General features: G+C 53.3%; 60 protein-coding genes (2 of these 60 only partly in view). 50 read left to right on the top strand and 10 right to left on the bottom strand.

What is annotated here, in order from left to right; genetic code table 11:
• Positions 1–251: the 3' end of an SMI1/KNR4 family protein gene (locus tag J2Z70_RS02690; RefSeq protein WP_209868989.1), read on the top strand. It extends 256 nt beyond the left edge of the window; the window shows 251 of its 507 coding nt (coding positions 257–507); its start codon lies beyond the left edge, outside the window; it ends in the stop codon at positions 249–251.
• A 136-nt stretch (positions 252–387) separates the two neighbouring features.
• A complete protein-coding gene (locus J2Z70_RS02685) occupies positions 388–777 on the top strand; it encodes a hypothetical protein (protein WP_209868987.1) in 390 nt (129 codons plus the stop codon).
• A 94-nt stretch (positions 778–871) separates the two neighbouring features.
• Here J2Z70_RS02685 and J2Z70_RS02680 read toward each other — a convergent pair whose 3' ends face one another.
• On the bottom strand, positions 872–1,726 hold the full coding sequence (locus tag J2Z70_RS02680; RefSeq protein ID WP_209868986.1) for a LysR family transcriptional regulator: 855 nt from the start codon (positions 1,724–1,726) through the stop codon (positions 872–874).
• Positions 1,727–1,865: 139 nt separating this feature from the next.
• Between J2Z70_RS02680 and J2Z70_RS02675 the strand changes: the two genes are divergently transcribed.
• Positions 1,866–2,708, top strand: a complete 843-nt coding sequence (locus J2Z70_RS02675; protein ID WP_036722951.1) for a hypothetical protein — start codon at positions 1,866–1,868, stop codon at positions 2,706–2,708.
• A 25-nt stretch (positions 2,709–2,733) separates the two neighbouring features.
• A complete protein-coding gene (locus tag J2Z70_RS02670) occupies positions 2,734–3,900 on the top strand; it encodes a DUF7832 domain-containing protein (RefSeq protein ID WP_209868984.1) in 1,167 nt (388 codons plus the stop codon).
• Positions 3,901–3,924: 24 nt separating this feature from the next.
• On the opposite strand, the gene J2Z70_RS02665 is transcribed toward J2Z70_RS02670, so the two are convergent.
• Both J2Z70_RS02665 and J2Z70_RS02660 read right to left on the bottom strand, forming a co-directional pair.
• On the bottom strand, positions 3,925–4,200 hold the full coding sequence (locus tag J2Z70_RS02665) for a hypothetical protein (protein WP_209868982.1): 276 nt from the start codon (positions 4,198–4,200) through the stop codon (positions 3,925–3,927).
• Between the two features lie 33 nt (positions 4,201–4,233).
• Positions 4,234–5,235 (bottom strand): PocR ligand-binding domain-containing protein, encoded by a 1,002-nt coding sequence (locus J2Z70_RS02660; RefSeq protein WP_209868980.1) that lies wholly within the window; start codon positions 5,233–5,235, stop codon positions 4,234–4,236.
• A 171-nt stretch (positions 5,236–5,406) separates the two neighbouring features.
• Here J2Z70_RS02660 and J2Z70_RS02655 point away from each other — a divergent pair, with 171 nt between their 5' ends.
• The 10 genes from J2Z70_RS02655 (at position 5,407) to J2Z70_RS02610 (ending at position 16,798) form a co-directional block, all read left to right on the top strand.
• Complete coding sequence (locus J2Z70_RS02655; RefSeq protein ID WP_209868978.1) at positions 5,407–6,549, top strand: glycerol dehydrogenase; 1,143 nt, start codon at positions 5,407–5,409, stop codon at positions 6,547–6,549.
• A complete protein-coding gene (dhaK, locus tag J2Z70_RS02650; RefSeq protein WP_209868976.1) occupies positions 6,546–8,306 on the top strand; it encodes a dihydroxyacetone kinase subunit DhaK in 1,761 nt (586 codons plus the stop codon). The genes J2Z70_RS02655 and dhaK overlap by 4 nt, the downstream gene beginning before the upstream one ends.
• 160 nt (positions 8,307–8,466) lie before the next feature.
• Positions 8,467–9,789, top strand: a complete 1,323-nt coding sequence (locus J2Z70_RS02645; protein WP_209868974.1) for an SMI1/KNR4 family protein — start codon at positions 8,467–8,469, stop codon at positions 9,787–9,789.
• 54 nt (positions 9,790–9,843) lie between these two features.
• Positions 9,844–11,388 (top strand): class I adenylate-forming enzyme family protein, encoded by a 1,545-nt coding sequence (locus tag J2Z70_RS02640; protein WP_209868972.1) that lies wholly within the window; start codon positions 9,844–9,846, stop codon positions 11,386–11,388.
• Positions 11,389–11,400: 12 nt separating this feature from the next.
• The gene (locus J2Z70_RS02635) at positions 11,401–12,297 is read left to right on the top strand and encodes an NAD-dependent epimerase/dehydratase family protein (protein ID WP_209868970.1); all 897 of its coding nucleotides are present in this window, start codon (positions 11,401–11,403) and stop codon (positions 12,295–12,297) included.
• A gap of 109 nt (positions 12,298–12,406) precedes the next feature.
• Positions 12,407–13,267 (top strand): phosphotransferase, encoded by an 861-nt coding sequence (locus J2Z70_RS02630; protein ID WP_245367909.1) that lies wholly within the window; start codon positions 12,407–12,409, stop codon positions 13,265–13,267.
• 213 nt (positions 13,268–13,480) lie between these two features.
• Positions 13,481–13,891 (top strand): hypothetical protein, encoded by a 411-nt coding sequence (locus tag J2Z70_RS02625; RefSeq protein ID WP_036722939.1) that lies wholly within the window; start codon positions 13,481–13,483, stop codon positions 13,889–13,891.
• A 435-nt stretch (positions 13,892–14,326) separates the two neighbouring features.
• Positions 14,327–14,596: a hypothetical protein gene (locus J2Z70_RS02620; RefSeq protein WP_036722938.1), complete on the top strand. Its 270-nt coding sequence runs from the start codon at positions 14,327–14,329 to the stop codon at positions 14,594–14,596.
• 138 nt (positions 14,597–14,734) lie between these two features.
• Complete coding sequence (locus J2Z70_RS02615) at positions 14,735–15,325, top strand: TetR/AcrR family transcriptional regulator (RefSeq protein WP_209868966.1); 591 nt, start codon at positions 14,735–14,737, stop codon at positions 15,323–15,325.
• 75 nt (positions 15,326–15,400) lie between these two features.
• Positions 15,401–16,798 (top strand): MFS transporter, encoded by a 1,398-nt coding sequence (locus J2Z70_RS02610; RefSeq protein ID WP_209868965.1) that lies wholly within the window; start codon positions 15,401–15,403, stop codon positions 16,796–16,798.
• On the opposite strand, the gene pdxR is transcribed toward J2Z70_RS02610, so the two are convergent.
• Positions 16,793–18,220, bottom strand: a complete 1,428-nt coding sequence (gene pdxR, locus J2Z70_RS02605) for a MocR-like pyridoxine biosynthesis transcription factor PdxR (RefSeq protein ID WP_209868963.1) — start codon at positions 18,218–18,220, stop codon at positions 16,793–16,795. The two genes, J2Z70_RS02610 and pdxR, sit on opposite strands and share 6 nt — an antisense overlap.
• A 153-nt stretch (positions 18,221–18,373) precedes the next feature.
• On the opposite strand from pdxR, the gene J2Z70_RS02600 reads away from it, so the two are divergent.
• The 3 genes from J2Z70_RS02600 to J2Z70_RS02590 all read left to right on the top strand — a co-directional run bounded on the left by J2Z70_RS02600 (position 18,374) and on the right by J2Z70_RS02590 (position 22,470).
• The gene (locus tag J2Z70_RS02600; RefSeq protein ID WP_209868961.1) at positions 18,374–18,922 is read left to right on the top strand and encodes a pyridoxamine 5'-phosphate oxidase family protein; all 549 of its coding nucleotides are present in this window, start codon (positions 18,374–18,376) and stop codon (positions 18,920–18,922) included.
• A gap of 629 nt (positions 18,923–19,551) precedes the next feature.
• Positions 19,552–20,772: a hypothetical protein gene (locus J2Z70_RS02595; RefSeq protein ID WP_209868959.1), complete on the top strand. Its 1,221-nt coding sequence runs from the start codon at positions 19,552–19,554 to the stop codon at positions 20,770–20,772.
• 174 nt (positions 20,773–20,946) lie between these two features.
• The gene (locus J2Z70_RS02590; RefSeq protein WP_209868958.1) at positions 20,947–22,470 is read left to right on the top strand and encodes a malate:quinone oxidoreductase; all 1,524 of its coding nucleotides are present in this window, start codon (positions 20,947–20,949) and stop codon (positions 22,468–22,470) included.
• A gap of 118 nt (positions 22,471–22,588) precedes the next feature.
• Here the strand turns inward: J2Z70_RS02590 and J2Z70_RS02585 are convergent, their stop codons facing one another.
• The gene (locus tag J2Z70_RS02585; RefSeq protein ID WP_209868956.1) at positions 22,589–23,737 is read right to left on the bottom strand and encodes an MFS transporter; all 1,149 of its coding nucleotides are present in this window, start codon (positions 23,735–23,737) and stop codon (positions 22,589–22,591) included.
• A gap of 152 nt (positions 23,738–23,889) precedes the next feature.
• Here J2Z70_RS02585 and J2Z70_RS02580 point away from each other — a divergent pair, with 152 nt between their 5' ends.
• The 8 genes from J2Z70_RS02580 to J2Z70_RS02545 all read left to right on the top strand — a co-directional run bounded on the left by J2Z70_RS02580 (position 23,890) and on the right by J2Z70_RS02545 (position 30,857).
• Positions 23,890–24,780: a LysR family transcriptional regulator gene (locus J2Z70_RS02580; protein ID WP_209868954.1), complete on the top strand. Its 891-nt coding sequence runs from the start codon at positions 23,890–23,892 to the stop codon at positions 24,778–24,780.
• A gap of 63 nt (positions 24,781–24,843) precedes the next feature.
• Positions 24,844–25,629, top strand: coding sequence for a MerR family transcriptional regulator (locus tag J2Z70_RS02575; RefSeq protein WP_209868952.1), 786 nt, complete (start codon positions 24,844–24,846; stop codon positions 25,627–25,629).
• Complete coding sequence (locus J2Z70_RS02570) at positions 25,626–26,288, top strand: GNAT family N-acetyltransferase (RefSeq protein WP_209868950.1); 663 nt, start codon at positions 25,626–25,628, stop codon at positions 26,286–26,288. Before J2Z70_RS02575 ends, J2Z70_RS02570 begins: the two co-directional genes overlap by 4 nt.
• A gap of 4 nt (positions 26,289–26,292) precedes the next feature.
• Entirely contained in the window at positions 26,293–27,312 is a 1,020-nt protein-coding gene (locus J2Z70_RS02565) for an alpha/beta hydrolase family protein (protein ID WP_209868948.1), read from the top strand.
• Positions 27,313–27,451: 139 nt separating this feature from the next.
• Positions 27,452–28,144 carry a response regulator transcription factor gene (locus tag J2Z70_RS02560; protein WP_209868946.1) on the top strand — a complete coding sequence of 231 codons (693 nt, stop codon included), beginning with the start codon at positions 27,452–27,454 and terminating at the stop codon, positions 28,142–28,144.
• A gap of 83 nt (positions 28,145–28,227) precedes the next feature.
• Positions 28,228–29,151, top strand: a complete 924-nt coding sequence (locus tag J2Z70_RS02555) for an ATP-binding cassette domain-containing protein (protein ID WP_209868945.1) — start codon at positions 28,228–28,230, stop codon at positions 29,149–29,151.
• A complete protein-coding gene (locus J2Z70_RS02550) occupies positions 29,144–29,905 on the top strand; it encodes an ABC transporter permease (RefSeq protein ID WP_209868943.1) in 762 nt (253 codons plus the stop codon). The genes J2Z70_RS02555 and J2Z70_RS02550 overlap by 8 nt, the downstream gene beginning before the upstream one ends.
• 22 nt (positions 29,906–29,927) lie before the next feature.
• Positions 29,928–30,857 carry a sensor histidine kinase gene (locus J2Z70_RS02545; protein ID WP_209868941.1) on the top strand — a complete coding sequence of 310 codons (930 nt, stop codon included), beginning with the start codon at positions 29,928–29,930 and terminating at the stop codon, positions 30,855–30,857.
• Positions 30,858–30,911: 54 nt separating this feature from the next.
• On the opposite strand, the gene J2Z70_RS02540 is transcribed toward J2Z70_RS02545, so the two are convergent.
• Positions 30,912–31,823, bottom strand: a complete 912-nt coding sequence (locus J2Z70_RS02540; RefSeq protein ID WP_209868939.1) for a helix-turn-helix transcriptional regulator — start codon at positions 31,821–31,823, stop codon at positions 30,912–30,914.
• A 99-nt stretch (positions 31,824–31,922) separates the two neighbouring features.
• Between J2Z70_RS02540 and J2Z70_RS02535 the strand changes: the two genes are divergently transcribed.
• The 5 genes from J2Z70_RS02535 (at position 31,923) to J2Z70_RS02515 (ending at position 35,768) form a co-directional block, all read left to right on the top strand.
• On the top strand, positions 31,923–32,393 hold the full coding sequence (locus J2Z70_RS02535; RefSeq protein ID WP_036722922.1) for a VOC family protein: 471 nt from the start codon (positions 31,923–31,925) through the stop codon (positions 32,391–32,393).
• Between the two features lie 180 nt (positions 32,394–32,573).
• On the top strand, positions 32,574–33,830 hold the full coding sequence (locus J2Z70_RS02530) for an acyltransferase family protein (RefSeq protein ID WP_209868937.1): 1,257 nt from the start codon (positions 32,574–32,576) through the stop codon (positions 33,828–33,830).
• A gap of 72 nt (positions 33,831–33,902) precedes the next feature.
• Positions 33,903–34,757 (top strand): ABC transporter ATP-binding protein, encoded by an 855-nt coding sequence (locus tag J2Z70_RS02525; RefSeq protein WP_209868936.1) that lies wholly within the window; start codon positions 33,903–33,905, stop codon positions 34,755–34,757.
• Complete coding sequence (locus tag J2Z70_RS02520) at positions 34,750–35,406, top strand: ABC-2 transporter permease (RefSeq protein WP_209868934.1); 657 nt, start codon at positions 34,750–34,752, stop codon at positions 35,404–35,406. Before J2Z70_RS02525 ends, J2Z70_RS02520 begins: the two co-directional genes overlap by 8 nt.
• Complete coding sequence (locus J2Z70_RS02515) at positions 35,403–35,768, top strand: GntR family transcriptional regulator (protein WP_209868932.1); 366 nt, start codon at positions 35,403–35,405, stop codon at positions 35,766–35,768. Before J2Z70_RS02520 ends, J2Z70_RS02515 begins: the two co-directional genes overlap by 4 nt.
• Positions 35,769–36,159: 391 nt before the next feature.
• On the opposite strand, the gene J2Z70_RS02510 is transcribed toward J2Z70_RS02515, so the two are convergent.
• Positions 36,160–36,822: a glycosyltransferase gene (locus J2Z70_RS02510; RefSeq protein WP_209868930.1), complete on the bottom strand. Its 663-nt coding sequence runs from the start codon at positions 36,820–36,822 to the stop codon at positions 36,160–36,162.
• Between the two features lie 87 nt (positions 36,823–36,909).
• Positions 36,910–37,536 carry a pentapeptide repeat-containing protein gene (locus J2Z70_RS02505; RefSeq protein WP_209868928.1) on the bottom strand — a complete coding sequence of 209 codons (627 nt, stop codon included), beginning with the start codon at positions 37,534–37,536 and terminating at the stop codon, positions 36,910–36,912.
• Between the two features lie 157 nt (positions 37,537–37,693).
• Between J2Z70_RS02505 and tnpA the strand changes: the two genes are divergently transcribed.
• The 13 genes from tnpA to J2Z70_RS02440 all read left to right on the top strand — a co-directional run bounded on the left by tnpA (position 37,694) and on the right by J2Z70_RS02440 (position 46,395).
• Positions 37,694–38,092, top strand: a complete 399-nt coding sequence (gene tnpA / locus J2Z70_RS02500) for an IS200/IS605 family transposase (protein WP_209868926.1) — start codon at positions 37,694–37,696, stop codon at positions 38,090–38,092.
• Positions 38,064–39,152, top strand: a complete 1,089-nt coding sequence (locus tag J2Z70_RS02495; RefSeq protein WP_209868924.1) for an RNA-guided endonuclease InsQ/TnpB family protein — start codon at positions 38,064–38,066, stop codon at positions 39,150–39,152. Before tnpA ends, J2Z70_RS02495 begins: the two co-directional genes overlap by 29 nt.
• A gap of 215 nt (positions 39,153–39,367) precedes the next feature.
• A complete protein-coding gene (locus J2Z70_RS02490) occupies positions 39,368–39,940 on the top strand; it encodes a hypothetical protein (RefSeq protein WP_209868923.1) in 573 nt (190 codons plus the stop codon).
• Between the two features lie 6 nt (positions 39,941–39,946).
• Entirely contained in the window at positions 39,947–40,570 is a 624-nt protein-coding gene (locus tag J2Z70_RS02485; RefSeq protein WP_209868921.1) for a hypothetical protein, read from the top strand.
• 34 nt (positions 40,571–40,604) lie between these two features.
• The gene (locus tag J2Z70_RS02480) at positions 40,605–40,877 is read left to right on the top strand and encodes a hypothetical protein (RefSeq protein ID WP_209868919.1); all 273 of its coding nucleotides are present in this window, start codon (positions 40,605–40,607) and stop codon (positions 40,875–40,877) included.
• A 35-nt stretch (positions 40,878–40,912) separates the two neighbouring features.
• Complete coding sequence (locus J2Z70_RS02475) at positions 40,913–41,449, top strand: hypothetical protein (protein WP_209868918.1); 537 nt, start codon at positions 40,913–40,915, stop codon at positions 41,447–41,449.
• Between the two features lie 33 nt (positions 41,450–41,482).
• A complete protein-coding gene (locus J2Z70_RS02470; protein WP_209868916.1) occupies positions 41,483–41,941 on the top strand; it encodes an SMI1/KNR4 family protein in 459 nt (152 codons plus the stop codon).
• Positions 41,942–41,943: 2 nt separating this feature from the next.
• Complete coding sequence (locus J2Z70_RS02465; protein WP_036722905.1) at positions 41,944–42,507, top strand: DUF4303 domain-containing protein; 564 nt, start codon at positions 41,944–41,946, stop codon at positions 42,505–42,507.
• Positions 42,508–42,551: 44 nt separating this feature from the next.
• Entirely contained in the window at positions 42,552–43,289 is a 738-nt protein-coding gene (locus J2Z70_RS02460; protein WP_209868914.1) for a hypothetical protein, read from the top strand.
• 25 nt (positions 43,290–43,314) lie between these two features.
• Complete coding sequence (locus J2Z70_RS02455; RefSeq protein ID WP_209868912.1) at positions 43,315–44,403, top strand: ankyrin repeat domain-containing protein; 1,089 nt, start codon at positions 43,315–43,317, stop codon at positions 44,401–44,403.
• A complete protein-coding gene (locus J2Z70_RS02450; RefSeq protein ID WP_209868910.1) occupies positions 44,400–45,389 on the top strand; it encodes a sigma-70 family RNA polymerase sigma factor in 990 nt (329 codons plus the stop codon). The genes J2Z70_RS02455 and J2Z70_RS02450 overlap by 4 nt, the downstream gene beginning before the upstream one ends.
• A 75-nt stretch (positions 45,390–45,464) precedes the next feature.
• Positions 45,465–45,884: a VOC family protein gene (locus tag J2Z70_RS02445; RefSeq protein ID WP_209868908.1), complete on the top strand. Its 420-nt coding sequence runs from the start codon at positions 45,465–45,467 to the stop codon at positions 45,882–45,884.
• Between the two features lie 31 nt (positions 45,885–45,915).
• A complete protein-coding gene (locus J2Z70_RS02440) occupies positions 45,916–46,395 on the top strand; it encodes an NUDIX hydrolase (protein ID WP_209868905.1) in 480 nt (159 codons plus the stop codon).
• Positions 46,396–46,831: 436 nt separating this feature from the next.
• Here the strand turns inward: J2Z70_RS02440 and J2Z70_RS02435 are convergent, their stop codons facing one another.
• The gene (locus tag J2Z70_RS02435) at positions 46,832–47,593 is read right to left on the bottom strand and encodes a class I SAM-dependent methyltransferase (RefSeq protein WP_209868904.1); all 762 of its coding nucleotides are present in this window, start codon (positions 47,591–47,593) and stop codon (positions 46,832–46,834) included.
• 94 nt (positions 47,594–47,687) lie between these two features.
• Entirely contained in the window at positions 47,688–48,596 is a 909-nt protein-coding gene (locus J2Z70_RS02430; RefSeq protein WP_209868902.1) for an alpha/beta hydrolase, read from the bottom strand.
• A gap of 335 nt (positions 48,597–48,931) precedes the next feature.
• On the opposite strand from J2Z70_RS02430, the gene J2Z70_RS02425 reads away from it, so the two are divergent.
• The 7 genes from J2Z70_RS02425 to J2Z70_RS02395 all read left to right on the top strand — a co-directional run.
• The gene (locus J2Z70_RS02425; protein ID WP_209868900.1) at positions 48,932–49,306 is read left to right on the top strand and encodes a hypothetical protein; all 375 of its coding nucleotides are present in this window, start codon (positions 48,932–48,934) and stop codon (positions 49,304–49,306) included.
• A gap of 184 nt (positions 49,307–49,490) precedes the next feature.
• Positions 49,491–53,033: a 3-keto-alpha-glucoside-1,2-lyase-like domain-containing protein gene (locus J2Z70_RS02420; protein ID WP_209868899.1), complete on the top strand. Its 3,543-nt coding sequence runs from the start codon at positions 49,491–49,493 to the stop codon at positions 53,031–53,033.
• A 148-nt stretch (positions 53,034–53,181) separates the two neighbouring features.
• Complete coding sequence (locus J2Z70_RS02415; protein WP_209868897.1) at positions 53,182–53,739, top strand: RNA polymerase sigma factor; 558 nt, start codon at positions 53,182–53,184, stop codon at positions 53,737–53,739.
• Positions 53,736–54,686 carry a hypothetical protein gene (locus tag J2Z70_RS02410; RefSeq protein ID WP_209868895.1) on the top strand — a complete coding sequence of 317 codons (951 nt, stop codon included), beginning with the start codon at positions 53,736–53,738 and terminating at the stop codon, positions 54,684–54,686. The genes J2Z70_RS02415 and J2Z70_RS02410 overlap by 4 nt, the downstream gene beginning before the upstream one ends.
• Positions 54,687–54,871: 185 nt before the next feature.
• Positions 54,872–55,738 carry a carbohydrate ABC transporter permease gene (locus J2Z70_RS02405; RefSeq protein WP_209868893.1) on the top strand — a complete coding sequence of 289 codons (867 nt, stop codon included), beginning with the start codon at positions 54,872–54,874 and terminating at the stop codon, positions 55,736–55,738.
• Positions 55,739–55,797: 59 nt separating this feature from the next.
• Positions 55,798–56,628, top strand: a complete 831-nt coding sequence (locus J2Z70_RS02400; protein WP_155991258.1) for a carbohydrate ABC transporter permease — start codon at positions 55,798–55,800, stop codon at positions 56,626–56,628.
• 46 nt (positions 56,629–56,674) lie between these two features.
• Positions 56,675–56,775, top strand: partial view of an efflux RND transporter periplasmic adaptor subunit gene (locus tag J2Z70_RS02395; RefSeq protein ID WP_209868891.1) — the start only. The gene runs 1,060 nt beyond the window's last position; 101 of the gene's 1,161 nt are visible here — the first part of the coding sequence; the start codon lies at positions 56,675–56,677; its stop codon lies beyond the right edge, outside the window.

The raw sequence follows: 56,775 nt of genomic DNA, 5'->3' as shown, positions 1-56,775 counted from the left end.
AATTTGAAATGCTTAGTGTGGAGGCAGCAGCGGGTGATCCAGCTTGGCAGTCCGAGATCACGGCCTGGTGGGATCATCACATGCCCATCGTAATGTCTGTGGGGGACGGATATTCCTTCTACGCCATTGACTTAACGACAGACAGCGGGGCTATTGTCCGTGGAGCTGAGCCTGAATTTGAAGAGGTTGAGAAGGTAGCCGATTCGTTCGGGGAATTCCTGGCCTGGATGATGTCGGATTCGAGTAGATAGATTGTAAGATGCGAGAAGATCAGAACCTGAGAGAATAGGTTCTGATCTTTTTTATTGATTAGGAGATTATGACTTTCGTCCGATGTGGACAAGTTGTGCATAAAGTTGGGGGTAAGTGTCTTGGAGCATCGGCAGGATGACTATATTCTGGTTCAGTCATAGGAATGACTTCGCTGATTTCACCGAACAGCCGGATATGGTCGAAAAACCGATCACATTCGGTGCGGCAGAGGCGTGTGGGCCGGATATGGTCGAAAAACCGACCACATTCGGTGCGGCAGAGGCGTGTGGGCCGGATATGGTCGAAAAACCGATCACATTAGGTGCGGCAGAGGTGTGTTGGTTGGATATGATCGAAAAACCGATCACATTAGGTGCGGCAGAGGCGTGTGGGCCGGATATGATCGAAAAACCGATCACATTCGGTGCGGCAGAGGCGTGTGGGCCGGATATGGTCGAAAAACCGACCCCATTCGGTCGGCAGAGGCATGTGGGCCGGATATGGTCGAAAAACCGATCACATTAGGTGCGGCAGAGGCGTGTGGGCCGGATATGGTCGAAAAACCGATCACATTCGGTGCGGCAGAGGCGTGTGGGCCGGATATGGTTTTTATCATTATCTATCTCTGCCCCACCATCTCCAAAAACCTGGACATTGCACTGGAAAGCACGGAGTTGCGGCGGTATATCAACCATACCTCTAGCTTCCGGTATTCTTCGGGGAGGCGGTGGGAGATAATTCGTCCGGCCTCTTCTGCCTTGCGGATCGAGGACTTCGGCAGCAGGGATACGCCGAGTCCGGCAGATACTCCGTTCAGAATCATTTCAAGCGTGCCGAATTCCCGGATCTGAACCGAGTGCATCCCGCTCTCGCGCAGGAAGCGCTCCGCTTTAACCCGGTGCGTGCAGCCAACGTCGAAGAACAACATGGGCTTGTGCAGTAGTTTTTGGAGTTCGCTCTCCCCCGGTTCAGCAATGAGCACCAGTTCCTCCTCGTAAGCCGCAACATGCCCGATATCCGGCTGGTCAACCGGTCCATAGACGAAAGCACCATCTAATTTATGATCAAGCACCTTGTGCAGAAGATCATGCGTTTCACCCGTTATGAGCGACAGATGGACATCGGGGTAGCGGGAATGGTAGTCAGCGATCATGGATGTGAGATGAATAACCGCTGTCGTCTCAATAGAGCCGATCCGCAGCGGGCCGGCCGGGTGCTCCGAGTATTGTGTTGATTGGACAGCCTCGTCCATTAGCATTAGTATGGCATTCGCGTATTCCAGCAGGTTCTCACCCGCAGGCGTTAACTTCATTCCCCGGTTGGACCGGTGGAACAGCGGGACCTTCAGCTCGGCCTCCAGGAACTGAATCCGGCTGGTCACATTGGACTGAACATAGTTCAAGGCTTGCGCAGCCTTCGTAATCGTACCCTCACGGGCAACAGCCTGAAAAATCCTCAAATCTCCACTTTCCATTGCGGTGTCACCTTCTGTATATCATAATCTATGGTAGTACCTTCCGATGCTGATCATTGTACTGAATTCCATCCTTGATGACAAATCCGGCACCCGTAAGGGCCGCCTGGATTAACGATCCTTTACAGGGAGTGAGCAGATGGAGCACAGCAAATTAATAAATGCGTTCAACAAAGAGATTCGTACCCTCCAGAAGAGAACCGTATCCGAAGATGAACTCAGAGAATGGTATACGTTAATTAAGGAAAGTATCCAGGACGATATCAAAGACGGATACAAAGAGACCATCGCCAGAAACCTGACGCTTGGAATTGGTGTACATGGCGGAGATTATCCGAAAAGCCTGATTCTGAACGGGGAACAGGAAGGATGGAAGTATGTTACCCGGTTTCTGTATTGGGAGAAGCATATTCTGCGGAGGCTGTTCAAATATAAAGAGGTCTCTTCAAGAACGATAGGCAGTATTATAGGGCTGGCCTTGCTATGGGATATGAAGGAGCTGGCACAATTGGCCAGGGATTATTTCCAGATGATTTTTGAAGAGGATGCGCAGCGCTATACCCGCAACGAGACACATCATTTGTTCATGGCGTTGTTACATGACTTATTCGTCACGGAGCAGATCAATCAGAAGCTGTATTCGGTGCTGCCGGAGCAGCATGTGTACCGGAGAGTTCTCGACCATTGCTACACCACCGATGAAGAGCTGCTGAGCAGCCTGATGAGTGAAATCAGCGATTACCATATCCACAGCTCACTGGATCTTCCCCATAAATTCGCAGAAATTCTATGCTTGAATTACATCCCTTATGAAATCCGGCTCATCCAAAATATGAGACAGGCCGAGGGACTCAATAACGTTTCAGTAGACCATCCACTGCTAACCACCCCGCTTGCTCAGATTCCAGAAAGCAAAGTAGAGTGGGATTTAGCGGGTGATGAAGTGTATCAATTTTTATTAAAAAGGGAAGCCGGGAGCTAGAGCTGCTGGCCGAAAGGAGACCCGTATGGCATATGACCGGATCGATTGGCATTCCGGGGGAGATTATCCTGCAGATCTGCCGGAAGAGAATGGCGGGATTCATATCGGCATGTTTCTGGCCTGGGCCTTGGGCCGCGGTATGGCGGGGGAAATTCACCTTGAGGAGTCGGCGGAGGCGCTGAAGCGGCTGAAACGCCGTGAGCTCACAGGGCTGGAATACCTGCTGGAGTACTGTGACGGGAAGTTCTGGGATGAGGATCTGGACGAGCGCGGCAATGCCTTCGCCGCCGATTATTATGACGGTCAATCGGCGTTCGCCGCACAGTATGGAAGGTATCTCAATGATTACTGTGAGGTGTTCAACCGCCTGGCGGCTGAACAAGGCCATGAATATCCAAGCATCTATCATGTAGAGAACAGCTGGGAGAATTACGACCGCCTGAAGCCCATGCTGGATGACCGTTTTGCCCAATGGGAGGTCTGGTCTGAAAGCCCTTCTAACCGTAAGCTTGATCCCAAAGCTCAATTCCTTCAGGCCTGCCAGCAGACCGGGCAGCAGTTCATCCAGGCAGAGGGCTTCAAATCCAATAAGGCGGGTACGGTATGGAAAAAAACAGCGGCCGACAAAGATACCGTATTCGAGCTCTCTTTCCAACCGCAGTCTTACAACACCCGCACCGATGTACGGATGACCGTGAACCTGCGGATTGCCAGCAAGTCCGTCAAAAAATGGCTTGCCGGACAAACCGGCAGAGGGGACGATACCGTTCTGTTCGGCTCGCTGCGCAGGCCGCAGAAATCGTCAAGCGCTATCGTCTGGCAGGTCGCCCCCTCACAACTGGATTCCTCCCGGCAGGAGATCGGTCAGCTGATTGGGGAACGTGTCCTGCCCCTGTTCGAGCTGTTCGCAGACCGTCCCCGCGCACTGGAGCAGCTTGCCGCCTGCGGCGCAGGATTCCCCGGCATCTGCGATGCTGAATCCAGTCCGCTGGCCTATCTGCTGTGCTTCGGCACACAAGAGCAGGCGCAGCGCTTCTTTACGAATTATTTCAACAGCCGGCCGTCGCCTTGGCGCCGGAATATTCATCAGACATACAAGCGGCTGCAGGAGGGAGAATCATGGGACTATTCCGCCTATGTCCGTGAGAATGATGTGAAGCTGGCGTTCAAGAACGGCCTGGTTATCCCTTGATGCTGTAGACAGGCAGCAGGGATGTTACCACACTCCGAAGCCCGGATCATACTCCCGGACGGCTGAATAAATCCCCTCCACTATACGGGGAAGGTCTTCTTCCGGGTAGCCATAGTCCTCGGGCATGGCCTGCGGGGGAACAATAGCAGATACGCTGCCGGGGTACAGCTCAATCTTATGCCTTTCCAGCCCAATCTCGAAAGAATCCTTGAATGTCAACCCGTCATGGACCAGAAAAAAGTACATGTCGTGTATATCATCCTCTTCAATGATAAGCACACCTTGTTCGTTCAGCTTCATCAGATAACCTCCTGCTCGAATAGTGTACATCTATTATATTCGATTTGTTAGGAGAGAAGCACGGTAGGACAGGGGAGTTGCCGACTCGTATTTCTTGAAGATCTTAATGAAATAACCGGCATCGCAAAAATTCAAGTGATTGCTGATCTCGTTGACTGACCAATCAGTTGTTCCCAGCAGCTCCTTCGCCCGCCCGACCTTCATGCGGGCGACATATAGGGAGAAATGCTCGCCCATCTCCCTGGTGAACAGGCGGCTGAAGTAACTCGGGCTGATATGGCATAGCTGCGCGAGCGATCTCAGAGAGAAATTCTCCTCCCGGTGGCTTAGCATATAGTCCAAGGCAGGCTGAAGCGTAGGACTTATGCATTCCGTCTTGTATGCGCTTCCCGAAGTGACCGGAGTCTTAGGAGCCGGAGGCAGCTCTAAGGGCAGAGGCGGCAACTCAAGCTGGAGCTTGGACTCCTGCGGGTTCAAGGCCTCATAGAGCCCGTTCCTCTCCAGCAGCTCATGCTTAAGGATCGATTCCTTGACCACATAGTTGCACAAATGATAGAGCATATCGGCGGTGGCTACGACCTCCTCATACTTCATGACGGGCAGCAGTTCGTACTTGCGGGCCCGATCCTCCGTCATGGCGTCCTGGTGCGGACGGGACACAATCTGCTCCAGATTCGGGCCGCTTCCCTCCGCCAGCCGGATCTGTCCGGCCATCAGCGCACCGATGTACTGATTATCGACAATGATAGGGATAGCAATGTCGAGAATATCGAAGTGGCAGCGGTAGATATAGGGCCGGCTCAGCCGCACAGCCTCCAGACCTCCGCGCGCGTCACATTTTTGACAATAGGCTGAGAATTCCTTGTCGCTGCGCACGGTCTGGCAGAAGGCTTGGCAGCGGCTATGTGCTGTAACCGGCACGCCTTTATAATCGACCATAATGATAGCCATGCGCGTCACCAGGGACAATGATTCCTGAAGCTTGCCCCATTCATCCATATCAATGATATATTTCAAATCGAATTTGGATTGCATCCGGCTCACTCCTTCCATTTACAGTGACAATGAGAACAAGATAATTATAATTCAGATGCTGAGAACATAATAATACTATTTTGCAGCATATTAATTCGTTTGCTTTGTCCCATGCGTCCCTCCATCCACTTGTCTATAATGGGGACATACGACTCGAGGAGGAATGAAAGAATGAGAAGAACCTTTATCAGCCCGGCTAAATACACACAAGGTGAGGATGAGCTGCTTCAATTGGGATACTTCGTCAGTACTTTCGGCACATCGGCTCTGCTGATTGCGCACCCGGATGATGTGAAGCGTGTGCAGGCCAAGCTCGATGCCACCAGCAGTCAATTCGGCATTACCCTCGTGAAGGGGGATTTCCAGGGCGAATGCTCCCGGCAGGAGATTTCCAGACTACAGGAGCTGGCCCGTGAGCACAAGTGTGCTTGTACAATCGGTCTTGGCGGAGGCAAAGCGATCGACACGGCCAAATGTGTGGCAGAAGGCGATGCGCTGATTATCGTTCCTACCATTGCGGCCACCGATGCACCCACCAGCCATTCCGCTGTGATTTACACTTCTGAAGGCGCTTTCGAGGATTATGCTTACTTCAAAGCCAGTCCTTCGGTGGTGCTGATTGATACGACTGTTATTGCGCAGGCTCCTACCCGCTTCCTGGTATCCGGGATGGGCGATGCCCTCTCCACCTACTTCGAGGCCAGGGCTACTGCGGCATCCTATTCCAATGTCAATGCGGGGCTTCCTTGCGGAGTGCATGCAGGCGTGATTACGGAGGCCAAAGGTACCAAAGCCGCGCTGGCCCTTGCCCGCTTATGCTACGATACACTGCTGGAGGATGGCGTCTTAGCCAAGCTGGCTTGCGATCAGAACGTGGTGACACCGGCGCTGGAGAATATTATCGAAACGAACATCCTGCTGTCGGGGCTCGGGTTCGAGAGCAGCGGTCTGGCTGCCGCACATGCCATCCATAACGGCCTGACGGCGCTTGAAGGCACCCATCATTATTACCATGGCGAGAAGGTGGCCTTCAGCACGATTGCACAGCTCGTTCTGGAGAATGCGCAGCAGGCAGAGATCGATCAGGTGTTGTCCTTCTGCCACTCTGTGGGCCTTCCCGTATGCCTGGCCGATATTGGTGTCGCTTCCATCTCCCATGAGGAGCTGCTGGAAGTGGCCCGCAAGGCGTGTATCCCGGAGGAGTCGATTCATTCGATGCCGTTCCCGGTTACCGCTGAAGCGGTTGCCGCTGCCATTGCTGTCGCTGACAAGCTGGGCGAAGCCTTCAAGAAGAGTAAGGAGCAGCGCGTATGAAAAAGATAATCAACGATCCGGCCAATCTCGTCCGTGAGATGTGCAGTGGACTGGTGATGGCTCATCCGCAGCTGACATTCGACAGCAAATACAAAATTGTCTCCAGGTCTGCGCCGAATCCTGACAAGGTAACGCTGATCAGCGGCGGGGGCAGCGGCCATGAGCCCGCGCATGCCGGGCTGGTCGGGCCGGGAATGCTGGATGCCGCAGTCTGCGGGGATGTCTTCGCCTCCCCGTCACAGATTCAGGTCTACCAGGCGATCCGCAACCATACCGGCCATAAGGGCGCTCTGCTGATCATCAAGAATTACAGCGGCGATATGATGAACTTCCAGAATGCGGCTTATCTGGCGGCTGAGGACGGCCTCGCTGTGGACTATGTGAAGGTTGATGATGATATTGCAGTAGAAGACAGCCTGTATACGGTGGGACGCCGAGGGGTTGCTGGCACGATTCTGGTGCATAAGGTTGCCGGGGCGGCTGCCGAGGCCGGACTGCCGCTGGCCGAGGTGAAGCAGGCCGCGCAGCATGCGGCTGCTCATGTGCGCAGTCTTGGTTTTGCTTTTACCTCCTGTACCGTTCCTGCCAAGGGTACGCCTACCTTCCAGCTTCAGGAGGATGAGATGGAGTATGGGGTCGGCATTCATGGGGAGCCGGGCATCCGCAGAGAAAAGCTGCTGACCGCCGATGAGCTGGCGGAACGTATGATCTCTGCCCTGCTGGCCAGTCTGAACCTGGATCAGCCGGACGGCGGAGAGGTAGTGGTGCTCGTCAACGGCTTCGGCGCAACGCCTCTGCAGGAGCTGTACCTGCTCAATCACTCCGTGATCCGTAGTCTGGGAGAACGGGGGATCATCATCCGCCAATCTCTTGTAGGCAGCTATATGACCAGTATAGATATGGCCGGTGCTTCCATCAGCCTGATGAAGCTGGATGATGAGCTGCGCAGATGGCTTGCTGAGCCTTGCGATACTCCGGCACTCCGGTTAACGGGTGAGCTTGCGCCGGTGCAATACGTCAGCCCTCTTCCGCAGCAGGAGGCTCAGGCTGAGGTGAGCCTGACGGCCGAGACAGATCCGGACTTCGCTGTCCTCCGTGACGAACGGCTGCGGCTTACGAACATCATCTATCTGGTGGATAAGATGAGCGAGATTATTATCGCGAATGAGGCTCCCTTCTGTGAGCTGGATGCCCATGCCGGTGATGGAGACTTCGGGATGAGTGTCGCCAAGGGCTTCAAGCAATTGAAGCGGGAATGGAAGGAGCTTGTGCAGGATCACGCTACGGATATCGGAAGCTTCCTTCAGGCCTGCTCTCTGATCATTATGGAGCATTGCGGCGGAGCTTCCGGTCCAATCTGGGGCTCAGCCTTCCGCTCAGCAGGCAAATATGCTACAGGCCGGACCTCGCTGAATACGCTGGAGATGGCCGGGATGCTGGACGCGGCGGCTCAGGGCATCCAGGCTACCGGTGAACGCTCCTTCGGTCGCGGGGCAGTCGTGGGTGATAAGACGCTGATCGATGCGCTGATTCCTTGTGCCGAAGCCTGGAAGAACAGCGCGCAGCAGCAGTTATCCTTGAAGGAGGCCTTCGCCAAGGGGGCTGAAGCCGCTGTCGCGGGGGCGGAGCGTACGAAATCCATCGTTGCGCGGATGGGCCGGGCCGGGACAGTAGGTGAGCGCAGCATCGGCCACCCGGATGCTGGCGCATTTGCCCTGGGGGTTATTTTCACAGAGCTGTCTAACGCGGTCCAATAAGTGTTGCCTGGGTATAAGCCCGCCTGTCACTTCATCGTGACGGCGGGCTTATTTTTGTCTAATAAACGAGGAGCCTGGAACATATGCAGGGTGTGATATGATGGAAGACAATCGCCCAGGCCATTATGTGACATTCTTTGAATATGCAGGAGGGATCATCATGGAATTAGAAAAGCAGGCTGCGCAGCTTGCGCGGATCAGGACGAAGCTGAGGCAGGCCCTGCGCAAGGATGCGGAGTTCGCGGAATTCGGTGCCTCTTCGCATCAATACAAGCTTGCAGAGATGCTTACGGCAGGCGAGCTGGCGGACTGGGAGGCCCAATATGGGATCAAGCTTCCTGAGCCGTTTGCCGGATTCCTGGCAGAGATCGGGAACGGCGGGGCTGGGCCGTATTACGGAATCTATCCGCTTGCACAGGCTACCTCCTATACCGAGCTTCCGGCACTCCAGGGCCGGGCGGCGCTTCATCCCGGAATGACCGCAGAGGAATGGAATCTATTGACGGAGCCTCTGACGGGCGAGCGGGACATCTCGGATGAAGAGTACGAGGAAGCGAGAAACAAGGCGCTTGGCGGAATGCTGTGTATCGGCACCCAGGGCTGCGAATATGATATGTATCTCGTTCTGGAAGGGGAGCACCGGGGGAGGATTGTGTATACCTCGGAATTTTTCCCTGACCGCCCGTTCTTCTTCGTCTATGAAGATAACTTCCTGGACTGGTACGAGCGCTGGCTGGATGAGATTATTCTGGATTATGACAACGCATGGTTTGGCAGCCGGCTTCCGGGTGACGAGAATACGCTTATTCAGCTGTATCGGAACACTCCTGACGGGAAGCTGCAGGCCAAGGCGCTGGAGGCCATGTTCAAGTTCAAGCGAATCGCCCCGTCGACCCTGGAATTCCTGAAGCATGTGACGGAGCATAGCCCCCGGGATTCCAAAACAGCCATCTCGCTGCTCTGCAAAACGTCCTTTGCGGCGGGCAGACCCTATCTGCTGAAGCTGCTGCAGTCGGATGACCCTGAGGGAGCGCTGCACGCCTTAACCATTCTAAATACTTACGGCAAGAATGTGGATCGGACCGAATTCATTCCGCTGATCCGGCAGAGGCTTGAGCACGTTGACGATGCGGAAACTCTGCGTTATGCCGGTTATATTCTAAAAGACTGCGATGCTATGAACTTCCGCGACTTTGCACCCTTCCTGTGCCATGCCAGCCTGGCTATGCAGACGACTGCGGTCTATGCCGTGAGAGATTGCCGGAACAAGCAGGAGAACTGGGAGATCATTGAACAGATGTTCCGCACTGGAGGAACAGAGGTGTTGCGCAGCACCATTTTACATTGGGACGTTATTCCGCATGAGAGGCTGCTGCCTTACTATAAAGCGATCTGGCCGGAATACAAAGGGAATCCTAATTTCAGGGAGAAATTCACCGCTTGCTTGCGGGAGCTGCACCTGCCGGATGATTATTTGGGCTGAGCGGATGGGGCGGATCAGCAAATAGCAGGATAAACATTCTTGGAGGATATACGTATGCTTCTTTCAGAAATTTTGCCTCATGTGGCCCGGTTACAGCCAGATTACTATGCTACAAAGTACAGAAATGAGTATCTGACCTATCAACAATTACTGCATCAGGTGAGCTGTGTGGCGGAAGGTCTGAAGAACTTGGGAATAGGACCCGGTGAACGGGTGGCGCTTGCAGGTGATCCTTGTCCATATCTTGTGATTGCAGAATGTGCTGTAATTGCTATAGGTGCCATTCCAGTTACAATCTTTCCAGGTCTGGCCTCTAGAGAGATGAATCAGATCCTTGAAGATGCTGCCCCAACGGCTATCGTGTATGATGCTGATCATCCGAGAATAGCCTCTTCTCTTTCAGCGCCGAGTATAGCTTTTACCATCACGTTCAAGCCGGTCAACGGCGGCCTGTCCTTAGAAGATTTAATCGCGACTTCCTCTCCATTAACAGCATGGTACACAGCACAGCCGGATGACATTGCTCTTCTGATTTATACCGGGGGCACAACGGGACGCTCCAAGGGAGTGATGCACTCCCATCGGGCGATCAGAAAGTGGGCTTTCATGAATCCAGCAAGAGGCGGAGGGCATAATCCGGCCAAAAAATCGCTTGTTCCCAATCAAGCCCATCTTACCGGACAATTTATCCTTTGGACAACTCTTTATGAAGGGGGCTGTCTCATTTATCCGGACTCCTATCCGCAGCAGGCTAACGAGGTTATAGATATTATTGAGCATGAGCAAATCAGATTTCTGGGAACCGTCGGGCTCCTATTTAGGGATATTACTGCCTTGGCAGGTAACCGTTCCAGAGAAGTCGGGTCCGTGGCAGGCATATCCTGCGGAGGTGCTCCGATCAGTGAGAAGACCTTGCAGCAAGCTCTGGAAGTATTCCCTAACGCGCAGATATCCGAGGTGTATTCACAGACAGAGAGCGGTCAATTTATCAGCTTTTTATCTGTACAAGAGTGCCTTGCAGAGGGGAAGCTGCATCGGCTGCAGTCGGTCGGGAATCCATCCCATATGGAGCGCTGGGGCCAGAAGCCTTTTGAGGTGCGTATAGTCAATGACTCAGGGCAAGAAGTAGAGCAAGGCGAGATTGGCGAAATCATATGCCGAAGTGAACAGATCATGCTTGGTTACTGGAACAATCCGGAAGAGACGGACAAAACCATCCGAAATGGATGGCTCCATACAGGGGATCTCGGCAGACTGGACGAAGACGGTTATTTATACATTGCGGACCGGAAGAAAGACATGATTATAGTAGGGGCTTCTAATGTCTACTGTGCTGAAGTGGAGCAGGCAATAAGCGTACATCCTTCTATTCTTGAGGCTGCTGTTATAGGAACGCCCTTGCCGGATGAAGGTGAAGAAGTCACAGCGGTAGTTGTACTTAAGGATAAGCAGACACTCGCTCTAGAGGATTTGCAACAATTCTGCGGTCAATCGATAGCCGAATATAAGTTGCCTACCCGCTTAGTGATTACTCAGTCACTTGTCAGAACATCCGTAGGCAAAATAGATAAGAAGGCGATAAAAGAAACTATGTACTAGAGGGGGATCTCAATGAGACTTCGTGATAAAGTCGTTCTCGTAACAGGCGTTACGGGCACGGCAGGAGATAAAATTGCCAGAAGATGTGTTACCGAGGGAGCAGAGGTCAAAGGACTTATCCGAAATGCGGACCAGATTGCGCTATGTGAAGAGCTCAGCATTACACCCGTCATTGGAGACTTGACTGATAGAGCCGTCATCCAGGACGCACTTCAAAATGTGAACGTTATCATTCATGCAGCGGCGTATCTGGGGGAGGACCGGGCGATTGCCGAGGCATCCAATATTCAGGGGGTTCAGAGTCTGGTTGACGGTGCTGTATCTGCGGGAGTGGAACGCTTCGTGCATATTTCTACGGTATCGGTCTATGGTCATTTTGATGGAGAGGTGGAGCTGGATGAGGCTAGCAGTCTTGCCTTCGGCCACGGGGAGGTATACATTTCAACCAAATGTGAATCGGAACGGATCGTACAAGCTGCAAGGGCTAACGGTTTGACAAGTGTGATCCTGCGTCCTGGAGTGATCTGCTCCGAATCCAACTCGCACTGGGGCGACCGACTGATCACTAAGCTTGCTGATTCCGGGGAAGTGGACTGGATTCATCCAGAGGACTTAACGCCCTGGGTGCATGCGGACAACCTGGCTGAGATGTGTGTACTGGCAGCGACGCAGCCTGCGGCTGGGAACCAGTGCTATAACGCAATTGACGGAAATTATCCGGAAAAAGATTTTACGATGCGTATCGGTCTTGCCCTGAACAAGAAGTTCATTATACCGGGCGGAGACCCCATAAGAACGGCGTATAGCTGCGACAAAATAAAAAACGAGCTCGGCTACAGCCCGGTCAAAACGTTCGAGGAGACCGTTGTCCGGCTGGAGCAGCAAGCTAGGGGAGAGCAAAATGTATAAAAAACCGACGGCCATGCGTTCCGTTCTAGATCCAAAGTATTTGGAATATTGCCTTAGTCCTCTGTACGACATTGGAGATTGGCGAGATTGCTTGTTCTGGTTACGCGGCTTGAACGATACTTACAGAATCCGTACCGGCAGAGGCACTTATATTCTTCGGATCTACCGCCAATCGATAGCTGAAAGTGATGTTGTCTATGAATTGTCCCTCCTGACTCAGCTGGAACACCAACTAAGCGCAGTAAATACAAAGGTTTCCGTTCCCCTCCCTCAAAAGAACAGCAGCTTATATACGGTCATCGATGCGCCGGAGGGCCCGCGAGTTGCCGTGATTTACAGCTATCTGACAGGCACTGAGAACGTGCTGCATGATGAGGAATCATGTGCTTCCTTCGGAAAATCCGCTGCTGAATTGCATGCTGCCATGGACAGGGTCTCCTTAGATTTGCCTAGACCGGATCTGGATACCCGCGCTCTGATCTTCCAGCCGCTGGACCGTATTGTGGATTATCTCGGTGAGGGACACCGCTCTGCAGCGTACCTGCGCGAGTTCGCCGGTGCTTTAACGGAGCGGATCAACGCTGCTAGTCCGGGCCTGGACTGGGGCATCTGCCACGGAGATTTGCACGGGAATAACAATGCCTTCCAGGAGGGCGATGCGTTCACGCATTATGATTTTGAATGGGCGGCACAAGGTTGGCGCGCCTACGACTTGGCCCAGGTCCGGCATAGAAAACGCCTGCCTCAGGAGAAGAAGGAACCGCTGTGGCAGGCGTTAATGTCGGGCTACCGCTCGGTCAGAGACTTCTCCGAACAAGATGAATCTGCAATTGATCTGTTTATGATTGCCCGCCGGTTGTGGGTGATGGGACTTGATGTCGAGTTCATCAGTGATAGCGGGGCGCTGGATTATACGGAAGACTGGCTGGAGGAGTTCATTGATGAGTTCCGCTCTTACGATATAGTCTGATGATCCATGAGGAGGAGGAAGACGGGGATGTACACCATCTATAAGCATTGTCCGGGATTATTAGGGCCGCGTACAAAAGGAGCTGTAACACCGATTACCCTCCGCTAGGCGGGATGCTGTTAAAAGCCCATTGCACCTGGGCATCCGCCCAGGCATCTTCTCCGCGAATGCATATGATGATTATGCCTAATGAAGCGGAGAGGAGCGATAAATATGGGATTTATACCAGTGCCGGGAGGCGGCGGAGGATTTCCGGGGATACCGGGATTTCCGGGTGGACCAGGCTTGCCGGGAGGGCCGGGGATTCCAGGGATTCCAGGCGGAGGACCCGGAGGATTTCCGGGGACGCCCGGGGGTGCGCCGGGAGGAGTAGCCGCACCGACGGCGCCACCGCCGCAATTCGTACCGCAAGCACCAGCGGTCACGGCTTATGCAGTTGACCCCGGGGGCATCAGAGGATGCCTGTTCCGCAACACTTATATCTGGCTGAATAATGGTGAGCAGTTCTGGTTCTACCCGGTATTCGTGGGCAGAAGTTCGGTCGCAGGCTTCAGATGGAATGGCTTCTTCTGGGGATACTACGGCGTTGATTTGAACCGGGTTAGCTCGTTCACCTGCTTCTAATTCTGGAAGGAAGCCACCTTTAGCAAGTAAAGAACCCCATGGAGTAAAGGATGCATTCAGTTCGTAGTGAACCATGAGAGATAAATGTATTCGGTGCAACTAAAAACAGTGAAATGGAAGGCTTTCCTCTTCTAACTGTAGTTTGTACAACTACAGTTGCCCGAATGGGCAAAAATCCAGGTATAGAGGCATTTTAAGTGCACGAAATACAGCTAAACAGAGATTTGGCGACACATCCGGCGTTTTAGTTGTACAGATTGCAATTAAGCCTCTCCCTTTACCTTAATCGCGGCGCGGTAAACCCTCAGCAAGCGATTAGTTAAAGTAATTTTCAAAAGCTGAAATTTGAGGGCTTCTAGCCTGGCGGCATCTCCCTGTTTGGCGTACTGTGACTTGGTTAAGTATAGATCAAGATCACGGACAGGGAGGTGTACTATGGACAACCTGTGGATGGCATTCGTCTACCCTGGCAGCTTCTTGAGTCTGCTGGGGATTGTATTACTCATTATTGGCTATCAACGGCGGCGCACGGGCAGGCGTACCCGTCTGGAAGGCGCGGTAGCCCAGCCCGGCCCGCCGGCACCTGGAGGCCCAGGCACCGCATCGTTTCAGCGGGAGGTACGGTATTCGCTGATGGGAGGCATTCTGCTGGGGCTGGGCTTGCTCCTATTTGCTGCACTGGGCGTTACCTCGCTGTTAGAATAGGACAAGCGTATTGAGCTGGAAACGGCTTAAGCGGGTAGCGGGCAGTACGATACACCTTGCTAAATTCGGGAGCAGGGTGTATTCTTAGTCTATTATGTCAGTTAGTACTGACAGTCAACTTTTGAAATGAGGAATATGATGATGGAGAGCAAATCGCTAAGTACCAGTGATAAACTCCTGACCGCTGCCATTGATCTGTTCGCAGAGAAGGGCTACAAGAGTGTGACCACCCAGGAGATTGCGGCGGCGGCAGGCTTAAGCGAGAAGACGCTGTTCCGCCAGTTCGGAACCAAGCTGAACCTGCTGGAGCGGGCCTTCGACCGGTTTCATTATACCGAAGATATGGCCAGGCTGTTCAATGAAAGCATTATATGGGATCTTCATACCGATCTGCTGCTGGTCAGCCGGACGTATCATGAGATTATGAACCGCAACCGGAAGATGAATATGATATTTATCAAAGAAGGGGATCAACTCCCCGGTCTTAAGGAGTATAGCAGAACCGCCCCGGAGCAGCTGATGCGGAATCTGACGGATTATTTCAAGGCCATGACCGAGCGGGGGAAGCTGATTCCCGGGAATCCCAGAGTGCAGGCTGTGCAATTTATGGTGATGAATTATGGCGCATTCCTGAACAATCTGGACGATGAGGGGAATTTCACTTCGGTGTCGCTGGAGGAATTCATTACGGCAAGTGTCCAGACCTTTACTAGGGCTTTCACGCCCTAGTTGTTTTTTGGATAAAATGACAGTAAGTACTGACTAACATAATTGAATTGATATATGGAGAGAGGAGCACTACCTATGCAGAACCATGCTGTAACGCCTAATACCAAAGGGAATGTGTTAATGCGCGCGCTCGTTTTTATCCTGGTGATTTCATCAATGAATGCGAATATGTTCAATATTGTGCTGCCTACGATCAGTAAGCAATTTGAATTATCTCCATCACAGGTAAGCTGGGTCATTACCAGTTATATGATTGTATATGCTGTCGGTGCGGTTACTTTTGGCAAATTGACGGAGAAGTACCGGCTGAAGGACTTACTGACGTATGGATTACTGCTCTTTGTCCTCGGGTCTATGGCTGGCGTTGCCGCCACCGAATACTGGATGATTATTGCGGGTCGTGTAATTCAGGCAGCCGGGGCTTCCGTGATCCCTGCTATGGCCATGATCATCCCGATCCGTTACTTTTCTCCCGAGAAAAGAGGCCGTGCGCTGGGTACGTCTGCCATTGGGATAGCCTTGGGTACCGCGCTGGGGCCGATTATTGCCGGTATGGTCATCAGCGCCTGGAGCTGGCGGATTCTGTTCCTCATTCCGTTGCTGTCGCTGCTGACACTGCCGGTCTACCGCAAATATCTGCAGGATGATGAATCAGGAAAGGCGGGTCCGATGGACTGGCTTGGCGGGATATTGCTGGCTGGGGCGGTAACGGCAACTTTATTGGCATTAACGAGCGGGAGCTTCCCGTTTGCGCTGGCAGCGGTTCTGATGCTCCTCCTGTTTATTCTGCGTATCCGCTCCGCTGCGGCTCCGTTTATCCATCCCGATATTTTCCGCAACAGGCAGTATTCGATCATCCTGATGATTACCTTCTGCATTACAGGAATCAGCTTCAGCTCTCCATATCTCATCCCGCAGATGCTGACACTTGTAAACGGTCTGTCTCCCGCCTATGTCGGGATCATCATGCTGCCGGCAGCTATCGTTACCACGGTTCTGGGCCGTAAGGGCGGCAAGCTGGCAGATGAGCACGGGAATCCTCGGCTCGTGTATACGGCGGCCTCGCTTCTGGGGATAGGCTTCCTGTGTTTGTCTTCCGTAGCTGGAGGATCATCGGTCCTGGTCTCGATCTCGCTGGTGTTCTGTGTGCTGGGCCAGTCGTTCATGCAGATTGCTATGTCAAATACGGTTTCGCGGACGTTGACCCCAGAGCAGACAGGAGTGGGGATGGGGCTGTTCTCCATGCTCACCTTCATCTCAGCCGCTACATCGACGGCGGTCCTGGGCAAGGTGCTCGACTCCGGTGCCCCGGCAGCGGCGTTCAATCCTATACCTGGAAATGAGGCTTCCTTTGTGTTTAGTAATATTTTCGCGGTGCTTGCTGTTCTGGTTATTGCGGTGAGCATGGTTTATTATGTGCAGTTTGGGCGCAAGGAGAGCAGATCATCCGGGACCATAAGCAGGGGCTTATAATAACAGCCCGGCCAGCCGGTGAATCCCCTGCTCAATCAAGGTCTCATCCACCTTGGCGAACCCCAGCACCCAACCCTTCCTGCGGCTCTCCAGACAGTAGTGTGCAAGCGGATATACCCGGATTCCCTGCTCCAGGGCTAACCGGGTCACGGCTTCCTCATCGTAGTCTGATTCTGCCTCAAGGAAGACATGCAGTCCCGTCTCTGCTCCGCTCAGGGTGAACCGCTCGGCTAGACCGCTTGCGGTTATCGCCTTGGTGATGGCCTCATGTCTGCGGCGGTACACATTGCGGACTCTGCGCATATGGCGCATGAAGTGCCCTTTTTGAATAAAATGGGTCAAGGTGAGCTGGTCCATCACCGGAAGGTGGCGGTAGGTCAGCTCCTGTACGCGGGCCAGCTGGGCAATGGCCCGCGCCGGGCCGACAATCGCCGAGATACGGATGGCCGGGGCGATCATTTTAGAGAAGCTCATCATATACAGGGTATTATTCGGCGCCTGGCTATAGAGCGTGGGCAGCGGGTCGCCACGGTAGCGGAATTCACTGTCATAGCCGTCTTCTATAATCCATAGCTGCTCCTGCACGGCCTGATGCAGCAACTGCTGCCTGCGCGGCTCTGACATCACGGAGCCTATGGCGCACTGGTGCGATGGAGTTACGAAGACCAGACGCGATTCCGGGTGAAGCTGGTCAACCACAAGGCCATGTCCGTCTACCGGGACAGGGGCTACGTGCATCCGCCGGTAATTCATCGCCATCCAGGCCGCAGGGAAGCCGGGATCTTCCACAGAGACGGTATCTCCTTCCGTGAGCAGGGATTGGGCAATCAGGTCAAGGCTGTGCTGCGCTCCTGAGGTCAATAGAATCTGATTGAGCTCAATCCGTATGCCCCGCTCAAGCAGCAAGTAACGCTGAATCTGTTCCCTGAGCGGCAGGAGACCATAGGGATTGCCGTAGGACCAATCGGATACGTCCATTGCGGCAGAGGCGTGAAGCAGAGATTGCCGCCAGTGGTTCTGGAAGGCCCTATCCACATAAGGCTCGTGGGGGGTGAAATCGATCTTCACCTCCTGAGGCAGATGGCCTCCGAACCAGTCTTGCAGCTGATCTACCGCTGAGTTCAGCAGGGGAATTGAGGGAGGAACGGGGCCTTCCGGTATGGTCTCCCGGGTTGTCTGGGTGACAGGATTCCATTGGCTTACCCGTGTTCCGCCCCGCCGGGAGGTTACGGTGTACCCTCTGCTGAGCAGTTCCTCATAGACGAGCTGCACCGTGGAGCGGGAGACCCCGAGCTGCTCGGCGAGCTCACGGGAAGGGAGCAGCAGCTCGCCTGGCTCCCAGATGCCTTGCGTAATATTGTGAATGGCCTGATTCAGCAGTTGCTGCCAGATCGGACTTGGGTCGTTGCGGTTGACGAACATTGTGAGAAGTCCCCTCCCGTTTGTTGTTTCGGTGCAGTGCCTAAATTATGGATTGGTCGAAACTATGTTCTTTGGATATTTTAGCACAATCCAATAGCTGATATACTACCGAATAACGTATACGCGGAGGACGCGGGAAGGAGAGGGTTCGATATGAATCCGGTTCGTTACAAGGTCAGGGAATGTAAGGATGAGGCGAGGATTGAACAGTTTTTGAAGCAGGCGAGAATTGGGTTTCTGGGATTAGCGGATGGTAATCTCCCGTATGTTGTGCCGCTTAACTATGTGTGGATGGACGGGAAGCTGTATATCCACGGGGCCGGGGATGGAAGACGCAATCAGGTGATGAGTGAGAACTCAGAGGTATGCTTCACAGTCTGTGAGGAGTATGGGACAATCACGAATCCCGTGCCCGCCAAGACGGATACTGCCTATATGAGCGTGATGGTCTTCGGGCAGGCAGAGCCGGTGACGGATCTGGATGAGGCTACGCAGGTCCTGCAGGAGATGATGAACAAGTATGTGCCCGGATACTATAACCGGCCTCTGTCCAAGCAGCATGTCGAGAAATATCGGTCGGCTGTGTACGGCGGGCCCGTACAAGTGTACCGGATCACTCCGCAGCATCTGACAGCCAAAGAGAATCCGGTTGAAGCAGAGAGTATGTACAAGGCAGGGACGAATGAAGGGCAGAGCGTGTGATTGCTGCACGGCAAACTAAATAGAGAATGAGCGCTCGGGCCGGTAACGGCCCGGGCTTGTTCGCGTTATAGCATGGGCGAATGTAATCGGAAAACCGAATACAATGGGCCGGGCAGGGGCACGCGGACGGAAATGTAAGTGGAAAACCGATTACAATGGGCCGGGTGGGGGCGTGTGGGCCAAATGTAATCGAAAAACCGATTACAATGCGCCGCGAGGAGGGCATGACGGAAATGTAAGTGGAAAACCGATTACAATGCGCCGGGTGGGGGCGCGTGGGCCAAATGTAATCGAAAAACCGATTACAATGCGCCGCGAGGGGGGCATGGACGGAAATGTAATCGAAAAACCGATTACAATGCGCCACGAGAGGGGCATGGACGGAAATGTAAGTGGAAAACCGATTACAATGGGCCTGGTGGGGGCGCATGGGCCAAATGTAATCGAAAAATCGATTACAATTGGATGAGACTGCAGGTGGCATAGGATATGTACAGGATAGAGGGCCGCAAAGTTGCTGTGACCGCCAGGATATCGTATGGTTGAGTTAATATAGCAAACAAAGGTAGTATAGAGAATATTAGTAGTATCGAGAATACAGGTAGGATCAAGCAGAAAGGATGAAGCAAATGTCCACAGATAACCAAGCTCTTCCCCCGGCTCCGATTACAGAACCCGGACGGTATGTCCTTGATCTGACGGGGCCCGGTAGCCACACGCTTGACCGCAAGCCCGGTATGGGCAGCTTATCGATCGGCCCCATGGAGTCGAAGCCACAGGCAGAGGTGCTGGTCGCTGCGGATGAGCGCATCAACTGGTCCGTCTTCGAACCCTTCGCCACCCCGGCCGGCTCGCCATGGCCGCGATATATAAGCTATACCGGCGGTGACACGGGCTTCCTGGAGTGGGCGGAACGGCGGCCGATTGAGAGTATAAGCTGGACCCCGGTGCTGCCGGAGGCTGTATCGTTGGACGGTAGCCGGGCGGATATCTATAACCTGGGTATTAAGCTGGGACCTAAGCTGGGGCCTAAGGCAGCAGGACAACTTAGCCTGGTCCTGCCGGAGAAGCTGTACAACCTGAGCCTGTCCGGCGATCTGACCCGCATCTCGGCCTCCGGCCATCTGCCGACTACGTTGGCCTTAGTACCGGATATGAGCCGGCGCAGCAGTGATGCGCCGTACCGGTTGCCGGATCTGGATGAGCTGCAGGGTGTGACCAACCTGACGCTGAATAGCCCGCCGCTGGGCCAGCCCATCTCGCTGGATGGCCTGGAGCAATTCCCGAACCTGGAGTCGCTCAGCCTGTGGGGAAGCTTCTGCGATCTGGAAGCGCTTGCCCGCCTTACCGGGCTGACCAGCCTGGAGCTGCGCTTCATGCCGGAGCTTGACGGTCTGCCTTCGCTGGATACGTGGCCGCTGCTGGACCGGTTCATCGCCTACAATGTCGAGGAGGCCGTAGGCAAACGTCTGCGGCAGCAGATGAAGGCGCGCGCCAAGGTCCGCCCCTGGGATGATTATGCCTCCATAAGCCGGCTTAGGAAGCCGGAGTGGTGGCAGAGCGAATACGGCCGCCCGTTCTCCGCCTGGCCGAAGCGTCTGGCCAAGCTGGCGAACGAAGCCTACGATGCTGCACAAGCAGCTATGGCGGAGGCCCGCAATCTTGAAGAGGCGGAAGCAGCCATTACCGCCTTCACCCTGCGCTTCAATTCGCTGAAGGGCATCGAGACTACCGAGAGGGAAGACCTGGGCGAAGCGGTATGGCAGCTCAGCCAGTCAGAGCACCAGCTCGGCCAGCCTATAACAGAGGAAGCGGCGCAGGGCTGGTTCGATGCGGCCCGTGATTATTAATTAAAAAGTTTATAAAAATTAAGATAAATCTTAAAATTTAGTTTCATTAGTGATAAACTAGGATCAGGATTGATCCAAACGGTGTGTGACTTGGTCCGCGCTGGCTTGCTATGGCGCCTAAGCAGGAGTGCCTGCATCCTTCCTGCAAATCGTAGGGTAGAAGGACGGTATAATATGAGCAACCAACAAACAAAAACAGACGTTATTTTAATTGGTGCTGGAATCATGAGTGCAACACTTGGTTCACTGTTAAAGGAATTAGTACCGGATTGGCAAATAACCGTGTTTGAGCGGCGTGCGGGTGCCGGGGAGGAAAGTTCGGGGGAATGGAACAATGCGGGAACGGGGCATTCTTCACTCTGCGAGCTTAACTATACTACAGAGCAGCCGGACGGATCGATCGACATCAGCAAGGCGATTAAGGTGAACGAGGAATTTCAGTTCTCCAAGCAATTCTGGTCCTATCTGGTGAGCCAGAAACGAATACACAATCCGCAGGATTTCATTGTACCTGTGCCACATATGAGCTTTGTGGAAGGACAGAAGGACGTTGCATTTTTACAAAAACGATATGAAGCGCTTTCAAATAGTCCGCTATTTCAAGGCATGGAATTCTCCGATGATCCAAGGCGGCTGATGGAATGGATTCCGCTGATGATGAAGAACCGGAAGCTGGACCAGCCGATAGCGGCTACCAAAATCGATTCGGGAACGGATGTGAACTTCGGCGCCCTGACCCGTATGCTGTTCAACCACTTGCAGAGTAATAACACCGATATTAGGTATAATCATCAGGTGGATGACCTGAAACGCGCGCAGGACGGCTCCTGGGAGCTGAAGGTGAAGAATCTCGCCAGCGGCGTAACAGAGCGTCATAACGCCAAATTCGTCTTCATCGGCGGCGGGGGAGGAAGCCTGCATCTGCTGCAGAAATCCGGCATCCCGGAAGGTAAAAAGATTGGCGGATTCCCGGTAAGCGGACTGTTCATGGTCTGCAAGAAGCCGGAGATTGTAGCCCAGCATCATGCCAAGGTGTACGGTAAGGCTGCGGTGGGTGCGCCTCCGATGTCTGTTCCACATCTGGATACCCGGGTGATCGATAAGCAGGAATCCCTGTTCTTCGGGCCGTTTGCCGGCTTCTCGCCCAAGTTCCTGAAATACGGCTCCATGTTCGATCTGATTACCTCGGTCAAGCCGGATAATCTGGTTACGATGCTTGCAGCAGGAGCGAAGAACCTGTCATTGACCAAGTATCTGATCGGGCAGGTCATGCTGTCCAAAGAACAGCGCATGGAAGCGCTGCGGGAGTTCATCCCGGATGCCAGCAGCGAGGATTGGGAGCTGGTGGTGGCAGGCCAGCGGGTGCAGATTATTAAAGATACAGCAGCCGGTAAAGGCATGCTTCAATTCGGAACGGAAGTGATCAGCAGCGCGGACGGCTCCATCGCCGCATTGCTGGGAGCCTCGCCAGGGGCGTCAACGGCCGTCTCTGTCATGCTGGAGGTAATCACCAAGTGCTTCCCGCAGCAGATCAAGGCCTGGGAGCCGAAGATCAAGCAGATGATTCCTGCCTACGGCATGTCCCTGTCCGCTAACCCGAAGCTATTGAACGACATTCATGCTTCCGCAGCGCACACGCTGGGACTGACGAATGGAACAGATGGGCATGAGCCGCCAGCCGCGGTCAACCATTTGTAGCAATAGAGAGCGTACGGCTAACCACCAGCCTGCCAGCTCTTATATACATGCAAAGAGGCCATCCCTTGGGATAGCCTCTTTGTCTTCCTGTGTCCATCTCTGAGTACTTCAAGGGCGATCAAGCCTTATGAGTCTTGAACAGCCGGATGGCCAGAATCAGAGCCACCGCTACAGCGGCGAGACCCGCCCAGTTCAGGTGGAGCACAGAGGTACGGCTGATCACATAGCCGCCTAGGCCCGATCCCAGCGCGAATCCGAACTGGATGAAGGAAGTATTGACGCTCAGGGCCATATCCGGGTTCCGGGGAACCAGGGTGACCAGCAGGAGCTGTTGCGCGGGGGAGATGCTCCAGGTCCCCAGCATGAAGATCATCAGGATCAGGAGGAGGACGATCACATGAACGCCTGCCAGCGCGAACAGGAGGAGCGTGGCTGCCTGTAACAGAAGTCCTGTAATTATGGTGAACTTCGATCCTTTGGAATCAGCCAATTGCCCGCCTAACTTGGAGCCCATGAAGCTGCAGACTCCCGCCAGGAAGAGCACCCCGCTGATTTCGGTCACAGACAGTGAGGATGCGGCCTGCAGGTAAGGGGTAATATAAGTGAAGAGTGTAGCGTAACCCCCTACATATAGTAAGGTGATCACCAGAGCAGTAACAATTCTGGAATCCTTCAGCACAGACAGCTGCATCCTGAGGGTGACGGCTTCTTTTTCCTTGATGGCAGGGACCTTGGCAGAGATGATGAACAGCGGAACAAGGCTCAGCCCCCCGACGATGATGAACAGAGCCCTCCACCCAAAGTGTTCACTGAAAAAAGTGCCGGCCGGAACACCCAGAACCAGCGAGCTGCTCAGTCCCATCAGAATAATGCCAATCGCATTGCCTCTGCGCTCCTTCTCCACGAGCCGTGTAGCTACAGCCATAGCGACTACGGTAGCTATGCCCCCGCTTGCCCCTTGGATAACCCGTACCCCCAGCATAGCTTCATAAGGCAGGTTCAGAAGCATCAGCCCGTTGCTGGCAATGAACACGCCGAGGGCGGTCATCAGCAGCTTTTTGCGGTCCATATTGAGGGTGAGTGCAATGAGAACCGGTGCAATAATCGCTGCGGACAGCGCGAAGACAGTCACCATTAGCCCCACTTCGGAGGTGGATACGCTAAGATCTGCCGCCATCATCTCAATGACGCCGGTAATAATATATTCAATCGTCCCGATCAGAAAAACGGCAAGTGCCAGAATATATATCGTCAATCGGTTATTCAAGTTCATTCGCTCCTTGTGGTTTCATATCCTTGTACATTCATAACGGAATCGGCCGCCGTTCTTGTCATCACTCTACGATGCTGCTAAGGTTAAGTCAAAGAAACGTTTCTGAATGGAACGTTCATTTTTTTTGAACGAAGGAGTGACAACAGATGGAATTGCGCCAACTTAAAACCTTTTATACGCTGGCTTCCACGCTCAATTTCGCCCGCGCCGCCGAAGCGCAGAACTACGTTCCCTCAACGGTTACGATGCAAATGAAGGCCCTGGAGGAAGAATTAGGAGTGAAGCTGGTGGACCGGCTCGGCAAAAATGTGACGTTAACCGATACCGGAAAAACGTTCCTGCGTTATGCGGATAACATCCTGTGTATGGTGGAGGAGGCGCAGCACGCGCTCAAGCAGCCCGGCGAGCTGACAGGCACCATCGTGATTAGCGCAGATGAGACATTATGCACCTACCGGCTCCCCGCTGTGTTGCAGAAGTTCCGGCAGCTTCATCCCGGAGTCCGCTTAATCTTCCTGCCGCTCGTGAGTCCAAGCCTCAGACAGAGTCTGCGGGACGGGGATGTCGATGTTATCTTCATGCTGGATGAAGTGAAGGGCGAGAGCGGCTTTTGCGGAGAAAAAATAAGGGAGGAACGCTTCTGCCTTCTGGCTGCTCCCGATCATCCGCTGGCGTCGCGTCCGGCGCTGGCTATCGAGGATTTCCACGGTGAAACGTTCTTACTGACGGAGCAAGGGTGCTCCTACCGCAGCTTCTTCGAGCGCAGCCTGTCGCAGAAGGGGATGGCGGGCATTACGGAACTTGAGTTTCACAGCGCAGAAGCCATCAAACAATGTGCGAAGCTGGGCATGGGTATCGCCATCCTGCCTGAAATGGCCGTAAGCGAAGAATTGAAGCGGGGGGAGCTGATCTCCCTGCCGTGGGATTTGACCGCAGTATCTTTTGCCACCCAAATGTTCTGGCATGAGGAGAAGTGGCTCTCCCCGGCAATTGAGGCTTTTATCCGTCTGGCCCGGGATCTCGAATCCTCCCCTTGACCTTAGGTCTGACCCAGGGTGTATCGTAGGGATATTCCAAGCCGCAGTCCGGGGAGTGATTAGATGAGAAATGAAATAACAATTAGTGAACTGGCCAAGCTGATGAATGTATCGGTTCACCAGATCCGGTATTTTGAAGAGAAGGGTGTTCTGCAGCCCGCTTATACCGGTGAGAATCAGTACAGAATGTACAGTATGGATCAAGTGTATCAGCTCGCGCATATCCTGCTGCTCCGCAAGCTTGAGGTGCCTGTTCAGTCGATTAATGAATGTATGGGCTATAGTCCGGAGCAGCATCGCGGGCTGCTGGAGCATTCTCTGGAGGGGATTGAGCAAGAGCTGCGCCGCCTCCGGGAGCTTCGGCAGTTCATCCGTAAAATGCTGGAGGAACAACAGAGCTACAGCACCTCGCCTGAGACCTTTCAGATCAAGAAGTGTAAGGCTACAAGTCTTATGCAGGTGATGAAGCTGGATTCACACAGGAAGCTGAGTGCAGCGCTGCTTGCGGAGCATGCGGCAGGGATACCTGATCTGTTCGAATCGGATATTTATTATGTGCTGGAGGAGCCGGGCGCTGTGACCTTGTGTCTGGAGCAGCCGGAGGCGGGCGGCGTTATTTTACCGGATGGGGAGTATCTGACTCTGCAATGTGTGGCCCGCGAGGAGGAGCTGGAGCAGTGGACCGGCCGGTTGCTGGAGCATGCTGCTGCACAAGCGATTCCTCTCGCGGGACCGCTGGTGGTCATTGAACGTTCTTATCTCTCCCTGTTCGTTCAAGACAAGCTGCATTATGAGCTGAGGGCCTGCATCGGCCCGGCTGCACCCGTGGAAGGGCGAGGTTCCGTATGAGAACGATGCCAACAGGTACAACGTCAATAAGCACAGCACCAGTAACTATCGAACCTATGGAGGCGAGGTATAATCGTGCGGTGGGGGGGCTGCTGGCTCAAGCTTTTCAAGGGAAATTCCAGAACCGGATTAGGCTGAAGAAGGCAGAGCTGGCAGGGTGCTTTGAGTTGCTGCTTCAGTATGCTCCTGCTGATCCCTATACACACAGGATGGTAGCTGTGCAGCAGGGTGAGGTGATTGGCAGCATCGCGGTTAAGTGTACACCTGAAGCCCGCCTTTTGGGGAAAAGGCAGACGCCTCCGTTACCGGGAACCTCACAGCTATTAGGCAAACGGGGCATGATCAGAATGCTGATCGGCCTCTATGTACTAGACCATACCCCGGCAGCAGGCGAGTGTTATATTACCGACCTCGCAGTTCACCCGGAGCATCAGAACAAGGGGGTAGGAAGGCTGCTTGTAGAGTGGGCACAGAAGCTTGTAGATACCGACCCGGGACTGAATAGACTTAGCCTGCATGTATCAGCCGGTAATCTGCATGCCCGTCAGCTATACGGGAAGTGGTCTTTCCACACGGAAGCCCGGGAGACTCGTTATACCCTGTACTTATTGTTCAATGAATTGCGCTGGGAATACATGGTTCAGAAGAGAGGCAGATGAAGAAATGAAGACAACGAAGAAACTATGGATTTCTCTGCTAATTATAGTGCTACTCCTTGGCGGTGCGGGGATATACATTGTGCAGCAGAACCGCTTTGAGATGACTGAGCGGGCCATCCGGATTGCGTCGCCTGAGGGCGAGCTGACGGGTACGCTGGTGCTGCCCAAGGGGTCTTCAGCAGCTTCCGGCAAGCTGGGATTAGTCCTCTTCATTCATGGAGACGGGCCGATTAATGCCTCGCATGATGACGGATATAAGCCGCTATGGGAGCGGTTGGCCAGTCTGGGGTATGCCTCCTTGTCTCTTGATAAAAGAGGGATCGGCGGTTCCGCAGGCGATTGGCTGGATCAGAGTATAGATGACCGGGTGGAGGAAGCCCGCGAGGCTATCGCATGGGCCCGGAAGCAGCCGGACATCGATCCGGACCGGATCGGGGTGTGGGGCGCCAGTCAGGCAGGCTGGGTGATTCCCAAGCTGGCGGGCAAGGAGCCGCTCGCCTTCAGCATCCTGGTCTCCCCGGCTATTAACTGGCTGCGCCAGGGTGCCTATCATACCCGGCAGCAAATGCTGCAGGAAGGGAAATCGGAAGCGGAGATTCAAGCGGAAGTGGCATCTAACAACGAGGTTCTGGAGCTTTTGGCGCGGAAGGCGAGCTATGAAGACTATCTGGCTGTAGTGAAGGAAGATGACCCGATGACGCGGGAGCGGTGGACCTTTGTCAGCAAGAATTACCTGTCGGATGCCGGGGAGGATCTTAAGCAATTCCATTCCCCGGTGCTGTTGCTGCTGGGCCAGCAGGATATTCATGTAGACTGGCAGGAGACAGAGCAGGTGTACCGCAAGCTCGTCCGGCCGGAGCTGCTGAGCGTGGCGGTCTTCCCGGAGGCTGAGCATTCGATGCTGAGCAAGAAGACGGCGGATTCCAGCTTCAGAGCGCTCATGATCAGCCTCTTCGCTCCGCGCCACATTACAGTTCCAGGCTATATGGATCGGATTGGGGAATTTCTTAAGGAGCTGGAGTAACCTCAAGGGGCTGGTGAATAGGTAATGTATTCTGTCACGCACATACTCTGGAACTTACAGCAGCAATGGTCTATCATATAGGCTAAAGAATTCAAAATATAGGATGAGCTGCGGATTATGAATGACAAGAGGAGAACGGATGGACAAGCCAATAACTATTCTTGTTGCTGAAGACGACAGTGACATTAGCCGGCTGCTGTGCAGCATTATCAGAAAGAGCGGATATCAGCCCCAGCCTGCCTTCTCTGGTACAGAGGCATTGCTCTACCTGGAGCAGCGGGAATGGAGCATGGTTCTGCTCGATCTGATGCTTCCGGGAATGACAGGCGAGGAGCTGCTGAAGTGGATTCGCTTGCGCGGGGGTATGCCCGTGCTTATCATCTCGGCGAAGGGGGAGCAGCAGACCAAGGTGTCGGCGCTGCGCGGAGGTGCGGATGACTTCATTACGAAGCCCTTTGATATTGAGGAGGTATCTGCACGAATTGACTCCCATCTGCGCCGGTTAACACAGATTATGCCACCAGCTGTAGCCCGCATTCTGCAGCACAACGGACTTGTGCTTGACTGTGATTCTCAAGTTGTGACGGCAGAGGGGACAGAGGCAGCTCTGACTGCGCGGGAGTATGAAATTCTCAAATTGCTGCTATCGGAACCTCATAAGGTATTCACTAAGGCCAATCTTTACGAGAGTGTATGGAAGGAGCCCTATTTCGGTGACGATAACACGGTGAACGTCCACATGAGTAATTTGCGGAGCAAGCTGGCCAAGGCGGCACCCGGAAGCGAATTTATAGAGACGGTATGGGGAATGGGCTACCGGCTGAAGACTTAAGACATTCTTAAGGATCGGCTTTAGCCCTTCTTAAGCTTTGATTTCTATACTTGGTCTATCACATAAGGGGGGCCAAGACAGCAATGAGTGAATATGTATTGCAAACGAATCAATTAAGCAAGCGATTCAAAGGCAGTGTAGCGCTGGATAAAGTGAATGTATCGATCCGAAAAGGCTCGATCTATGGCTTTATTGGGCAGAATGGAGCCGGCAAATCGACGCTGATGCGTATTGTCGCCGGACTTGCCTTTCCATCGGAAGGAACGATTGAGTTATTCGGTACCGGTACGGAACGGGAGCTGACTGAGGCCCGTAAGCGGATGGGGCTGATTATTGAAGGTCCCTCGTTGTTCCCGCATATGACAGCCAGCGAGAATCTGGAGGTGAACCGTCTCCTCCGGGGCATTCCCGGCAAAGATTGCATCAGCAGAATGCTCGAATTGGTTGGTCTACAGGGGACAGGCCGGAAGAAGGTGAAGAATTTCTCACTGGGCATGAAGCAGCGGCTGGGCCTTGCCATTGCCATGCTAAGCGACTCGGAATTTCTGATTCTGGACGAGCCGACCAATGGGCTTGATCCGATGAGTGTTATCGAAATGCGCGAACTGCTGAAGCGGCTCAATCATGAACGGGGGTTAACCATTCTGATCTCCAGTCATGTTCTGAGTGAGCTGCATTTGCTTGCCAGCCACTATGGCATTATCCATCACGGCAAGCTGCTGGAGCAGCTTACGGCCCGGGAATTGAACGATAAATGCCAGCAGTATGTGCATATCAAAGCGGATCAGCCGGACAGGGCGGCCATGGTGATTCAGAACGAGCTGGGCACTACAGACTTCGAGGTGATGCCGGATGGAGCCATTAAGCTGTACGGATATAGGGAGCAATCCGGCAAGGTATCTACGGCGCTATTCTCCGCAGGTCTTACCATTGAGCAGCTCATGCCGATGGGTGAAGACCTGGAGAGCTATTTCATGAAGCGGATCGGAGGTGCCGGGAATGTATAACCTCATCAGAGCCGAGCTGTTCAAGCTGCGCAAGGACCGGTCGTTCCATGTGCTGGTGCTCATCATCGCCGCACTCTCTCTGGCATATCCTCTGCTCTACTATATCGATAATAAGTCTGGCGGCAAGCCGCAGTTCACCGGTGCTGAATTTCTGATTAAATTTGTGGCAAGCAATGGTTATATCATCAAATTCAGCATCGCCGCATTGGCGGGATTCTTCATCGCCAGCGAATATACGACAGGCGTGATGAAGACGGTTGCATCGTCAGGCAATGACCGGGGGCGGCTGTACGCAGCCAAGCTTATTGGATTCTCAGCGGGAGCCATGATGATTTCTTTGATATTCCCGTTAGTCAGCTTGGCTGAAGTATCAATGCTCTCAGGCTTCGGCCAGTTGCCGGAAGGCGTGGATGCCTTTTTCCTCCCCCGGGTCCTTAGATTCACGCTGTTGTACACTGCTGCCTACGCAGCGATCGGGGCATTATTCACAGCAATGTTCACCGAGAGCGGCAAGACAATCAGCTTCCTGATGGTCTTCTTCCTGATGATCAATACGATACTAGGAGGCTTGGGGGAATATATCCCTGTGTTCACTACAGTGTACGATTACTCGGTATTCAAGCTGCTGGGAGACATCGGCAAGACCCGGATAGACGGCGGGGATGTGCCTGCTCTCCTGCTTGTGCCCCTGCTGACCATTGTCGTCTCCGGGCTACTGGGAGTTCTTGTGTTTCGGAAGAAGGAAATTAAGTAAAGGAAGAGGGGAGCGGAGAGTCTTGTTCATCCTAACGCTTATATCCGTCACAGCGGCGGCTCTCCTGCTGGCCCATCTCTTGGTACTAAGGCGGGAGCTGGGACGGATGACCGGACAGCTTCGCCGTTATAATGAACGGACCACCGGTAAAAAGCTGGAGGTGAACCTATTTGACAAGCGGCTCGAATCGCTTGCAGGCCAGATTAACCGCCAGTCCGATCTGGTCGTTGAAGCGGAAGCTAACCGGAGACGGACGGAGAATGAGCTGCGTCAGGCAATCTCCAATATGTCCCATGACATCCGTACTCCGCTAACCTCAATCTTTGGCTATATTCAATTGCTGGAAGTTGAACCGATTACGCCTGAGGAGAAGCGCGAATACCTTGATGTTGTCAAGAACCGGACAAAGCGGCTTCAGGCGCTGTTGAACGATTTTTTCGAGCTGTCCTTGATTGAATCTGCGGATCATCAGCTTAAAACCGAGCGGATTGTAATGACCGTTCTGTTATCGGACACACTGGTCGGTTTCTACGATTCATTCAATGAGCGGGGACTGACGCCGGACATCCGGCTTCCAAAGGAACCGGTAGCAGTATATGCTGACGAATCGGCCGTGCGGAGGGTCGTTGAGAACCTGCTTATCAATACGTTGAAGCACGCTACCGGCCAGGTGTCCATCTGTTTCAAGCGGCGGGAGACGACAGCAGAGCTCCGCATTGTGAACGAAGCGAGGGACCTATCCGACATGGATGTAAGGCTGCTGTTCGACCGCTTCTATACGGTGGACCGTACCCGGTCAGGGCAAGGCTCAGGATTGGGCCTGTCTATTGCCAAAAGCCTCATGAACAAGATGAACGGTACCTTGACTGCGGAGCTGCACGGAGATAACTTAACTATGATCTGCTGCTGGCCGCTGTGGTCACCGGGCGAAGCGCATCCTCATTACCGTTGAACAGTGCGTGGGAAATCCAGCCTCATGACAGCCGGCTCCTCTGCATAGCGACTTTTACGTATACCGGCTCATCATTTCAAGCAGGTACTTACGGAATTCTTCACGGTAGTCCTTCGGCTCCATAATCTCCAGATGGGTGCCGAAGCCTACCAGGAATTGATATCCGATCGGGTGCTGCGGAATATAGAACGTAGCCAGCAGTTGTTCCGCGTTATAGGCTTCGATGCTCTTGCGGCCATAACGTTCAATGAATTGATCCTTAATCCCCGGCGAGATCAGCGCCTTCACTTCGGTTAACTGCGGCGGAACTTCAGCCTCCCGTGCCTGATTCAGCATATCCGCTCTGGGGCTGAAGGTCTGTTTCATCCGCTCCAGCTGCTCCATCCGGGAGAGCTTGAACATCCGCGCGCCCATCCGCTCCAGGCAGAAGCCCTTCAGATACCAGCTCGATTCACTGAAATGAAGCTGATACGGCTCCACTGTCCGTGTTGTGGGAGTACCTGTTCTATCGGTATAGTCAAAAGAGAGCAGCCAGCTCCCGGCGATGGCCTCCTGACAGAGCTTCATGGCTCCGGCAAGCTCCGCGCGTCCCTCCCAGCCATAGAAGGACAGCTGAACCGATCCCTTAGAAGCGAGCGGGCTAACCATCGCTTCTATTTTTCGTAGCGTCATGGCAACGTCTTCGCTGATCAGAATTTGCTCCAGCCCGCCGAGCGCAGCCAGTATATTCTCCAGATCGGAGCTGCTCAGCAGCCGCTTGTCCATCTTGTATTCTTCCATAATGCCGTAGCCGCCCTGCACGCCGGGTGTGGCGTATATAGGAATGTGCGCCAGGCTGAGCGCTTCCATATCGCGGAGAATCGTCCGTTTGGACACGCCGAATAATTGTGCGAACTCTGAGCTGGGCACAATATCTTTTTTGAGCAGAATCATGATGATGGTAATCAGCCGCTCCACCTTGTCCATCCGGTTCCCTCTTTCTTAAGTGAAGTGTGAAACGGTGACATACAGCCGTCACCTATCGTGTATTATACTACATTTATCTTAAGGAGGAGGTTATGCTTTATGTCAGCTATTGCCTATATTAATTTCGATGGTGTTGCCGGAGAAGCGATTGAATTCTATGCGGAGGCTTTGCAGGCCACTACAGTGAAGAAGGTTACATTCGGAGATATTCCGCAGGACCCGAACTATCCCCTGCCGGCCAATGAGTTAGCGATGATTATGGAGTCTTCTCTAGCATTCGAGGGCGGGACAATTATGATGTCCGACCTGTTACCCTCTATGCAGCAGGTTACAGGCGAACTGGTGAAGGGGAACAACCTCATGATCAGTCTCGTCATTGAGGACAAGCAGAAGCTCGAAGAGTACTATAATCAGCTGTCCCAGGGAGGAACAGTTATCATGCCGCTCTCCAGCACACCATGGTCTTCATGCTTCGGGATGATCGTGGATAAGTTCGGCATTGGGTGGAAGTTCAACAGTGATGCCGTGCAATTCCTTGATAATGTGCTGGCCAGCCGGGGCAAGCTCTGAAATATTTTGGAAGAATGCGGAAGAGTGGAAGGATTTATCCATCATGCATTGAAAGATAGGAGTACCTGATACCGGTGTATATCGCCTAAGCGAATAGAGTAGTGAATTTATGGCTATGGTGGTTGTGTTGCTGGCGGCCATCCGTTCAGGAATCACTCATGAAAAGAGGAAGTTGAGCTGATGTCAAACCTTCGTCTGAGCAATACCCGGTTATCTGGAGCGGATGGCGTTCGTGCGATCGCCTGCCTGTCAGTCATCCTGCATCACTTGTCGCAAAAGCTGATCATGCCCGCACAAAAACCCTGGCTCCAGGAGCTGCAATCCGTGCTGCTTCTGGGGAACAGCGGGGTCAGCTTGTTTTTTCTGCTAAGCGGCTTCCTGCTGTCGTTCCCCTTCTGGAGTGCGTATCTGAATAACGATCCATATCCAAGCCTGCGGACGTACACGCTGCGCCGTGCCGCGAGAATCATGCCCGGCTTCTATGTGTCCCTGCTGGTGTGTCTGTTCCTGACCTGGAGGCTGGATATTCCGATGGAGTACTTAGGGCGGCGTATTGTCACAGCCTTCACCTTCACATCGGGCTTCCACTACACCACGTTCTTCCCCTCCGACTTGAACGGGCCGCTCTGGTCGATCAGCTTCGAGGTATTCTGCTACCTGCTGATGCCACTCTTCATGGCGGTGTTATTCCTGCTCGGCAAGCGGCATTCCTTCAGTAAGGCGATCCTGTTCTGGGTCGCCGTATTTGGGTTGGTGCTTGCCGCCAATGCCCTCATTCATCATTGGTTTACTCCAAGCGAGCAGGGCCGGGGCTGGGACTATGGCCAGGTCGGCGGCGCGAAATTCTGGATGCCGAGATACAATCCGGTCGGCTTCTTCGGCCACTTCACCATCGGGATTCTGGCGGCGGGGATCACGAATGCCTTGCTGCAGCGCCGCTCCAGAGTGGAACGGCTCAGCAGGCTCGGCGTGTTCGATGCCGCCGCAGTACTTGCTCTGGGTCTTGCCGGTCTCCTGATCTGGCGGATGCGCCACGCGGGCGAATTCGACTTCAGTCTCCAGCAGCAGCCGTATCTATTCCCGGTCTATGCCATATTGTTCGGAATCGTGCTGTTCTCGGCACCGTTCAGCCGGTTCGCCGGGCGTGTGCTGGATAACCGCTTGTTCCGGTATACGGCCAAAGTGTCCTTCGGCCTCTACATATGGCACTATCTGTTCATTACCTTAATCGAGAAGTACGGCATTCAGGATTTCCATTACTCCGGGGTCAGGGATGTGTGGCGCTGGCTGGGTATCAGTATGTCTGTTGTGGTCATCTCTTACGCAGCGGCCACTATTTCGTATTACGCCATAGAACAGCCGTTCATTAACTGGTCCAAAGGTAAGCCGTTCTTCCGGCGCAAGCCGAAGGAGTCCTCACCCTCTACAGCCGCATAGGATTGACTTTTTCATAACCCCCATGATACATTGTGTATACACGGAATACACAATTTGTTGAGGGGGTTAGTTATGCTGGCTTTAGATATCCGGAATTTAAATAAAAAATATCCTAATTTTCAGATCAAAGACGTCTCTTTTCAATTGGAGCAGGGTTATATCATGGGCTTCATCGGGGTCAACGGTGCGGGCAAGACCACCACGATCAAATCGATCCTGAATATGGTTCAGGCCGACAGCGGCGAGATCAGCATTCTGGGCAAGAACATCGCTGAACATGAAACAGAATTGAAGCAGGACATCGGCTGCGCCTTCGGCGATATCGATTTCTATACACGCAGCAGGCTTAAGACGCTGACGGGTATTACGAAGAAGTTCTATAAGAACTGGAGTGACGAGACGTATTACAGCTATCTGAACCGGTTCAAGCTGGATGAGAATAAAAAAATAGCGGAGCTGTCCACCGGGATGAAGGTGAAGTACAGCCTGACTCTAGCCTTATCGCATGGCGCCAGGCTGCTGATTCTGGATGAGCCGACCAGCGGACTCGATCCGGTCTCCAGAGACGATCTGCTGGATATTTTCCAGGAGCTTATCATGGGCGGCGAGATCAGCATTCTGTTCTCCACGCATATTACCTCTGACCTCGAGCGCTGTGCGGATTATATCACCTTCATTGAGCAAGGGCAGATTGTGGCAAGTAGCGAGAAGAACGAGTTCAAGGAGTCGTACCGGTTACTTAGCGGCAGCGAGTCGCAGCTTAACGAAGTGAAGGGGAAGCTGATCTCCTGCAAAATCAACTCCTTCGGCTTCACCGGATTGATTCATGCCCGAGATATCGATCCCGCTTGGTCGCTTAACACGGCCATCCCGACTCTCGACGACATCATGATCTACTTTGCGAAAAAGGAGGGTGTATATGTATAATTTGGTGCTGAAGGATTTGAAGCTAGGCGTTAACCCCTGGTTCTTCATATTACCTTTAATTTTAGGCGGTCTGATGCTCATTCCGGGGTGGGTCTACTTCCTGGTTCCGCTGTATTTCTGCTTCATCACCGTACCGAACATGTTCGGCGGATTTAAGAGTCAGAATGATCTCATATTCAGCACGATGATGCCTGTGACCAAACCGGACATCGTGAAGTCCAGAATAGCTGTGATTGTTATTCTTGAGCTTATGCATCTGCTCATTGCCATGATCTTCAGTATCTTTACGTTCCGCCTGTATCCGCAGATGACTTACATTTTCTTTCCGCCTTATATGGGCTTCTGGGGCTTGTGCTTCATTATGCTGGCGGTGTTCAACCTTATATTTATCACTATGTACTACAAGACGGCATATAAGTATGGCGCGGCTACGACTGCATCGACGGCTGCGGCGATCCTGTTCGCGGGCCTGGTCCAATGGGCCGGAATTCAGAATAGCTGGATGCACGGCATTTTCTACGGCTCCGGGACCGGCAATGCGGCACTTCAGTTCTCGATTCTGATCGGGGGCATCCTCATTTTCGCAGCCTTCACCCTGATGGCCTACCGGATTGCGGTACGAAGATTCCTGAAAGTGGAGATCTTATGAACGTAACGATCTCCAGCACCTCCGACAAGCCGATCTACCAGCAGCTGCATGAACAGATCAGCGCACAGATTCTTGGTGGCGAGCTGGAAAGCGGCTATTGCTTACCCCCCATCCGGCAGGCTGCCCTGGAGCTGCATGTCAGTGTCATCACGGTGAAGAAGGCCTGGGAGGAACTGGAGCGGAACGGCTTGATCCACACGGTAACCGGCAAAGGCTGTTTTGTCGCCGAATTCTCACCGGATGAGATGCTGCGGATTCGTAACGAGATGGTCTTGAAGCAGATGGAGGGCGACATTCAGTATTACAAGTCTTTTGGCCTTACGCTTGATGAAGTGATCGCACTGCTGGGGAAGATCTACTAAGTACACCGAAACAGGCTTTTCGCAATCCCTCTTCCAATGGGAGCAGAAAAGCCTGTTTGTTGTTAGGAATTATGCTTGTAATTGAGCAGGGCGTGGGTGCGCGAAGGCCAAATGTAATCGAAAAACCGACTACAATGGGACCGGGATTGGCGCAAAGGCCAAATGTAATCGAAAAACCGACTACAATGGGACCGGGATTGGCGCGAAGGCCAAATGTAATCGAAAAACCGATCACAATGGGACCGGGGACGGCTCGCAGGCGAAATGTAATCGAAAAACCGACCACAATGGTACCGGGGAGCGGCGCCTAAAGGCTTTTCACGATCCCTTACGGGAAGATGAAAAGCCTTTTTTGTGTCCGCTATGTTCGTCCATTTACAGGACAGTCAGTCTATTTTCGCTGAAATTTCTCCGGGAACTGCTTCACAATGCCTTCCGTAAGCAGGTCGGCAAAATGAATCATGTGGACCTCGTTTTTATCGGTGGCAGCAATGGAAGCGGCGTAGTCTCCTTTGAGGATATCAAGCACGATGTCCGTGACGAGCTGAAGATGCTCGTACAGCATGTCCTGCACTCCTTTGGAGGACCAGTTCGGATTCAGTCCGCTCAGGAAGCGGGCAATCTCATCGGCGTTCCTGTGCCAATCCGCCTGCAGCTTCTGCACATCTGCCGCATTGCCTTTCTGGGCAGCCGCGACAATCTGTCCGGCGATCTGAATATGCTCCTTGAGCAGTCCGGCCAGCTTGTTGCCGTTCGCCTCCCCGTAATAAGGCTTAAAGACATTACCGATGTCCTCCTGGTTCCTTAGCAGCCGTGCCAACACTTCTTTCTGATCCGGGTTATTGTAGAGGGCGCTGACAATATAGTTGTGCGTCCATATGGTGTGGTCGATCCACACCTGCTGCATCTCGCTTCTCAGCTGCACCTTCTGCGTGCTCCAGCAGGCTGCCTCCTTTTTACCGCCGCCTGCCGCTTGGGCCTGCACCGTTCCTCCGGCTTGTGCCAGATTGAATACGAGCGTGAGGGTGAACACCATTAGCCATAGCTTTTTCAAGATCAACTGCTCCTTTGGGTGGGATGAGAGAATCTGTATTATTATGGCTAATCGGGATGGTTACATGCGGATCTATTGCAGGCTGCATCACTCCTCAAATTTAACATGATCCATTACCGTATTCCCCCACTCAGGGAGCAAGCGGGCCTCTCCCGCAAAGCGGCTTCCGGCGATCGAGCCGTTTTGAAACAGCGCTCCCTCAAAGCTGCATTCCTCGAACCGGCAATACAACAATAAGGCACTACGGAAGTTGGCGCCATCAAAGCGGCAGCGGGTGAAGGACACATCATTTGCGATCACTTTGCTTAAGTTGCAGCCTGTAAAATCACAATCATGGAACGCCTTGCCCATTCTGGCACCATTCAGCTTCGCTCCCCGGAAGGAACAGTGGCCAAAGGTATGGGTCACGAATCTGTTGTCGAGTCTTACCCCGTCCAGGCGACAATGAGTCAGCGATGAGGTGTTGGGGCTTGCAGAATCCTCGAAGCGTGAATAAGAGAAATCAATATCCTGTAGAGTGAGGTACTGTATGCTCTCGGTCAGGGTAACTCCCCGGTAATCCTTGAGCCCTGTTTCCGTCTGTCCATAAGGGGAGATGGGAAAGGAGCGGTCTTTTTGATGGAGATTATGTTTACCGGAAATAGCGGCTAGACGGAGGTTCACTTCAGAGAGCTGGTCGTCCTGCCATCTGGCTATGAGGAATTTCTTATTCAAGGTAGATCCTCCTTACAGAAATTGGTCGGGAAAGCCCACTCCTTTAGGGGTGGGATGAATCGTCTTTGTTTAAAGGACATCCTTATGTTGTAAAAATTGTATTAAATGAGCTCATGTTTTTGTAGCAGTTAAAATAATTAACTGTTACAATTTAGGTATGAGACAATCCTACAGAAATACCAAAACAACCGTATCATTCATTAACTATCATTTTGTTTTTTGCCCTAGGTACAGACGTAAAATATTAGTCGATCAAGTGGAGATTCAGTTTAAGCAAATTGTAATGGAGATATGTACCGAACATGATTGGCAGCTACTCGCAATGGAAGTCATGCCTGATCATGTGCATATTTTTCTAAACGCACTGCCAACCGATGCTCCCGCAGAACTTATGGCGAAACTGAAAAGAATCACTTCCCGGCGCCTCCGTGAACAATTTAAGCACTTGAACCACTTGCCTTCCCTCTGGACTCGTTCCTACTTTGTCAGTACCGCAGGGAACGTGTCAAGCGAAACGATCAAACGATATGTTGAGGAACAAAAAACAAGGGGGTGAGACCCTGCAAACCGTAACGATTCAAATCCGCATTTTTCCAACCCAACCGTCTGTATTGCTGGATATGGGCAACGAATACATCCGAACCGTGAACGAATTAACGGAGCAAGCTGAAAGGTCTGGAACGTTTCCGAAACTAACTTCAAAAACCGTTCATGCCAATCTACCCTCTGCCGTAAAGAATCAAGTGATTCGAGACGCCAAAAGCCTATTTCAGCGGTTCAAGAAAACGAAGAAGCGACCTCTTCTCCAAAAGAGGGTGTACTACGTGAACAATCAAAATTATACGATTTGGGGCAACTATATTTCTTTCCCCGTGATCCTGGATGGAAAAGTACAACGTCTTGTGGTCCCTGCGCTTCTTTCGGATCGGGAGCGGGACATGCTTTCGAATGGGAAGCTTGGACTTCTGCGTGTGGTCCAAAAATCAGCGAAATGGTTTGTTCAAATTTCAATCGAACGCCCCACTGAGCAAGCCGATGGTCATGAAGTGATGGGGATTGATTTAGGCTTGAAAGTTCCTGCTGTTGTCGTAACCTCTAGTGGCAAGACCAAATTTTGCGGAAATGGACGTAAAAACAAGTTTGTTCGCCGTAAGTACCGTAGCTATCGCCGCAAATTAGGAAAGCTTAAAAAGCTATCCGCAATCCGTAAACAGAACGACAAGGAAAGTCGTTATATGAAAGATCAGAATCACAAAATCAGCCGCCAGATCGTGAATATGGCGATTCAAGAAAAGGTGTCTGTCATCAAGCTAGAGAAGCTGACGAATATCCGTAAGACGACAAGAACAAGTCGTAAAAACGCTAAGAATCTGCATCAATGGTCGTTCTATCAGTTGCAAATGTTCATCGGGTATAAGGCGGCACTCGTTGGAATCCAAGTGGTTGAAGTGAATCCGGCATACACCTCGCAAAGCTGTCCCTCTTGTGGAGAGCGGAACAAAGCAAAGGATCGAACGTATCAGTGCGACTGCGGTTACACAGCACATCGAGATCGGGTCGGTGCCATCAACATCATGCGTCAACCTGTGGCAGATGGTAACAGTCTGCCAGCCTAGATAGCTATAAGCTCTGATCTAGGATGGGCGAATGAACTCGCCCTTAACTTAGCAGTAGGGCAAAGCGGAAACGTATGCGCTCGCTAACTAGCTAAGAATCCCACTCTTTTAAGGGTGTGGAGGTTCAAATTAATTTGGTAAAATAAATGAAATCTAGTTTATATGTTAGTATGCCAAGTAACTATAGACAAGCCATTAAAGGAGGCCATCCACCCGTGGGAAGATCGTTTGCAAATCTGCATATCAAGTCAGGTGACCTGGAGAAGACCCTTCAAGCCTTACAGGAGCTAATCCACAAGCATGGTAAAGTATTGGGTTATCCTGAGGCACCGGAGCGTAAGGCCGTTATCTATGTAAGCCAAAGTAATGAGGGCTGGATCAGCGTGCTTCACGATTATTTCGTATGGGGTACGGTGAAAAAGGTTGGCAGAACGTTGTCCGGGCTTCTACAGGAGCCGGTGATGACGGTGGCATACATGAATGAGGAGATCTTCGAGCTGTCGTTCTTTGAACAGGGGGAGATCCAGGCCGAACGAATCTTCTGTGAGCCGTGGACCCGGGAGGAGTATGAACAGCTGCGGGAAGAGCGTACAGCAGACGAATATATCCAGCGGGTGCTCGGCATGCAAGCGGAGGAGGAGAACTTCGGCGGATTCATCAGCCTTACCAGCCCGGAGCAAGCGGTGGAGCGGCTGTCCGAAATTACTGGAATGTCTCTATGGAGCGATGCGGAATGGTTACCGTATGAAGAGACGCTCAGAGCACGCTTTGTTACCTATGAATGGTAGAAGAAGATGCTAAAAAACAGCGGATTCTACAAGCTGCGCTTCTTCATCACACCCGAGGAGCTTAAGAGAGTCGTAGAGCTTCTGGAGCCAACGCAGGTGCGGTACTATTTAACCAATTATACCCATACAGAGCATGATCAGAATCAGGTGGTGGAGGCGTATCGCGCCTTCTATCAATATTATACAGCCACGGAAAAAGAGAGCGGGGTGCGCCCCTTCTTCATCTATTCGATGGCGGTTCTGCCGGATACGGAGAGCTTTGGTTTTTTTGCGAGAAATGAGGGGGTTTCTATTCCCTATCACGGGCAATGGGCAGAGAATGAGCTGCCTTGTATTCTGATCTCCTGCCCTAAGGGGCACCGCGTCAATGCTCAGGATGAGCAAGGAGAGTATTATCTCTATGAGGATGTCCGGGAGCACAAGCCGCTGAGCTATGCCCTGTACAAGGAAGTTACCGGCTCTATTCAAAAAATGACCAAGCCTCTCCGCTTCTCCGCGCAAGACCCGGAGGCGATGGAGGAACAGAAGCCCTCTGTACGCATAAGCCGTGCTGCGGCTGAAGACTTAAGCGACTCGTGGATGGTCAGACAATATGGACTCGTGATCCATGGGCAGCCAGGGCGAAGCTGATCTATTGGATTATCTATGAAAGGGAGGGGAACAGATGGCGCTGAAGTTGATCTGTACCTGGGGAGTGCTAGCTCTATCATGCTGTGCGGTATGGTGGAGCTTCAAGACCGAAAAGCTGATCACCGTCTCCTGGCTGATGTTCCTGCTCCCTGCGATTCTCCAGCTCGTTGCTGCTGTACGGATCGGGCCGGGCAAAGCCAAGTTATTTCTTGTATTCGGCTGTATTAATCTGCTGTTCGCAGCTCTGACCGGTGCGGCCGTCTGGTATCTGGTCCAGCTGGCAGATGCCTATAGAAGGGGGGAATAGTTCAAGCGTGTCTTAAGCGGGGGAGGGGTGCTAATATGCAACTGGGTTTTACGCTGGATACCCATGGAACATGTGTGGGTGTACTCAGAGATGAATTGATTCCGTTAGAGGAACTGGCGAATACATGGGAATTTCCCTATGATATCTTTGTGGTGTTCCGGGTATTGCCTGATAGCTATGGACGGAGAACGTTCAGACGCTTTGACAGCGGGGATCATACCCTCTATTTGGATATCAGCCTCAGCTATGAAGTGTACCAGCGTATGTCCAAGAATGAGCAGCGCGAGGCCTTGGGCATTCACCTGTACAGCTATCTGGCAGAGCCCATTGCCAAATATACCAAGCATGCCGGTAAGACTGCCCAAGCGGAGCTGATGGAACGGGTGAAATGCTGGATGCTGGCGAATAACTGGCTGGAAGGGAAAATCCATCAGGCACGCCTCCTCCTCTCCCGGGAGATGGGACTCCATGAGGTTAGCCGGACCTTGAAGCTGCCGCTGGAGGAGATTGAGTATATCCTGCTGCGCATGAATGACGATGCGCCAGCTGCTGTTCATCCTGATAATCTATAATCATCCCTCTATGTGGGAGAGAGGAGCATACCTATGTATGAGCGTCTGACAGAGAAATTGAGCAAGCCTTCCGCTATAAGGTGGTTTCCCGGCCATGGGGCCGAGGAGAGCTGGATTGCTGAAGCCGAGGCGGAATTAGGCTTCAAGCTGCCGCCGTCTTACCGCTGGTGGCTGGCCCGTTATGGAGGTGGGAGCCTGGGGGACGGTCAAATTCTGACGCTGGTTGCTCCTGAGGATAGGGAGTATACCGACTGGGATCTGCTGTATATCCACAGGCTGAATCTGGCGGAGGAATGGTGGGTATCCCGGTTTCCACATCGAATGGACCTGTTTGTGCCGGACAGCGATGATCTGTATTACTTCGACACCTCTTCCCCGGATGAACAGGGGGAGTTCTCGGTCATGCGCTATGACCTCATGAATGATCTGATTGAGGAGTATGCCCCAACGTTCGCCGGATTCCTGGAACAGCTGATCGACGAGAGGAAGTAGCCATGAATGCGGCACAGAAGGAAGTGGAGCGGCTGGCGGCGGAGATTGCGGAGGCGGCCCGGAGGTCGTTCCGCGCGCTTTTTGCGAATGGGGAGCATTATTATTACTGTACGTTATATACAACGGGCGAGGGACATGCACCAAGCCTCTCCGCCTGGTCACGGGAGGCCCTGGAGCAGGAGGCGGCCAGACAGGCAGAGGGCGGCAGCACACCGGCAGCAGAGATCGCCGAGCTGATTAAATGGTCTTATGCCGATTCGCCGTATTGCTGCTTCGGAGATGAGTATTTCGATGAGGTCAAGCGGTTATTCCAGGCACGTCCGTCTATTACGGAGCTTGAGGATGAGGCATGGAACGATGAGTTCATTATGAGACTGGGGGCCATGGAGCTGGCGATGCGGATGATGGATGCTGAGGGTCTGTTCGCGCTCAATCAGCCCAGGGAGGACGTATGTGTGCTTGCCGAAGTAATGCCGCCGGATGAGGGGAATACGGACATTGCCCTGCGGCTGAACCGGGCGGAAGCTCCGGCGATGCGGGCCTGGCTGGAGGAAGCGGCAGAATAAGGTTATTGATGAATAACTCACGCAGGAAACCGGGGGAATGATGAATGTATATCGTATCTGAGCCCAAGGGGCTGTCAGAGCATCACAGGCACATGCTTGAAGCGGAGAGTTCAGGTCTGTATCCTCCAGCCTATATCCGGTTCTTGCAGCAGTACGGCGAAGGAACGTATCGGGGCTGGATGAATGTGCAGACCCCTGACACAGAGGTGCTGCGGCCGTTTGCCGAATACGGATTATGGGAGCATGATCAGGATAGCCCTATAACGGAGCAGCAGATCGGCGAGTGTACCGCTATCGGGACCACTGTGGACGGTGATTTCTTGGCGGTTCATCCCAAGGTGGACGGGCTGCTATGGCTGCCTCGTCATGCAGAACAGATTCAAGCAATCCCGCTGCCATCCGGGGAACAGGAGAAGGAAGAGAGCTATGCCCTGATCCTGGACGGCATCTACCTCCGGATGTATGGGCGGAGCCAAGAGGAGAGCGTCTATTATGAGCCGTGGACCGGGACGCGCGAACATCTCTTCCTGCGGATGCCGCCGGGAGCGGGCCAGCTGGCGCTCACGGAGCTGGCTGACCTGTGCCGGACGGACCATCCGCCGGATCTCTTCATTGAGAATCCTTACGTCTGCTACCTGTTCTACCGGGAGCTGGGGGGCTATATCCGCCTGAATCTGGCGGGTGGGCAGGAGGTAGCCATCTTCTATGAGCAGGCTGCCGGGCAGGTATCTGCCAAGATGAAAGAGTGGCTTCTGTCTAAGGGATGCGTGCTGTATTCATAGGAGTGAAGAATAAGGAGGAGTGCGGATGATTGTCCTGAAGGACATAGGGAAATTCGAGGTGCTGCCGGAGCGGGCGATGCAGATCTATCAGGGGGATGTTCCGGCCCTGCAGGCTGCCATTGCTGCGGGCTGGGATATTGAAGCGGGGCTAGAGCTTAGCAAGCATACCACAGTCAGCCCGCTCGACCTGGCGATTATCACGCAGCAGACCGAGGTGGTGAAGCTGCTGGTGGAGCATGGCGCGAAGCTGAATGTACCTCAGAATCCGGCTTTTCTGCGGGCAGTCCGTTATGGGAAGGAGGAGATGGTCAGATACCTTGCTGCACACGGCGCGAAGCTGGACCTGCTCAGCCGGACGGGATCGGGTGCTTATTCACAAGCCTACTATGGCAACAAAAAGAATATCCCGCTGATCCATGAGCTGGGTCTGGACATCCGGCAACATGCCGGTGCCGTGCTGCGGCAAGCCGCCTCGGACCATGATCTGAAGACGCTTACCTATCTGCTGGATCAGGGAGTGGACATCAACTACAACAAGCCGGATATGGTCTATCCTTACGGGGCGACGCCGCTGACAGTGGCTGCCCGGATGGGGAATATAAACATGGTCCGTTTCCTGGTGGAACGCGGTGCGGACCTTATGATGACGGAGAAGGACGGTGAGCGGCCGTATACGATTGCGGTCAGCAGCAAGCATGCCGCTATGGCGGAATACCTGAAAGCGTTGGAACCGCCGGATGTTCATAATGTGGAGAACAAGAAATACGAGCTGGCCAAATATAAACTGCCGGATGAACTGGTCCAATTCCTTACTGGGGACGAGCTGCGCCTGACGCTGGCCCCTAATGAATATAAGATCGGGTACATCGACTTCTTCAGCTTCACTGACACGATAGAGATGAAGGCCGGGAGGCGCAAGCTGCTGCGGCTGTCTGCCGATATCGATAATTACTCCGGTCTGGTGCTGGTCTGGAATCCGCAGAAGAAGGGGCAGCTTGGCTGTTACGATGTGGAGCATCAGACGTATGCAGATTTGTGCAGCTTCCCGGAATTTGTTGCGCAGCCTGAACACTACCTCATACAGTTTATGGAGGGAGAGCTGGACGGATCATGAAGGAGAGACTGTCTGAAGTGAATTATAACCATGAGACCGATGAGACCCATGAGATCCTGAACGGGCTGGAGGACATGCGCTCCGAGCTAATCGGGTATTGTTACCGGATGATGGGCTCCATCTTCGAGGCTGAGGATGCCGTCCAGGATACCATAATCCGGGCCTGGAAGCATCAGGAGCAGATGAGGCAGCAGGCCTCCCTCCGGGCTTGGGTGTACCGGATTGCTACCAATGTCTGTCTTGACCGGCTGAGAAGCGCCAAGCGGCGGGCGCTGCCGATGGATCTCTCGGAACCGGCTGCTGTGGTTACGGAGCCTAGGGAGAGCCTGCCTCAGCATTCCTGGATCTGGCCCGCTCCGGGCTATGTGGATGATCCTGGTAATATTCTGGTCAGCAGAGAGACCCTCCGGCTGTCCTTCATTGCGCTGCTGCAGCTGCTGCCGCCCCGGCAGCGTGCCGTGCTGATTCTGCAGGAGGTGTTCCGGTGGTCGGCAGCCGAGACCGCCGGGGCACTGGAGATGACCGTGGCCGCGGTGAACAGCGCGGTGCAGCGGGCACGGGCAACCATGGCCAAGGCACAGCTCCGGTCCGAGGCACTGCAGGCTGACGATGACGAAGTGGACGAAGGGCTGATTACCCTGTACGTGGAGGCTTTTGAACAATACAATATTAATGCGTTGTTGGCCTTATTCCAGGAGAATGGCAGCCTGTCGATGCCGCCATTTACAATGTGGGTGCAAGGCGGCGCGAATCTCGCGGCCTTCTACCAGATCACACGCAGCCACTGTGTGGGATCACGGATGATGCCTGTCCGGGTGAACGGGAACCGGCCCGCATTTGCCCAGTATGTTCCCTCTGGAGAAGACGGATTGCTTGTCCCGTGGGCGATTCATGTGCTTGAGCTGAGCGGGGGGAAGATCGCGCATGTTCATCATTTTATAGATGCTGAATTATTTATTTGCTTCGGATTGCCGGAACACCGATGATTCTGCCGCGGCCGGAACGTCTATACTAATGAATCACACAGGTAATTCCAATTCGAACTCAAGGAGGAACACACAATGTCAGTCAAACTTACTCCCTACATCACCCTGGAGGGGCGCACGCAGGAGGCTATTCAGTTCTATGGACAGGTTATGGGGGCTGAGGTCCTTTCCATCCTGACGTATGGTGATATGCCGGATCTCCCGGACACGTTCCCGGATGAGGTACGGAGTCTGGTGGCCCATGCCAAGGTACAGGTGGGCGGCACGGAGCTGATGTTCTCAGATGCTCCCGGCGGTACGCCGATTGAGAGCGGGAAGCGGGTAACGGTCTGCGTTACTACGGACAGCGTGGAGGAGTCACGGAGAATTTTTGATGCGCTGCAGGAGGGCGGGGAGGTTAATATGCCGTTTCGGGAGGAGCCGTTCAGCCCGGGCTTCGGCGATTTGACGGACAAGTTCGGGGTGACATTCCAGATCTATACCGAGCTTGGATAGAGTAAAGGACGAATAGGAGAGAGTATCGGGCATGATGAAGACGAACGTTGAAGTACCCATACGCTGTACAGGAATTGCCGTAGTATTGCTGAAGAATACACCCTCTGGTCATCATGTCCTGTTACTGAAGCGGGCCGGTTCGGTACTCAGGGATGCCTGGTGCTATATCGGCGGGGGCATTGAAGAAGGGGAACTAGCGTGGGAGGCTGCATTAAGGGAGATTCGGGAAGAGACGGGGATTACCCGGGTCGCTCTCTACACCTCCAATACCTTCGACCAGATCTATTCGGCAAAAGAGAACTATATCTACGTCGCCCCAGTGTTCGTGGGATACGTGGATGAGACGCAGGATGTCATTCTTAATCATGAACATAGTGATTATGAATGGCTGCCGGTGAATGAAGCCATCGAACGGGCCGCATTACCGGGAAATGATGCCGTGCTTGCTTCGATCGAGAAGCATTTCATCAAGAAGACTCCAGCAGAGTGGCTACGTGTTGACACGCCATAAGAGGGCCGGAGAAGGGCTGCACGCGATGAGCGTGCAGCCTTCTTTTGCTTGCTGGGAGAATGCATCTGCCAAAATGTAATCGAAAAACCGAACACATTGGGCGTTGCGTGGGCGCGTGAGCCCAATGTAGGCGAAAAACCGAACACATTGGGCGTTGCGTGGGCGCGTGAGCTCAATGTAGGCGAAAAACCGAACACATTGGGCGTTACGTGGGCGCGTGAGCCCAATGTAGGCGAAAAACCGATCACATTCGGCATTGCATGGGCACGTGGGCCAGATGTAATCGAAAAACCGAATACATTTGGCGTTGCGTGGGCGCACGGACCAATTGTAATCGAAAAACCGAATACAATCTGCCGGCACTGGAAGTTGATCGGATGTGCCCATGTGCGGTCGTGAATGGTAGCGTAAATCGTCAACTGGGCGGGTCCGTTTTTTATCCTTTGCGCAGAATGGCCAGTGCATGCAAACTATACCCGAGCAGATTCTTGTCCTCACAGGTCTGCAGATGAAACTGAAGCCAGCGTTCAAAATCTTCTTGCTGTGCCTCATTGATTTGCTTAGCAAACAAATAACCGACCCCGTCTGTTCCAATATGGGCCACGATCTCTGTGTGATAGGCAGCTGCCATGTGTTCCATTTCAGAGGGAGACATATGTAGGAATAGACCATCTTTCGTTTGGTTGGCATGCCAGGTAAGTACATCTTCCATATTTCCTAGTCTATCGCCTACGCCTAATAACGAAACTGCTGCATTGTTAATATAGGAGACCGCAAGCAGCCCTCCTGGTTTCAGCACGCGAAGGCATTCGGCCATGGCAAGCTGCCGGTCTTCATTGCCGATATGATAAAAGGCTCCCATGTTCAAAACAACATCAAAAATTTCGCTGTCAAAACGGGATAAATCCGTGATGTTTCCTGTATACATATCAGCCAACACCGGGCGTATGCGCTGCTTCTCTCTGATGATGTCTACATTATGAGGAACGAGATCTCCGGCTACAACCTTATGCCCCAATTCTGCCAGTGGAAAAGAGTAATTCCCTGTCCCTGCGCAGCCGTCAAGAATGTAAGATTCCTGCTTATACAGCTTCTTGAAGTGCGCCATCGTTGTGATCCATTCGATCTGATGACCGTTATCCCTGGACAGCCTTCCCTCCTCATCATAGGAATCATAGTAATCCGTTATCGCACTCACCATATTGCCCTCCTTATCGTTGGCCGGGCCTTATTAAGCACAACTGCCCTCCCCCTACCTTAACGGATCGGGGGAGGGCAGGCTATGACGGGAGTTACTTGAAGATCCGCTGCGAGAACTGATACAGTCCGCTGCTCCAGACCTTGCCTTCATGTCCGCCTACATCCAGATACCACAGATGCGGAACATTCATGCTGGTCAGGCTGTTATGGAAATTCTGGCTGACATAGAGCAGGCCGTCCGAAGCGCCGCAGGAGATCCAGAGCAGCTTCAGCTGGCTGGCCGTCTGCGCCGGATTGGTGATCAGCTGTGAGGCCGATTTCGTATTCGGAGCAGAGGAGAACGCGCCGATCCAGGAGAACTTGTCCAAATGCTTCAGGCCGAAGTTCAACGTTTGTCCGCCGCCCATGGATAAGCCGGCGAGGGCGCGGTTTTGCTTGTTTTTGTATACCGGGAAGTGAGAGTCAACGTAAGGAATGAGATCATTAATCAGGTCAAATTCAAACCGCTCGAAGGCGGCTACCTTGTCCGGTGCATAAATATCGCCGATCGGACGGTCATCCGCCATGGCGCGGCCATTCGGGAATACGACAATCATCGGCTCCAGCTTGTTCTGGGAGTACAGGTTGTCCAGAATGTTCCGCGGATTCATCCCGTTCAGCCATTCGTTCTGATCCCCGCCGATGCCGTGCAGCAGGTAGAGAACGTTGTAGGTCTTGGAAGGGGTATAACCCGGAGGGGTGTACACCATCGCGTTTCTTGACTTGCCTACAGTAGTCGAATAATAAGAAATCTGCTGTACGTTGCCGTGGGGAATATTATTACGGTATCCGTCATAGCCTTGCGGAGCAGGCGTGATGGTACTGGTTACAGCTGCAGCGGCGGCATCCGCAGAGAGGCTCAGATCCTGCTCCTCGACTACAGGTGATGCATAAGACATAGCCGGCAGCATCAGCGCTGCCGTCAGAGCCAAAGCGGCAATACGGGTCATAATCTTCTTCATTTCACATATCCTCCTTAGTTTAAATAGATTAGGTCAAACCTGATTCATCCGTCCTCTTAGGTCCCTCTATAAAGCAGAGCCCTCCTTTCCCGACATTCAATGTAAGCGCATCCAACATTAGGATACCATATTTAGCATATTATGTAAATTATCTTTTGGGATTTTTTGATAGATTTTAGATCCATTTAGCGGCTACGCTGTAGTCATACCGGAAGAAGCGGGGTAATAGACAAATATAGAAGCCAATAACTGGAGCTACGGCAACCCAGGCACGGCAATGTTACATGTACAATCATCTGGATTGCGGCAGGAGCCAAGGACTGGAGGGATGGATCATGATAGGACAGAGTGTATCAGGAATCAGTCCGGTACAGGTCATCATGGCCTACGGCGGCACACAGAGCGATGTCAGTTCCCTGGAGAAGCAGCGGGACCGGCTGATGCTGGAGCTGGACCGAGTGAACGCGGCACCGGGCACCGAGGCCGTACCCTACCGCCGCGAGCAGCTGCAGCGGCAGATCCGGCTGCTGGAGGTTCAGCTCGCACGCAAAGCCGGCAGCAGCACTTCCACGGACGTAAGCACAGCTCTCCAGAATGTTCAGGCTCCGCCTATGAGGACCGAGTGGAAGGGGTTCCTGAAGGGAATCGGCCAGACGGATCCGCGGACAGCGACAGTGAATGCAGAGGGGCGTTTCGAAGCATTCATCTAAATCATCTAATGCATTACATCTAAGGTTAACAGATGGTGCAGAACAGTATAATTGTGTCCCTGGAGAGTGGGTTTGCCACCCTCCTTTCTTTTTGGCCCGGGATTATAGTAGGGAATGACTCTATGTATGCTGCTGGAAATTGAAAGCGGTTGCCTGGAGCCAAATTGATCTGGAGGAGGTATTTATGCTTACTCGCAAAGTAATGAGATTGCTGCTGGTGCTTGCCGTCGCATTCACGGGATTCATCCCGCCACAGACCGCCGGTGCGGCTGAACCGGAACCGGGAACGGAACCGGTTCAGCAGGTGGCCGCCGCTGGCCCTGCAACCATCCAGAATTACCCGATGCCGTCTATCTATACTCCGTCTTCTGTTTACTCGTTGAAGGTGAACAATGAGGCGGTCCCCGTCGTCAAGTATTTGCCTGATTATGACTACGCCCAATTCTCCTTTGAAGGAACGGTCACCCTTGAGGTAACGGCAGACAAGCCGATTACCTCGTATTCGATCAGCCCGCTGGCCAAGAACATCACAGGAACGGTCAACGGCAACAAGCTGACCTTCACCCTGTCGGCCTCTACCTATGTGATCGTGGATATTAATGCACCTGCGAACGAAGACCCGAATGAGAAGGACCCGGACAAGCGCCGCAAAAGACTCGTGATCGCCGCCGATCCGCTGGAGACAGACATCCCCGCGTCCTCCGGCCCGGGAATCTACAATGTGACCGCTGCACCATACAACGCTGACAAGACGGGCGCAACGATCACCTCGGGTGCCATCCAGCAGGCGATTGATGCTGCCAATCAGGCCGGAGGCGGTATCGTGTATATTCCGGCGGGCGTATATAAGAGCAGCAACCTGACCCTGAAAAGCAATGTTACGTTCTACCTGGCCGGGGGTGCAGTCATCGTCGGCACAGGCCGGGGCGAGGACTACCGGAATGACTTCCGCAAGGATTCGATCTCGGATGGAACCTATTTTATCCGCACCGCTACCAATTCCGTGAATATCACCATGCGCGGACGCGGAACGATTGACGGCAAAGGGATAGAAATGCGCAAACGCAAGATGACCAACCCGCCTGCAACCCATAAGCAGGGAGAGGGGTTCATCAATAACCTGGTGGTGCCGATGGCAACCAGCAACTTCAAGTTCGACGGGTTAACCCTGCGGGACGGCGGCTTCTGGGCGTTCCTGGTGGTCCGCTCGGATAACGTGACCATCACCAACTATAAGGGATACCAGGACTTGTTCACGCTTGAGGATGATGCCATCGATATTAACGAGAGCCAGAACGTGTTGGTGAAGCACGCCCTTGCCATCTCGGATGACGACACCTTCTCCACCAAGACCTGGCCGCAAAAAGGGATGTCCAAGGACTGGCCGGGAGCGATCGAGCATCTGGAGAATGTGGTGTTCGAGGACTGCTTCGCCTGGACGCGCTGCGCCGCCTTCAAGCTGGGCATGGGCATATGCACGCCGCAGATTGGCGTAACCATCCGCAATTCGTATGTCTATCAGAGCGCGCGGGCGCTGCTGGTGGATCATGCGTATACAGAGAATCCGCTCCCGGTCGAAGGGTGGGCCAAGGATGTGACCTTCGAGAATATTGATATTGAACGGGTAGGCATCAACCAGTTCGGCAATTACTGGCTGCGCGTCTCCACAAGCACATCCGGCGATGTAAGCAATGTCATTCTGAGAAACATCAATGTCCGCGCTACGGGAGGAGATTCCCCGATTCAGGGCAACCCCACCAGAGGCGGGATGGTGAACGGAGTGACTTTTGAAAATGTAGTGGTCAAAGGAACGCTGGCGAAAACCCTCAGTGATCTGAAGGTGAGCATCAAGAATGAGAATGTAAGCGGGGTCGTCTTCGCGAATACGGATCAGGCCTGGTTCAGCGATCACTTCACCTCCGGGCTGCTCCCGGATTGGACCGTAGCTTCAGGTGCCAATAGTTGGGCGGTAACTGACCAGACGGGGAACCGGGTGCTGTCCACTAGCCAGACTACAACGGCGCTGATTACCGCCAAGGCCGGTGCGTCCTGGACGGATTACACGTATGAAGCCAGAGCCAGACTGCCTCTCATTAATGGAAGCGAGAACGCAGGCATTGTCTTCCGGGTGCAGGATCAGAACAACTTCTATATGTACCGGATCAATGCCAGCACAAGCCAGCTGGAGCTCTACAAGGCTGTAGCCGGAACGTTGACGCAGGTCTCGACGACCTCGTTCGTGCCTGTCAAGAATCAATGGTATACCCTTAAGGCGACGGTCCAGGGTAATACCATCAAAGGGTATGTGGATGGAGCGCTGAAGACGACATGGACCAATCCGGTCAATGAATTAACCTCGGGCGGAATCGGCTTCCGCACCACTTCAGCCGGGGTCTGGTATGATGACGCCAAGGTGACCGCCATTCATAATCCGCCCACGGATATCACTCTCAGCGCTACCCAGGTGCCGGAGCTGACTACTCCAGGCGGTCTAGTGGGTACCTTCACTACAGCCCATCCGGATGCGGGCCAGACCTTTACTTACGCGTTGGTTTCCGGGCAAGGCGACGCCGATAACAGCAGCTTCTCCATTGCCCCGCAGGGAGACAGGCTGATTCTCCGCACCACGCCGGATTATGAAGCGAAGAGCAGCTACAGCATCCGGGTGAAGAGCATAGATGCGAACGGCTTGTCTTTGGAGAAAAGCTTCACGATTCAGGTTACCGATGTGGACGAGCCCCCGATTGATGCCAATCCTAATTCTGTCCGGTTCACGGATAACTTTGAGGATGGGAATACGACGGGCTGGACGGCTGCCAGCGGAACCTGGAGTGTAACTACAGACGGCAGCACCAAAGCCCTGATCCAGACGAAGGGAAATTCTACAGGGCTCATTACAGCCGGGGATTCATGGCAAGATATTGCTATGGAAGCCAAGGTGAAGGTTCCCATCGCGAATGCCAATGCCGGCATTCTTTTCCGGGTGCAGGACGCCAATAACTATTACATGTACCGGATCAATGTCAACGACAAGAAGCTGGAGCTGTTCAAGGCGGTTGGCGGAACGCTGACCCCCGTGTCCAGCACCCTTTTCGCCGATGCGGCTGCGGGCCAGTGGTATACCCTGAAGGCGGTCATCAAAGGGAATAGAATTCTAGGCTTTGTGGACGGCCAGTTGAAGCTCGAATGGACGAACCCGCAAACGGAATTAACTGCAGGGAAGATCGGCTTCCGAACAACCTCTCAGAATGCGGTGTTCGATAATGCCCGCGTTACAGGGATACACAAGGTGACGGCCAATGCGCTTAAGACGGTAACCCAAGATGTGTATGAAGCGGTTACGCCTGAAGGCAACCGGCTCAGCGTTAGCCCGGGCAGCCCGCTTGCAGGAGAGACACTTACTCTGACGGCTGAAGGCCATAACCAGAGCCTGGCACCTGTTGCCCCCGGAGATGAGCGTTATTATCCGGAAGCCTGGAGCTCCACAGAGGATGGTATGGCAGGCGTCTTCACCGTAACGGATGAGGTCTATCAGGCTGAATATGTTCCAGCTGCCGTAGGTGATTACCAGATAACGGTTATCTACCGCAAGCAGGTGTGGGACGGCACAGGCTGGGCAGATACGGAGCTGACGGATGTCCTGATTGTGGACCTTAAGGTCATCCCGAAACCGGCAGACGCGGAGGAAGACAGCACCACTGAGCAGGACCCGCCGGTCCTCGGTTAACCTATAGATTGCTATACCTACCCTGGTGTGTAAGCAGTGATGCTTATGCGCCAGGATTTTTTTGTTGAAATAATTAGCGTATAAGTGCAACCGGTGCCCGGAATTCTCTACTATATAGATAAGAGGATGCCAAAGGAGAAACTAGCAGATGGAAGATCAGGGAATTATCCAGCTATATTTGCAGCGCTCGCAGCAGGCCATTGCCGAAACCCGGAGCAAATACGGCGCGTATTGCCGGGCAATCGCCAGGAATATTGTCGCCAGCCCCTCCGATATGGAAGAGTGTGAGAACGACACCTATCTGGCCGCATGGAACGCTATCCCGCCTAACCAGCCCCGCAGGCTAAAGGTATTTCTGGGGCGGATCACCCGCAATATCGCGCTCGACAAACATGGGTACAATACGGCCAAGAAGCGGAGCCGCCAGCTTGAGGTGATTCTGGAGGAGCTGGAGGACTGCCTGCCCGCAGCAGAGACGGTGGAGACCGAGTATGCCGCCTGTGAAACCGCGCGGTTGATCAATGAATTTCTGTACGGGCTGGAGGAGGAGGCGCGGCTGCTTTTTATCAGGCGATATTGGTATTCGGATTCGGTGGAGGCACTTGCCAGCAGGTTCAATATGGGCACCAGCAAGGTGAAGTCCCGCTTATTCCGGGTCAGACAGAAGCTTAGAGTACATCTGGAGCAGGGGGGCGTGCGTCTATGAGACGGGAAGAGCTATACCGGGAGATCGGGCAGATTGATGATGCGCTCATTGAAGCGGCTGAACACAGTGGAGCAAAGGGAAGAGTCAGGAGAAGCCGGTTCTCCAAAAGGTGGATCGTACTGGTCGCGTGCCTGATCGTCTACAGTTCAACGGCTACCGCACTGCTCGCTACAGAATACACGAAGAACAAAGCGGCAGAGCCTTACATCCGTTACCTGACAGCAGAGGACATGGAGCTGGCCCCTCCCGTGAAGTATGAGGCCGACAAATTCCTGCAGGCGTTAGCCAGCGGCAACGATGAGCATGTCTACATTGCGGTGAACCGGCTGGTGGAGAGCTTCAATGATCCGCAGGCGCGTGAGCAGGCGCTGAAGAAGCTGCAGCCGTTCCTGACGGACGATTCTCCGCGGATTGCGGAGTCGGCGGCTTTTGCCATCGATGTTCTGTCCAAAAGCTACCGCAGCCCCTATCTCCACAAAATGGCCGACGGGAGCATCATATTCGCCTTATTCAACAATTACTCGGATTATGGCACCCAGAATGTGCTGTGGCGGATTAAGGACGATGTGCTGGAGCCGTATTTCAGCTTCGCCGCCCCTTCGATGTACATTAAGGAAATCCTCCCGTCCCCGGACCGCAAGCTCCTTGCGGTGGTCACCAGCTCTAACAAGAGTGAATTTGTGCAAATCCTGGATGTGGAGAAGGGAACCATTAGCCCGGAGCTGGTAGAGTCGGCGAGGATCAGACATGGCGCGCAGCGCAAGCTGGAGGCATGGACGCGCAGTGATCATGAGAATTACAGCTATGCCGACCAACTGGCATGGAAGGACAATGATACGTTAGCGTTTGAGGGCTCCCTGTCCTACCGGGACACAGAGATCATAGAGAATGTTGCCGTAACGTATCGGTTCAAGGATAAGGTCATGGAGGTACAGCCGGTGAAGTAGTGAGTTTGCGCTACACGAATATAGCTGCGAATGGATGAAGCATCCGTTTGCGGCTTTTTTTGCTGCTGGCGGGAGGGCGATCAGGCCGAATGTGCTGCTGCGCTGAGAATTTAAGAAACTTTTAATCTTTACCCGACTTCTTCTTAAACAGTTGTGCCTATTCTTGATTACAGGGAGGGAGCGACTTGAAGAATTGGGCCCGTAAAGATTCAACAATTGCATGGTTATTCCTGGCGCCCAGTGCGGCGGGGTTTGCCCTGTTTTATCTGATTCCGTTCGGCATGGGCTTGTTCTACTCCTTCATGGACCGCACGGTGGGGGGCCACTATGTGGGACTGGATAATTACCGGGAGGTCATTGCGGGCGAATCCTTCCGGAAGGCGGCCTCTAATACCCTCTACTTCAGTATGGTGAGTGTTCCCCTGCTGATTGTGCTGTCGCTGGGACTAGCGCTGTTGCTGCACAGGAAATTGTATTTTCAGAAATGGCTGAGAACTGCGTACGTACTCCCGCTGGTCGTGCCTGTAGCCTCGATTATCTTGGTCTGGCAGATCCTGTTCGACTGGAACGGGGTGCTTAATGCCTGGCTGAGCGGCTTCGGCCGGACGCGGGTGGACTGGATGAAGACGGAGGCTGCGCGGAATGTAATCATGCTGATGTATGTCTGGAAAAACATCGGGTATAACGTGATCCTGTTCCTGGCCGGCTTGCAGCAGATTCCGAAGGATTATTACGAGACCGCCCAGATTGAGGGGGCCGGCCGTCTAAGGCAGTTCCGGAGCATTACGCTGGTGTATTTAACCTCTACGATGTTTTTTGTCGTCATTATGTCGGTCATTAATTCCTTCAAGGTCTTCCGGGAGACGTATCTGATTGCCGGAGCTTACCCGCATGACAGTATCTATATGCTTCAGCATTATATGAACAACATGTTCCTGTCGCTCGACCTCCAGAAGATGACGGCTGCATCCACCCTGATGGTCGGCGGCATTCTGATCATCGTGCTGGGATTGTTCGCTATGGAACGCCGCTACCGGCGGTATATGGAATAGAGGTGAAAGAGGTCTTGGCAGTTGGTAAAGTCATACAAAAGCTGACGTTAACCGTCCTGATGGGGGCGGTTGCCCTCCTGATGCTGTTCCCGATCGGGGTGACCCTCATCAATTCGTTCATGAGCAGCCGCGAAATCGGGATCAATTACGGCCCCATCGGACAGATGAATCCTGTCATTCAAGGCAGGAGCGATCCGTTCGCCAATCTGAAATGGCTGCCGGATCAGGTCTCCCTGGAGCAGTATGGCAAGGTGCTGATGGACAGCCCGATGTACCTGTCGATGTTCTGGAATTCAGTATTCCTGGTGGTGCCGATCATTGCCGGACAGACGGTGATCGCCGCGCTCGCGGCCTATGCGTTCTCCAAGCTGAGATTCCGGGGGCGGGAATTCCTGTTCCTGGTCTATGTTCTGACGATGCTGATGCCGTTTCAGGTCACGCTGGTGCCCAATTATATTATGGCTGACCGGCTGGGGTTATTAAATAGCCCAGGGGCCATTATCTTGCCCGGAATTTTTGCCGCCTTCGGAGTATTCATGCTCAGGCAGTTCATGCTGGATATCCCGTATGCCTATATTGAAGCGGCTAAGATGGATGGGGCCGGACACTTGCGGATTTTCTATACGATTATTGTTCCGATGGTCCAGCCGGGCCTGGCCGCTCTGACGATTCTGTTATTCGTCGATTATTGGAATATGGTGGAGCAGCCGCTTATTTTCCTGGACGACCCGCTCAGACAGCCCTTATCCGTCTACTTATCGAATGTCAGCAGCGAGAAGGGCCTGGCGTTCGCCGCATCTATGATCTACATGGCACCGATGGTTCTGCTATTTCTGTATGCGGAGACGTACTTCATCGAAGGGATTCAACTGTCAGGAATTAAGGGCTGATGTTCGTGTGTGAGGGATTTTAATGGCAGGAGGAGATAGACGGAATATGAAGACTACAGGAGTGCCCGCAGACCGCACGCGCAAAAAAAACATCAGAACAGCCTTCCTTCTGCTCTTGGGCGTGTTACTCTTCTTCACCTTCTTCAG

The organism is Paenibacillus silagei, assembly GCF_017874735.1.
Classification (GTDB): domain Bacteria; phylum Bacillota; class Bacilli; order Paenibacillales; family Paenibacillaceae; genus Paenibacillus_AQ; species Paenibacillus_AQ silagei.
The sequence above is the reverse complement of the archived record's forward strand: the minus strand, read 5'-3'. Positions and strand labels throughout refer to the sequence as shown.

Bases quoted from the DNA above. Each gene is read 5' to 3' on its own strand.
- J2Z70_RS02410 (WP_209868895.1), top strand. From the start codon at position 53,736: ATGAGACGGGAAGAGCTATACCGGGAGATCGGGCAGATTGATGATGCG.
- J2Z70_RS02520 (WP_209868934.1), top strand. From the start codon at position 34,750: ATGTATAATTTGGTGCTGAAGGATTTGAAGCTAGGCGTTAACCCCTGG.
- J2Z70_RS02625 (WP_036722939.1), top strand. From the start codon at position 13,481: ATGGGATTTATACCAGTGCCGGGAGGCGGCGGAGGATTTCCGGGGATA.
- J2Z70_RS02660 (WP_209868980.1), bottom strand. From the start codon at position 5,235: ATGCAATCCAAATTCGATTTGAAATATATCATTGATATGGATGAATGG.
- J2Z70_RS02535 (WP_036722922.1), top strand. From the start codon at position 31,923: ATGTCAGCTATTGCCTATATTAATTTCGATGGTGTTGCCGGAGAAGCG.
- J2Z70_RS02615 (WP_209868966.1), top strand. From the start codon at position 14,735: ATGATGGAGAGCAAATCGCTAAGTACCAGTGATAAACTCCTGACCGCT.
- J2Z70_RS02655 (WP_209868978.1), top strand. From the start codon at position 5,407: ATGAGAAGAACCTTTATCAGCCCGGCTAAATACACACAAGGTGAGGAT.
- J2Z70_RS02525 (WP_209868936.1), top strand. From the start codon at position 33,903: ATGCTGGCTTTAGATATCCGGAATTTAAATAAAAAATATCCTAATTTT.
- J2Z70_RS02415 (WP_209868897.1), top strand. From the start codon at position 53,182: ATGGAAGATCAGGGAATTATCCAGCTATATTTGCAGCGCTCGCAGCAG.
- J2Z70_RS02455 (WP_209868912.1), top strand. From the start codon at position 43,315: ATGATTGTCCTGAAGGACATAGGGAAATTCGAGGTGCTGCCGGAGCGG.
- J2Z70_RS02570 (WP_209868950.1), top strand. From the start codon at position 25,626: ATGAGAACGATGCCAACAGGTACAACGTCAATAAGCACAGCACCAGTA.
- J2Z70_RS02620 (WP_036722938.1), top strand. From the start codon at position 14,327: ATGGACAACCTGTGGATGGCATTCGTCTACCCTGGCAGCTTCTTGAGT.
- J2Z70_RS02425 (WP_209868900.1), top strand. From the start codon at position 48,932: ATGATAGGACAGAGTGTATCAGGAATCAGTCCGGTACAGGTCATCATG.
- J2Z70_RS02675 (WP_036722951.1), top strand. From the start codon at position 1,866: ATGGAGCACAGCAAATTAATAAATGCGTTCAACAAAGAGATTCGTACC.
- J2Z70_RS02495 (WP_209868924.1), top strand. From the start codon at position 38,064: ATGTTGAGGAACAAAAAACAAGGGGGTGAGACCCTGCAAACCGTAACG.
- J2Z70_RS02640 (WP_209868972.1), top strand. From the start codon at position 9,844: ATGCTTCTTTCAGAAATTTTGCCTCATGTGGCCCGGTTACAGCCAGAT.
- J2Z70_RS02590 (WP_209868958.1), top strand. From the start codon at position 20,947: ATGAGCAACCAACAAACAAAAACAGACGTTATTTTAATTGGTGCTGGA.
- J2Z70_RS02580 (WP_209868954.1), top strand. From the start codon at position 23,890: ATGGAATTGCGCCAACTTAAAACCTTTTATACGCTGGCTTCCACGCTC.
- J2Z70_RS02430 (WP_209868902.1), bottom strand. From the start codon at position 48,596: ATGAAGAAGATTATGACCCGTATTGCCGCTTTGGCTCTGACGGCAGCG.
- J2Z70_RS02485 (WP_209868921.1), top strand. From the start codon at position 39,947: ATGCTAAAAAACAGCGGATTCTACAAGCTGCGCTTCTTCATCACACCC.
- J2Z70_RS02460 (WP_209868914.1), top strand. From the start codon at position 42,552: ATGTATATCGTATCTGAGCCCAAGGGGCTGTCAGAGCATCACAGGCAC.
- J2Z70_RS02670 (WP_209868984.1), top strand. From the start codon at position 2,734: ATGGCATATGACCGGATCGATTGGCATTCCGGGGGAGATTATCCTGCA.
- J2Z70_RS02530 (WP_209868937.1), top strand. From the start codon at position 32,574: ATGTCAAACCTTCGTCTGAGCAATACCCGGTTATCTGGAGCGGATGGC.
- dhaK (WP_209868976.1), top strand. From the start codon at position 6,546: ATGAAAAAGATAATCAACGATCCGGCCAATCTCGTCCGTGAGATGTGC.
- J2Z70_RS02420 (WP_209868899.1), top strand. From the start codon at position 49,491: ATGCTTACTCGCAAAGTAATGAGATTGCTGCTGGTGCTTGCCGTCGCA.
- J2Z70_RS02440 (WP_209868905.1), top strand. From the start codon at position 45,916: ATGATGAAGACGAACGTTGAAGTACCCATACGCTGTACAGGAATTGCC.
- J2Z70_RS02465 (WP_036722905.1), top strand. From the start codon at position 41,944: ATGAATGCGGCACAGAAGGAAGTGGAGCGGCTGGCGGCGGAGATTGCG.
- J2Z70_RS02560 (WP_209868946.1), top strand. From the start codon at position 27,452: ATGGACAAGCCAATAACTATTCTTGTTGCTGAAGACGACAGTGACATT.
- J2Z70_RS02565 (WP_209868948.1), top strand. From the start codon at position 26,293: ATGAAGACAACGAAGAAACTATGGATTTCTCTGCTAATTATAGTGCTA.
- J2Z70_RS02480 (WP_209868919.1), top strand. From the start codon at position 40,605: ATGGCGCTGAAGTTGATCTGTACCTGGGGAGTGCTAGCTCTATCATGC.
- J2Z70_RS02685 (WP_209868987.1), top strand. From the start codon at position 388: ATGACTATATTCTGGTTCAGTCATAGGAATGACTTCGCTGATTTCACC.
- J2Z70_RS02680 (WP_209868986.1), bottom strand. From the start codon at position 1,726: ATGGAAAGTGGAGATTTGAGGATTTTTCAGGCTGTTGCCCGTGAGGGT.
- pdxR (WP_209868963.1), bottom strand. From the start codon at position 18,220: ATGTTCGTCAACCGCAACGACCCAAGTCCGATCTGGCAGCAACTGCTG.
- J2Z70_RS02575 (WP_209868952.1), top strand. From the start codon at position 24,844: ATGAGAAATGAAATAACAATTAGTGAACTGGCCAAGCTGATGAATGTA.
- J2Z70_RS02515 (WP_209868932.1), top strand. From the start codon at position 35,403: ATGAACGTAACGATCTCCAGCACCTCCGACAAGCCGATCTACCAGCAG.
- J2Z70_RS02665 (WP_209868982.1), bottom strand. From the start codon at position 4,200: ATGAAGCTGAACGAACAAGGTGTGCTTATCATTGAAGAGGATGATATA.
- J2Z70_RS02610 (WP_209868965.1), top strand. From the start codon at position 15,401: ATGCAGAACCATGCTGTAACGCCTAATACCAAAGGGAATGTGTTAATG.
- J2Z70_RS02555 (WP_209868945.1), top strand. From the start codon at position 28,228: ATGAGTGAATATGTATTGCAAACGAATCAATTAAGCAAGCGATTCAAA.
- J2Z70_RS02475 (WP_209868918.1), top strand. From the start codon at position 40,913: ATGCAACTGGGTTTTACGCTGGATACCCATGGAACATGTGTGGGTGTA.
- J2Z70_RS02645 (WP_209868974.1), top strand. From the start codon at position 8,467: ATGGAATTAGAAAAGCAGGCTGCGCAGCTTGCGCGGATCAGGACGAAG.
- J2Z70_RS02470 (WP_209868916.1), top strand. From the start codon at position 41,483: ATGTATGAGCGTCTGACAGAGAAATTGAGCAAGCCTTCCGCTATAAGG.
- J2Z70_RS02450 (WP_209868910.1), top strand. From the start codon at position 44,400: ATGAAGGAGAGACTGTCTGAAGTGAATTATAACCATGAGACCGATGAG.
- tnpA (WP_209868926.1), top strand. From the start codon at position 37,694: ATGAGACAATCCTACAGAAATACCAAAACAACCGTATCATTCATTAAC.
- J2Z70_RS02595 (WP_209868959.1), top strand. From the start codon at position 19,552: ATGTCCACAGATAACCAAGCTCTTCCCCCGGCTCCGATTACAGAACCC.
- J2Z70_RS02600 (WP_209868961.1), top strand. From the start codon at position 18,374: ATGAATCCGGTTCGTTACAAGGTCAGGGAATGTAAGGATGAGGCGAGG.
- J2Z70_RS02635 (WP_209868970.1), top strand. From the start codon at position 11,401: ATGAGACTTCGTGATAAAGTCGTTCTCGTAACAGGCGTTACGGGCACG.
- J2Z70_RS02550 (WP_209868943.1), top strand. From the start codon at position 29,144: ATGTATAACCTCATCAGAGCCGAGCTGTTCAAGCTGCGCAAGGACCGG.
- J2Z70_RS02400 (WP_155991258.1), top strand. From the start codon at position 55,798: ATGGGGGCGGTTGCCCTCCTGATGCTGTTCCCGATCGGGGTGACCCTC.
- J2Z70_RS02540 (WP_209868939.1), bottom strand. From the start codon at position 31,823: ATGGACAAGGTGGAGCGGCTGATTACCATCATCATGATTCTGCTCAAA.
- J2Z70_RS02445 (WP_209868908.1), top strand. From the start codon at position 45,465: ATGTCAGTCAAACTTACTCCCTACATCACCCTGGAGGGGCGCACGCAG.